Origin of the sequence: Bradyrhizobium sp. UFLA01-814 (assembly GCF_046718885.1) — a bacterium.
In the GTDB taxonomy this organism is placed as follows: domain Bacteria; phylum Pseudomonadota; class Alphaproteobacteria; order Rhizobiales; family Xanthobacteraceae; genus Bradyrhizobium; species Bradyrhizobium elkanii.
This window is the reverse complement of the sequence record NZ_JAQOSR010000027.1, coordinates 1-57671: the sequence shown is the minus strand read 5'-3', so window position 1 is coordinate 57671 and position 57671 is coordinate 1. Positions and strand designations below refer to the sequence as shown.

Below are 57671 nucleotides of genomic sequence, written 5' to 3'. Positions count from 1 at the left end.
GGAGCGCTGTCGGCGGCCGATCCTGGCGCACGAGATCGCCGGCCGCTTCTCGTGCCCGAGCCAGAATTCGCGTGCACTCGGCTCTTCGACGCGATCGGAATGCACGATATCAATTGCTGCGACCGAACAGCATCTCGACCGCCGACTGGACGCCATTCATTCGCCCTTCGAACGGAATTCTGCCGTCGGATGGACCTCCGACCGCGATGCGAGGAAGCCCAAACGGATTCGGCTTGCGATCAGGTATCTGTCCATGCCGAGTTGTGACTGCAGTCGAAAAACCGACTTCCACCGCGAGATCTTGTTCTCGAGGACCGCATGCCCTGGAGTTGCCGTAGGGAAAAGCGACGTGCCGGACCGGGCGCTGAAGCAATGCCTCCAGATAGGTGCGATTACCCGCCATTTCGGCGCGCGCTGAAGCTGCACTCAGGCACGCGAGTGCTGGATGCGATTCCGTGTGTCCGCCAATCGAAGCCAGGGGGTGTCGCGCCAGGGCCTGAAGCTCGCGCTCATTGATGAAATAGGTGTCGTTCAAGGCCTCCAGCGATAGATCGGCCTTGCTGAACGTAGGGGCGAGCATTTCGACTCGTTGGTAATCCTCATGGACCCAGTTGCTCACCTTCTCCAGGGCCGATGCTTTCTCGTCAAAATCGCGACAGCTGAATCGCATGTTCATTGCGTCGATCGCAAGACTGTCTCTCGAGCGGAACAGGTCGCGCAAGCCCAGCCACCACGGTTGCATCGTTCGCGTCACCGCACCCGTTGGAACATAGACGGTGAAGGGCGCGTTATTTCGCTCAAGGATTGGCAATGCAGTCGTGACGTTGTCCTTGTAGCCGTCGTCGAAGGTAAGCACCGCATACCGGCGGGGTTGCGGATCCACCGCCAGTTGCTCGAGACATGCATCGAGACTGACGATCTCCCATCCTTGCTGGCGCAGCCACTTCAGAGTGTATTCAAGGAAATCAGGCGATGCACCGGTCTTCAGCTCCGAGTGCCAGTCCTGCTGAATCTCATGGAACATCAGGATAGCGGCCCTGCCGGCAAATGCCTTGCGCAAAGCAGGCGCAAATCCCGCCCAACTAGCCGCATGGAATATGGTTCGGCTGAGAAGTCGCTTCACGCGAAGCCACCACCGGACAGGCTGATTGCGTGCAAGCCGACCAAGCGGCTTCGGTGCTCATTTGATTGCGTGTGCGATCTCCCCATGCTCATCCTCAAATAGCCGTCGTGAACACAGCAATGTTTCCGATGGGAAACAGCCCTCCATTTATCAACAAACCGCGTCGCTCTGGCAACCACGGCGCTGGTACTCACTACTGGGTACCCCAGATTTCATCGCCTCCACTCTGAATGCGCCGCCTGCATCGAACTGCTTTCACGGTAGCTTTTCGTCGGACACAGAGTGCACCGGCCACTGGTGATGCCGGCCTTTGTGATGTGCGTGTCGAGGGCCCTAATGAAAGTACTGCTCGCCAATAAGTTTCTGTTCAACAACGGTGGCGCAGAGGCAGTGCTGCTTCAGGAAAGAATGTTCCTGACGAGCAGCGGGGCAGACGTCATTGACTTCGCGATGCAGCACGAGCGGAACATCGAATCCCGCTATGCAAATCACTTCGTGTCTCGCCAGGAATACCGGACCGGCGGCCATCTCGCCAAGATCAAGAGCGCGCTCTCGTTGATTCACTCGCGCGAAGCCGTGAGCAAACTCGCATCCCTGATCGAGGAGACCCGGCCGGACCTGATGCATTGCCACAACATCTATCACCAGCTGACCCCGTCGATTGTCGGCGTCGCCAAGTCGCGCGGGATTCCGGTCGTGCTGACACTGCACGATTCGAAGCCGGTGTGCCCGGTGCACACCCGCATGCGAGAGGACCAATTATGTTCGTCGTGTCTCGCCGGAGATTTCCATCACGTGCTGATGCACCGCTGCGCTGACGGCTCGATCGCACAGAGCGCTACGCTTTACATGGAGGCGGTCATTCAGCGCTGGTTCGGCAGCTACGAGAAGGTGGATCGCTTCCTCGCGCCGAGTCAGTTCATGCGGGAGTCGGTGTTGCCGCGGTTCGCAGCGGACCGGGTCCAGGTGCTCTACAATGGCGTGGATGTCACCGGCATTTCGGCGAGCGATCGGGACAAGGGATACGTGCTCTATTGCGGCCGGCTCGCGCCGGGAAAAGGTGCGGAGACGCTGTTGCGCGCCCACGAAGCAGCGGACTGCCGGTGGCCTCTCGTCATCGCAGGCTCCGGCCCGCTGGCGGATAATTTGAAGGCGCAATTCACCCGGAATGTGCGTTTCGCGGGCCAGCTGTCTGGCGAGACTTTGAACGAGACGATCGCCGAGGCTTCGGTGGTGGTTGTGCCTTCGGAGTGGTGCGAGAACTGCCCGATGTCGGTGCTGGAGGCGATGGCCTATGGCAAGGCGGTCATAGCGACCCGCGTCGGCGGCATTCCGGAGCTCGTGGACGATCGCGTGACGGGGCTCTTGTTTGAGCCCGGCAATACGGACGAGCTTCGACGTCACCTCGATTGCCTGATGAGCGACGCCGCACGCCGTGCAGGCATGGGAGCAGCAGGAAGAAGCCGCGTCGAAGCGGACTTCTCTCTCGAGAAGCATAACACCGAACTGATGGCCGTCTACCGATCACTGGTGAGCGAGCGGCATTCATCGCATTGAGGATTGCAAATGGACCTCACCGTCATCTCCACGTTTCGTTGCAACTCGAGATGCCAGATGTGTTACATCTGGAAGAATCCGACCGATCCAAAGGAAGAGGTCACGCTCGAGACCCTGGCGAAGCTTCCTGGGGGGTTCGATAATCTCAATATCTCCGGCGGAGAACCGACTCTGCGGAAGGATCTGGCCGAGATGGTGGACCTGCTCCACCCCAAGGCCCGAATTATAGAGATCAGCTCGAACGGCCTGCATCCCGAGCGTCTCCTCCCCATCATCAAGAAGCATCCGAAGATCAAGGTTCGTTTTAGCCTCGAGGGTGACGCGACCACCAGCGACTGCATCCGCGGCGAGAAGGACGGCTATGCCACGAAGGTAGCCGGACTTCGCATGCTGCAGGAGGCAGGCGGGCAAGACCTGGGATTCGCCTTCGTCATCCAGGACGAGAATGTGGCTCAGCTCGTTCGAACCTATGAACTGGCGCGTTCGATGGGGTTCGAACTTGCGACCTCGACGCTGCACAACGCGTGGCAGTTCTACAAGAACGACAACTATTTCTACGAGCGCGTCGCCGTGGCCCGGCAAGTGGAAGGGCTTATCACTGCGATGCTCAAGAGCAACAAGCCGAAGAACTGGTTTCGCGCCTACCTGAATCTGGGCTTGATTGAAAAGATCCTCGGCCACCCGCGGCTGATACGCTGCAGCGCGGGCACCGATTTCGCATTCATCGACCCCTGGTCAGATGTGTGGGCCTGCAATGTGCGGTCGGACCTGCCGCTGGGCAATTTGGCGCGCCAGTCCTGGAGCGAGATCATAGAGAGCGACGCGGCCAAGAACTCCGTCGCCAAGGTTCACGCCTGCCAACAAAACTGCTGGATGGTGACGACCGCGCGCACGGCAATGCGCTCAACGCTGGTTCCGCAGGCACCGAAGATGGGACCGCTCATCTGGGTGCTGAAGAACAAGCTGAAGGTCGAGCTCGGCCGGGCGATCTGCTTCGATCAATACATTGATTATTCCAACGTCGCGCCTACTCCGCGTGTCCAGCGAACGTCATTCCTCAACGAAAAGCAAAAGGCGCGATTGGTGCGCGGGAGAGAAACGGTCGACGCGCGATATCCGCTCAAGGAATTCATGAACAACTAATTTGACGGGAGGGTGCAGTGAGTGCGGATCATCTGGTACTGCGGGTGATCATGCTTGGCCTGCGTGGATTTCCCAATGTGCAGGGAGGAGTGGAAGTTCACGCAGAGCACCTCTGCCCTCATCTCAAGGAACTGGGCTGCGATGTCGAGGTGATCGTTCGCTCCTCGTATATGCCGCCTGATCGCGGCAACGAGTGGCAGGGTGTACGTTACCAGCGGGTATGGTGTCCGAAGACCTCGGGTCTCGAGACAATCGTCCATTCGTTCCTCGGAGTGCTTGTCGCCGCATGGCAGCGGCCGGACGTGTTGCACATCCAGGCCATCGGGCCGGCCTTGATGGCGCCACTCGCGCGCTTGCTGGGATTGCATGTTGTCGTGACGCACCACGGCCCGGATTACGAACGGGAGAAGTGGGGCCGATTGGCCAGGATGGCCCTGCGCGCCGGCGAGGCCTGGGGAATGCGATTCTCCGACGGCCGCATCGTCATCTCCCAGACCATCCGAAAGCTGGTGCGGGACAAGTACGGCTTGAATTCGGACCTCATTCCAAACGGCGTCACCTTGCCTGACGTGCCGAAAAGCACCTCGGTGCTGGAGAAGCTTGGGCTTACGCCGGGACGATATGTGCTTATGGTGGGCCGGCTGGTACCAGAGAAGCGGCACACCGACCTGATTCAGGCCTTTGCCGATGCCAGACTCGCCGGATGGAAGCTCGTGTTCGTCGGCGCCTCCGAGCATCCAGACGCGTATACCGAAATGCTTGCGGCGCGCGCGGGGGCGACCGCTGGGGTGATCATGGCGGGCTTCCAGTGCGGCCTCGCACTGCGGGAGCTATACGCCCACGCAGGCATATTCGTTCTGCCATCCTCGCACGAAGGCTTGCCGATCGCGCTACTGGAAGCTCTGAGCTTCGGTTTGCCCGTGGTGGCCAGTGACATTCCTGCTCACCTGGAGATCGGATTGAATGACGCGCACTATTTTCATGTGGGAGATGTATCAGGGCTCGCGGATCGCCTGGCATCGTTTGCACGCAGTCCGTGGCCGTTGGAGCTGCGCGAGAAGACACGCAACTGGTTGGCTGAGCGGGAGGACTGGCGCTCTATCGCGGAGCGCACTCTCGGATGCTATCGCAGAGCAATCGAGCCTCGTCGAGGCGGTCCTCATGCGCGGTCCCGGACGGCGCCGCCCAGCACCGCCTAGCGAGCTGCGCACGCGGCGTGCCGGCCAACGCGCCATGCCCGTCCCGCGGCTGAGGTATTGCCTCAAACCGATCGAAGCAAAGCGACGTTCAAGATGAATACACTGCTGCTGTACTTTCTTATCTATACGTTCTTTCGATCGATCTCCAACGGCCTCGACCGTCTGTCCGGGACGAGCTTTTCCATGATCCTGTCGCTCACCGTCATCGGGATCGGTGTTGTGGCCGCCTGGCACGCGCGACATGTCAGGATACATAAAAGACTGTTCGTACTCCTGATAGCCATGTCCGTCTTTGTTGCCGCTTGCATCCTGTCTTTTGTCACCAATGGCTTCGGAGCCGGCAAGATCGTCAACCAGTATACCGCCTTGTACGAGATGTTCAGGTACGTGCACCTGATCATGTTCGTCACGCTACTTGCCGCCCTTTATCGTCATCCGGATTTTTGCCCGCGCCTCCATCGTGTTTACATGTGGCTGTTGTTCGTCATTTCCGCGGTGGGGCTCGGTCAATACCTGACCGGTCATGCAGAGCTCGTCACGCAATACGACAAGTTTGAACGGGTGGCGGGTCTTTCCTCGCACCCCGTACCCTACAGCCTGGAGATCGTGCTGACCTTTTTCGTTTGCGAGCTGTCGCGCCGGAAAATGCGGCTTCCCATTCAGCACTTTCACCTCGCGGTGTACTCGCTGTTTGTTGTTGCCCTGGTCCTTTCCGCTTCAAGGACCGGAGTCGCTCTGCTCGGGGTGGCCCTCAGCGTATACCTTTTTGTCCAGAGGCCTGCCCTGCTTCCCGCGTTCGCGGCGGCATTCGCGATCCTCATGTGGGCATCTCCATTTGGAGAGTTGTTCTCGGACCTGAAAACCGTTCCGGACTACATCATGAACGGCGAATATGTGGTGTGGGACTGGCAAACCGCAGTGACCTCGGTCCATTGGCGCATTCACCACTGGTACTATCTGTCCACACTTGGGTTGGAACGAGCTTGGATCGGATATGGCCCCGGCCAAACCCCGCTCTACAGTCCGTTCCTTCTGCAGGCACACAATCAATTCGTGGAGATATTCTTCGATACGGGCATGGTAGGCCTGATCTCCTTTGCCGCGTTCTGGTTCAGCCTTCCGGTGGCTGCAATGTCCGACCGGCGACGGCTCATCAACACATTCGGGAAAAAATCAGTGGAAGCCGGAATTCTGCACTTCTGGGTCGCCATCTTTGTCGGCGTGACGCTGGTTGCATTGCTCGATCAAAGCTTTAACCGGGAAACAGTGGCGTTCTCGCATTTGATCGTCACCGTTTTCATAGTCCTGTCCCAGCCGGAGGCGGTCGCCGCACGAAGCCCCGGATGGTCCTTCCGCCACCTTTTGATGACCGCCGGTTCGCCGGCCGATGTAGCATTTGGAGAACGTAACCTTGCAGTCGCGGAAGAACGGCGCTCCACCTAGATCTCAACCTGGATTGAGCCGGCGTCACGCACTTCGAGCCGTCGCCGGCGCGGCTGCGTACGGCGTGACGCGATCGCCGGTCTTCGGACAGCCAACCGCCGAGCCGTCCCTTGCTAGCCAGTCGGACGTCGCGTTCGCGTCGTCGCACGACCGCCTGCGCGGCATCAACATCCAGCAGCCCTTCGCGCATTGGCAGACGGGTGAGCCCTGGAACATCCGTAGGGGCTGGGACAGTTGGATGCCGAAACAGCGGCTCGAAAGAATTGCCGCCAGCGGAGTCGACTTCCTGCGCATCTGTGTCGATCCAGCGCCGCTGCTCGCGGTCGAGACCAAGGCTGATTTGACCTCAGGCATCGAAACTGTCCTTCGATCGGTCGACGCCGTCCTTCAGGCCGGCATGAAGGTGCTATTCGACGTTCACGTCAGTACGGAGCACACGGACTGGAACATTCAGACGTTGACCGATGGAATCGCAGGCCCGCATTTTCTGCGTCTTGTCGAAGTGGAGACGAGCATCGCAGCGGCGTTGCAGGCGAGATATAATCCCCAGTCGGTCGCGCTGGAGCTGTTCAATGAACCGCCGCCGCCGTCGGATTTCAGCTCCAAGACGGCTTGGGCGGAGCAGCTCAAACATCTTTACGACGCGGTACGATCAGCCGCTCCGAAACACACGCTGATCCTTTCAGGAATGAATTACGCGAGCATCGATGGTCTGCTCTCGATCGACGTAAACGCCTTCGACGCGAATACAATATTCGTGTTCCACTACTACGAGCCGTTCATCTTCACGCTTCAGGGCGTGAATGTGTCCTATAACAAGTATGTGCATCGCCTCCAATTTCCCCCACAACCCGACGACCGCGTTCGGGTGATCGAGCGCGCGACGGGTCTGGCGAAGTCGGACGAGCAAACCTCCGTGTTGCGAAAGACGTACCTTGTCGAGCAGTTGAGCAACAACGCAGGGCAGTATTTCGATGTCCCTCAGGGTATCGAGTTCATCCGTCGCAGGGTCGGCGAGGTCGCCGCCTGGTCCGACAAGAACAAGGTCGATCGCAAGCGCGTCATGTGCGGTGAGTTCGGATGTTTTGGCGACTTCGCCGGTCGCACCGGTGCCGCGTTATCGGATCGGGCGACGTGGTTGCAGTCGGTGCGTCAGGCCGTCGAGGAAAACGGATTTGGTTGGTGCGTTCATGACCTCGATGAGTCGTTTCGCATCACCAGCGACAACGGCGCATTTGTCCCGGAGCTCCTGACAGCGCTCGGTCTGCGCAATCCATGAGACCGTAGGCTGAGCCAGGCGAGCCGACGCGGCCTTGCAGAAATCAAATGTGGCGCGAAAACCGACCAACGCTGCAAATTTCAGCGGAAAATCGCCCGTGTGCAGTAAATGTCGGTCAGGTTATACGTGTGTATAAATCACACTTTGAAAGTTTTTTTGCCATCTTTGATTATTAACCCACCGACTCAGCAGTCGGGGGGGCAACTTCCAAAAATCCCACTGCTTGAAATCTCCTCGCGGTTCGAGGCTGCAATTCTTTGGAATCGGAATCTGTTCGCGGCTGAAGTCGCGAGCATGCAATCTGTCGCACATCTCTGATGCGCGGCAGCGGAATTCCTCGTCCTTAAATTTGGTCTGCAATGGAGAACTAAAGTGGCGCTGACCGATGTCATCTATCAAAACACGCCTGGCAACAGCGAAGGGTTTCCGCTTGGGGTCCCCTCAAGCTATTCCTGGTACGGCGGGAGCACCGGCCATACAGGCAGCACCCCGCCCTCCAATTTCACCTCCGTCACGGGATGGGGACAGGTCTATCCCAAATCCGGGGCAACCAACGACTCCAATCCGGCCAACGTTCAGATCGCCGACTTCCAGACGTGGGTGCATCTGAAAACTGGCGGCTGGGCTCTCGTGCAAGATCAGGCGACGGACCCGATCGCCGGATCTCAGTTTCTCGCCGACTTTTCCGGAAACACGAACTCTGCCTGGAGCGTGACAAGGCAGGCGGACGGCAGCGCGATGGGCGCTGCGCCTCTCAGTGGATACAACGACCATTTCTGGCCGGGCTCACGCGGCAGCTATTCGGCCGGAACGGTCGATGGGGTCTACGTCCAAGCCAATATGAGGACCACTGATCCGAACGAGCATCTCGTTGCCGATCTGGGAGCTGATTGGTGGTCGACCCCAACAGCCGCATACGTCGACGGGTTCTCCAACAATCCCGGTGCCGGGATGAGCGATTGGGTCGAACTGACGACGAGCTACAAGACCCTTTACTTCACCTCGATGACGTCTGCGCAGTTGCAGGCCGACCTGCCGCCTCCGCTGAAGGGTACCTCTTCGCCGACGACGCCCACGACGCCGACAACACCGACGCAGCCGACGACGCCGCCGACGACGGCAACGCCGACGACGCCGACAACGCCGACCGACCCGACGATACCGTCGCAGCCGACAACGCCGACCGACCCCACGACGCCGACAACCCCCACGACTCCGAGCGTGACTGCTCCGGTGCTCGACGTCGCGGACAAGTCGCTCTGGGTGGCCGGCAGAGGCGGTCAGGTCGACCTGGGGACGACTCTCACAACGACCGACCCCAACGATAATCTCACCCTGAATATCATGGGACTGCCGCGATACGAGACGATCACGACCGGCGATGGCACGACGCTCAGGGGCAACAACATCACCCTGACGTCCGCGCAGGTCGACAGCGGATTGACGCTGACATCGAACTACAAGGGCAATGCTCATCCGGTCGCGAACCTCACGCTGACCGCGAGCGCTATGGATCCGACCACCGGCGCTGTGATGTCGTCGGACCCGCAGACGATCCGCGTGACGGATCCCCGGCCGTCCAGCTCGACTGGCGGAAACACCGGCAACTGGGCAAACCACGGCTTTGCGCAGTGGCAGCAGCAGATGGGCGTGGACTCCAGCACACTGGCGAACACGGCATCGCAGATGACCGGTTGGGGCGATCAAGGCACGCGAGCGTCCCAGGCAAGCCAGGGCTTTGCGCTGCTGAACCAGTATCTGGCCGGTAGCTCCGGTCGGGTCGACGGTGGTCAGATCGCAGCGGCCATGTCGAATGGGACCGGCTGGACGCACAACTCGTTCCTGAGCAAACCTCAGGGTTGATCCGGCTACTGCACCCGGGGGCTCTGCGCCCGGGTGCAGTACCATCAACGTGTTGGGAATTGGAAACGGGCGGTCGATCGCCGACGGTAACGGCGAAGGGACTGTCACGCGCGGGTCTTGATCTCGGTTGGCTTCATCGCCCGCATTTGTTTCCGAGCGATCAAAACGCGTGCTGGCGCAACGGGTTCGGGTATGCGGCAAATTTGCGCGCAATTTACCGGTGCAAAAATCAAGATTTGAAACTTTTTTCGCCATTTTTGCGCATTAACGAACCGGTTCAGCAGTCGGGGGGCAGGTCTAAAATCCCACTGCTTTGAAATCCCCTCGCGGTTCGAGGCCCTAGTGCTTTGATGTTGCTTGCGCCTTTTGGCTGCGAGCAAGCGGTATGTCGCATGCTCTGTCGATGCGCGGCATTGGAATTCCCAGTCTTTGGAAATGCATGAGAAGGAACACAACCGCGGCCGGGTAGCCGCGAAGGGTTGAGTAAGAATGGCGATCCAGAACGGAAATGCCCCCGCTGCAGATCTAGGGCTTCGCGCGCTAGCTCTGTTCCTGCGCCTCCATGGCGTGAATACTGTGCCGGACCAGCTCCGCGATCGTTGCGGGAGCGACGAGATCGGCATTCGCGCGATGCTTCGCTGCGCGCGCGAATTCGGAGTCAAAGTCCGTTCGCGGACAATGGATTGGACCCGCCTTGCGGGCATCCAGCTGCCCGGAATCGCCTCGCTGCGTGACGGCGGATTTCTGCTGCTGGGCAAGATCGACGACCAGGTGGCGCTTGTGCTGCACCCGACCTCGCCGCATCCGAGCCGGATGACGCGCGCGGAATTCGAAGCGATCTGGGATGGCGGTTTGATCTGTGCTGGATCACAGAGCCTCGCGCAGCGCGCACGTCATGCATTTTCCGACATCCGCACGCGCTCGTTTGACCTGGGCGCCGGCCTGATGCACCGCGCCGGCGAGGGCCTGATGCGTGCCCGTGACGGACTCACGAAGGGCCTCTTGGCGATGAGACCCGGCATCCTGATGCGCGGGCCTCTCGACGATGCCGCAGACCATCCGGCAAACACCGAATCCCCGGCCGCCGGCGTCGAATCCGAGCATGACGATGAATCCGGGCTCATTGCACTGGCGATCTTGCTGCGTTGCCATGGAATCGCTGCCGACCCCGGTCAAATTCGCCACCGCATCGGCTCAGCGCGCCTCGGCGTTACTGAAATCCTGCGCTGCGCCAAGGATTTCGGGCTCAAGGCAAAGGTGCAGAGGACGAGCTGGAACAGGCTTGCGGTCACCCCGCTGCCGGGAATTGCGGTGCTGCGCGACGGCAGCTTCCTGATCCTCGGCAAGGTTATCGACGACAAGCTTCTCGTTCAGCGCCCGCTGTCTCCGCGCCCCGAAGCAATCACCCAGGCCCAACTCGAGGCCATCTGGGACGGCGGCATCATCCTGATGGCCCGGCGCGCCAGCCTGACCGATCTCGCGCGGCGCTTCGATATCTCCTGGTTCGTCGGCGCCATGCAAAAGTATCGTCGCCTGCTCGGCGAGGTGCTGGCGGCGTCGTTCTTCCTTCAGATCTTCGCGGTTGTCTCACCGCTGTTCTTCCAGGTGGTGATCGACAAGGTGCTCGTGCATCGAAGCATGAGCACGCTCGACGTGCTGGTCGTCGGGCTTGTCGTGCTGACCGTGTTCGAGGCCGTTCTCGAGACGCTGCGCGTCTACCAGTTTGCGCATACGACAAACCGTATCGACGTCGAGCTCGGCGCCAGGCTGTTCCGTCACCTGTTGGCGCTGCCGATCGCCTATTTCCAGACCCGCCGCGTCGGCGATTCGGTGGCGCGTGTCCGCGAGCTCGAGAACATTCGCCAGTTCCTGACCAGCTCGGCGCTCACGCTGGTGATCGATCTGCTGTTCACCGTCGTCTTCCTTGCGGTGATGTTCTATTACTCGACGACGTTGACGTGGATCGTGCTGGCGTCCTTTCCGCTCTACATCGGCATCTCCGCGGGAGCCGCGCCGCTGTTCCGTCGGCGCCTCGACGAGAAATTCAATCGCGGCTCCGAGAACCAGGCCTTCCTGGTCGAGAGCGTCACCGGTATCGAGACGCTAAAGGCCATGGCGGTCGAGCCGCAGATGCAGCGCCGCTGGGAGGAGCAGCTCGCCGGCTATGTGTCCGCAAGCTTCCGCGTGCTCAGCCTGAACAACACGGCGAGCCAGGCGGTCCAGATGATCAACAAGCTGGTCATCGCCGCGACCCTGTACTTCGGCGCCCGCCTGGTGGTCAGCGGGGACCTGACTGTCGGCGAGCTCGTCGCGTTCAACATGCTGGCCGCGCGCGTCAGCGCGCCGGTTCTGCGGCTCGCACAGATCTGGCAGGACTTCCATCAAGCCCGCCTGTCGATTGATCGTCTCGGCGACATCCTCAACACCATTCCCGAGCCGAGCTTCACGCCGGCCCGCGCGGCGCTGCCGCCGATCCGCGGCCAGGTCACATTCGAGCACGCGACTTTCCGCTACCGCATCGACGGCCCCGAGGTGCTGCACGACGTGTCCTTCAGCGTCGAGCCAGGCCAGGTCATCGGCATCGTGGGTTCATCCGGCTCGGGCAAGAGCACCATCACCAAGCTGATCCAGCGTCTCTATGTCCCGGAGAGCGGACGCGTGCTGGTCGACGGCGTCGATCTCGCGATGGTCGATCTGAGCTGGCTGCGGCGCCAGATCGGTGTCGTGTTGCAGGAGAACGTACTGTTCAACTGCACGGTCCGCGACAACATCGCGCTGGCCGATCCGGCGATGCCGATGGAGCGCGTCATCGAAGCGGCGGAGCTAGCCGGCGCCCACGACTTCATCCTCGAACTGCCGGAGGGTTACGACACCGTCGTGGGCGAGCGCGGCAGCAGCCTGTCCGGCGGGCAGCGCCAGCGAATCGCAATCGCGCGTGCACTCATCACCGATCCGCGCATCCTGATCCTGGACGAGGCGACCAGCGCGCTGGACTACGAAAGCGAGCGCGCGATCCAACAGAACATGAGGCGGATTTCCGCCGGCCGGACCGTGTTCGTCATCGCCCACCGGCTGTCGACGGTGCGCAATGCAAACCGGATCATCACCCTCGAGCATGGCCGCATCGTCGAGGACGGCAGCCATGACGAGCTGATCCGCACCAACGGCCGTTACGCCAATCTCCATTATCTGCAGGCCGGTATCCATGACGTCCGCTAGCCGCAATGTCGTCGCGTTCCCGAGACGCGAACCTCGCCGCCGCGAGCACGAAATCGCCTTTCTGCCGGCGGCGCTCGAGATCGCCGAATCGCCGCCATCGCCGATCGGGCGCGCGATCGGGGCCTGCATCATCGCCGCGTTCTGCATCGCGCTGTTGTGGGCGACGCTCGGCAGCGTCGATATCGTCGCGAGCGCGACCGGCAAGATCGTGCCGGGCGGGCGCACCAAGCTGATCCAGCCGTTCGAGACGGGTGTGGTCCGCGCCATCCGCGTCCGCGACGGCCAGAGCGTCAAGGCCGGCGACGTCCTGATCGAGCTGGACCCGACAATGACGGAAGCCGACCAGGAGCGCCAGAAGAGCGATCTGCTTGCAGCCGAACTGGACGTCGCGCGGCTGCGCGCCGCGCTGGCCGCAGACCCGCTCGCGGCCTTCCGGCCGCCGCAAAACGCAAGTGCGGCCGAAATCGAGATGCATCGCCAGTTCCTGATCAGCCAGCGCGCCGAACAGAGCGCAAAGCTTTCTGAAATCGAGCGCCAGCAGGGGCAAAAGGAGGCGGAACGGGCGACCACGTCGGCGAGCGTCGACAAGCTGGAGGCGACGATCCCGGTACTGAAGGAGCGCGTCGACATCCGCAAGGGTCTCGTCGAGAAGGCATTGGCGTCGAAGGTCGTCTATCTCTCCGAATATCAGGAGCTGGTCGCCATGCAGCAGGACCTCGTCCTGCAGCAGAGCCGGCTGCGCGAAGCCGATGCGGCGATCGCGCTGCTGAAGGAGACCAAGGACAAGACTGCCGCGGAGTATCGCCGCGCGACCTATGATGCCCTTGCGAAGGCCGAGCAGAAGGCTGCGAGCGCCGCCCAGGAGGTGGTCAAGGCGGATCGGCGAACGAAACTGCAGAGCCTGACTGCGCCGGTCGACGGCGTCGTGCAGCAGCTTGCCGTTCATACGGTGGGCGGCGTGGTGACGCCCGCTCAGGCGCTGGCCGTCGTGGTCCCGAGCGAGAGCCAGCTCGAGATTGAGGCCATGCTCTCGAACCGCGACATCGGCTTCGTTCATCCCGGCCAGAAGGCGGAGATCAAGGTCGATACGTTCAACTTCACCCGGTACGGGCTTCTTCATGGCGATGTGCTCAGCGTGTCGACGGATGCCATCACGCGCGATAAGCAACAGGGCAGCCCCAATGATCGGACACTGGGCACGGCACAGAGCAGCAGCGAGCCTAAAGGCCAGGAGCTGGAATATGCCGCGCGCGTTTCGCTCGACCGGACGCACATGCAGATCGAGGACAAGCTCGTCAAGCTCGGGCCGGGCATGGCGGTGACGGTCGAAATCAAGACCGGCACGCGCAGGATCATCAGCTACCTGCTTTCGCCGCTGGCACGCTACCGGCAGGAGGCCCTGCGCGAACGGTAAAGCGAAGCGCGTCGCCGGACATTGCGGCCGAGCGACGCGCCACTCGCTTCAGAGCGAAGCTGATCGCGGTGGCGCCGGTCGTTAAGACGATTGCGGTGAAATTGCCGGTGGGTTGGCGCATGCGCTATCGGCGCAGCGCCTCCAGGCGCGATTTCGCCTCCTGGACTCCCGCGGCGTTGGCCTTGGCATAGAGGTCTTGTGCCCTGCGCTCGTCACCGCGCGTGCCGTAAGTCCCCCATTTCGCAAGAATCAGGGGATCGTAGGTTTCTGCCAGCGCGAAGCTCGCCTGGGCGCTGCCCATTTCCACGGCGCGCTCGAGTACAAGCCGCGCCGCGCCTATGTCGCCCTGACGCAGCAAGGAGCTCGCCCGCGCGACCAACCCTCCCGCTTCAGCAGCCTGCTCGGGAACAGGCTGCGCAACCGCGCGAGCGGGCGCCGCTCGTGTCTGTTCGGCGGTTGGATTGGTGGCCACTTCGATGGACTTGTCGCGCGCGGTCGCACCGGTCGTCACCGCCGCGCCGTGCGCTTTGCGATCCTCGACCTCATAGGCATGGATTGCGCTCCGCGACAGAGGGAGGTGCTGCGCCTGCACGTCGGCCCTGGCGCGCAATTGCCTCAATTCGGCAGCGCTGGCTTCCGCTGCCTGCTTCTGCAGCACGATTTCCTCGCCTGCCTTTGCCGCCCGCGCCGTCTGGGTCTCGCTGTCGCGATGCGCTGCCGCCAGATCCTGCTCCAGCCGCGCGGACCGCTCACGCTCCTTTTGCAGGTCCGCCGCAGCGCTCTTTCCCGCCGCTTGCAGCCGGGACGTTTCTTTGCCCGCTTCGGTCACGAGCACGGCCTTGCTCTCGATATCGCGTCGCGCTGCCGCCAGATCCTGCTCCAGCCGGGCGGACCGCTCTCGCTCCTTTTGCAGGTCGGCCGCACCGCCCTTCTCCGCCGTCTTCAGCCGGGACGCTTCCTCGTCTGCTTTCGTCACCAGGGCCGTCTTGGTCGCGACATCGCGCCGCGCTGCCGCAACATCCTGCTCCAGCCGGGCGGACCGCTCACGCTCCTTTTGCAGGTCGGCCGCACCGCTCTTCTCCGCCGCCTTCAGCCGGGACACTTCCTCGTCTGCTTTCGTCACCAGGGCCGTCTTGGTCGCGACATCGCGCCGCGCTGCCGCAAGATCCTGCTCCAGCCGGTCGGCCCGCGCCGCTTGCAGTGAGTTCTGCAACTCCGCCGCACCGCTCTCCCTTTCCCGCTTCAGTCGGGCGGTTTCCTCGCCTGCTTTCGCCGCCAGCGCGGTCTGGATCTCGACATCGCTGCGGGCGGCCGCAAGATCCTGCTCCAGCCGCGCGAGTCGCTCACGTGCGTCCGGTGTGGATTTGCGAACCGAAGCTGCGCCGCTCTCAGCCGCCTGCCTGAGCTCCGCCGCTTCTTCACCGGCTTTGCGTGCCTGCGCCTCGAAGGCGTAGATCGTGCTTCGCGTCTGCGAAAGCTCCTGTGCCAGCGCGTCGGCCTTGGCACGCGATTCCCGCAGCTCGGCGGCCCCGGCCTCCACCGTCCGCTTCTGCCGCAGGGTTTCATCGGCCGCCTTTGCCGCCAGCGCGGTCTGGGCCTCGACGTCACGCCGCGCGACCGCGAGATCCTGCTCCAGCCTTGCGGACCGCTCTCGCACCTTTTGCAGGGAGCCCTGCGACTCGGCCGCTCCGCTTTCGCTCTCCTGTTTCAGTCGGGAAACCTCCTCGCCTGCTTTGGTCGCCAGCGCGGCCTGGGTCTCGACCTTGCTGCGGGCGGCCGCAAGATCCCGCTCCAGCCGCGCGAACCGCTCACCTTCATCGGGCGTGAATTTGCTGACCGAAGCCGTGCAGCTTGCAACCGCCTGCCTGAGCTCCGTCGCTTCGTCTCCGGATTTGCGGGCTTGGGCTTCGTATGCATAGATCGAGCTCCGCGACAGGGAGAGGTCCTGAGCCAGCGCCTCAGCTCGTTCACGCGATTGCCTGAGCTCGGCAGCTCCGACGTCCGCTGCCTGCTTCTGCCGCAGAGCTTCTTGCTTTGTCGTTGTCGCCAGCGCCATCTGGGTCTCGACATCGCGCCGCGCTGCCGCCAAATCCTGCTCCAGCTGCGCGCTCCGCTCGCGCTCCCTTTGCAGGGACGACTGCAGCTCCGTAGCGCCGCTTTCACGCATCCCTTTCAGCCGGGAAACCTCCTCGCCTGCCTTCGCCGCCAGCGCAGTCTGGGTCTCGACGTTGCGGCGCGATGCCTCGAGATCCTGCTCGAGCCGCGCGGACCGTTCGCGCTCCCGTTGCAGATCCGCCACGCCGCCTTCCGCCGCTGCTTTCAGCCGAGACGCTTCCTCACCCGCCCTTGTCGCCAGCACGGTCTGGGTTTCGACATCACGCCGCGCTGCCGCCAGATCCCGCTCCAGGTGCTCCGCCCGCTCACGCGTCTCTTGCAGGGAGTTCAGCAACTCCGCGCCGCCCTGCGCGGCCTGCTTCTCTTCGGCCGCTTTGTCCGTCAACGCGGCCCGGGCCTCGATATCGCGGCGCGCCGCGGCGAGACTCTGCTCCAGCGATTCGGCCCGGTAGCGCTCCTGCTCGAGACGTTGCAGCAACTCGATGTCACGTCTTGCATTCGTAAGTTCGCAGGAGAGCGACTCCGCCCAGTTGTATTCCCGCTTCGAAGCCTGCCCCGGGTCGCCGACTGTCGCTTGGGCAACCTGCACCGGTCTGTCGTTGCCGCCTCGACCCGGCGGCAAGGCTTCGGCAGCGCCGTTCCTTGCGGCTTCAATCAAACCGGGACTGCGGGTAGCCGCCGAATGCTCCGGTTGCGTCGAAGGGCGGGCCGGATCCGGGGACGCCCGTGTTTCCGGCGCGCAGGCCATTGCGAGCACGGCAGCAGTCGTCCACGACAGCGCGGACCGTCCCGCCTTGGGCAGCAGCCGGCGCGACGAATCTGCGATGTTGCAGCCGGCAACTGCCTTGTCCTTGAGGATAACCGGACCCATCCGCAATCACCTGTCGCACGGCGACACGATCTGTTGAGGTGCGGTATTATGCGCCGTACCGCAGCGCGAAGCCTACAGCCCGCATGGAGGACCCACCCACCCCTTTCGGGTTAGGCCACAGGTCACGGCTTCACATAAGACCAGCCCTTCTCCTGCAGTTCCATCACGCGCACGACGCCTGACTTCACCACCTCCGCCTGGCGAACGATCGGGATGTCCTTGTTCTCGGCTTTGTGCATTTTTTCCTGGGTATTGCCGCAGGCCTTGAACGAGACCTCCGGCGTGCTCAGCGCCATTTCCTCGAGACGGGCTTTCACCGGCGACGTGTCGTCGCGCAGCATGTGCAGGCCGGGTCCGAAGGTGACCACCTCGATCTTCACCTTCTCGCCGAGATCCTTGTAATATTGCGCAACGTTGACTGCGTTGTTGAGCGCGAGATTCATGGCTGCGGGATCGTTCGTGTTCACCTGCAGGATCAGGTTGTGCGACTTGGCGTTCGATGGAAGCCGGGCGTTGGCGTTGAGAGGAGATCGTTCCCCCTTGTGGGTGGTCGCCTTGCGCGAGACATGAACCCTTTCGACCTTTTCTGAAACGTGCCGATAGTCCGCAGTGGGATTCGTTGTTGTCGGTGTCCAATACCGTCCGCCGCCTTGCTCCGCCGCAGCGTATGAAGCAGACAGCAGCACCGTTGCGGCTCCGATCATGGTTACCTTCGCAATTTGCTGAAACACGCGCATGGATGCCTCTCCTGTTAAAGACACGTCATTCAAATCTCTAGCCGTTGGGTTTTGCGGTCGGTTGTGGCCACCTGCACGCAGCGGTGATCTTCGCGCGCACCACATCCATCCCGCCCAACGGGAACACCGCATCCAGCGCCGGTCCGGTACGGGGTGCGAGGTGAATATTGAGACCTCCGCCGTCCGGAAGGGACTGCAGCAAGCGAATCACGTCGCCGCCGAACGCAACGCCGGTCCCGGACGCAGGCACGGCTGCCGCGACCTGCTGCGGCGGACCGTCGTTGATACGGTAGGAAATCGCATATCCATCGCCGCGACCGGACACGCGGGATCCGGCGACGATCAGTTCGGTCCGCCCGCCATGGCAGCGAATCAAAAGCGTCATTCCGCTTTCGCCGGCACCGTCGCGCGACGACGTCGTAGCGGTGGCGACCGGTGAATAGTCGAGCGGTGAAGTGGTCAGGCTGACGACCCAGCTGCTAGCCTGGCTCGCCTGGGGCAGCGCTGACGCCCGCGGCGTCTTCTCGGAGCACTCCGGCCGTTCGGAGCGCTCCTTGGCGGAGCAATCGCGGAGCTGAGCGATCTGACGAAATCCTGCCGCCTGCGCCGAAGCAATACCGCTTGCGAGCAAAACTCCAGCCACCGCGCAGGTCGCCGCGCGTCTCATTGCGATGGATTTGCGGCGGTGCGCGGCCCGCGATCGAGCCACGCCTGCGCCGCGGGGAAGCGCGTCAGGCCGGGAACGGTCGCGGCGAGATTGATCGTCTTCCACTTTTGGTCGAAGCCCGGCTGCTGCAGCTTGTCGATCCGCGAGAACAGATACTCCACGAAGCGCGCAAGGCGCTCATAGCGGTTCGATTTGGCCGGAAAGTTGAAAGCCACCAGAGCGGTCGGCACTGCGATTGTCGTGACGCGCTCGCCCTGCTTGATGAGATTGGGATACTCCGTGGCCTCGAGCGAGGCGGGAAGATAAAAGTCTTCGAACCTCCTGTCATAGGGAACAGGCAGGAACTTGAATCCCGGCTCCCAGCGGCCGCGCACGAAAGCATCCACCGGCTTCGAGGTGATGAAGACGACCGCGGCCATCTCGCCCTTGCGCATCTGCTCGAGCGCGACCTGATGAGGAATGAAGGTTTTTTCCACATCGAGGCCAAGGCGGCTGAAGATCAGCGGCCCCGAATAGGCCGCCGCAGTACCCAGATTATTGAAGTTCACCTTCTTGCCGGCGAGATCGCTCAGGCTTTGGATCTCGGGACGAACGAAGATATGCAGTTCGGACGGAAACAGGTTCAGCACGAACGCCAGCCGTTGCTGGATATCCGGCACCTGGCTTCTGTATTCCTCGAGCACGTCGGAATTGATGATGGCGGCATCGATGCCGCGCAAATACAGCAGTGAGTTCACATTCTCCGTCGGCCCGCGCGTCACGACCGGCAACACATGCAGCTTGTCGCCATCGTCTACGACGCGGGCGATTTCGGCCGCGAGACGAATGGGCGCGCCCTCGAGCAGGCCCCCGGCGAGGCCGACCGTCCAGGCATTCATCGTCACCTGCGGCTTTTGCGGCGGCGGCGGCTCGCGTCGCAATTGACGCGCTGCAGCAGGCTGCGCCTGTGCATCCACGTTGGACAGCGGAACGGTCGTGAGCAGCGGAATCAGCAGCGCCAGCATGCGCAACGGGTGCAATTCACTTTTTGCGGTCTGTCCCATGGGATCTCCGCCCTCGCCGATCGGTCATTTTGTCGTAGTTTCATGCAGTTCATCGGCGCGCGCCATTTCTCCGCATGGGGGAGCCCCCTACCCCTTCCGGATTATCCACTGTGCCTGCCCCCACGCCGCAGCAGCGAGGGATCACAGGGTGGAACATCACCGGCACCATACTGACGGCAGGCGCCGGAAACCCTGCCTGACCGTCGGCGAGGTTGCGGGTTTCCTCATTCAGCGCGCAAGGCCAGCACCGCGACGTCGGCTTGCGACAAGCGTGACGGCAGATTCGCGGCGTCGACACGCGATCGGGACCGCTTCAATGGTGGCGCCTTGGTACGTTTGGCGATCTCACGGCCGATGCTTCCGAACCCGACGATCAGCCAACGCGTCTGCGCGATTTAGCGAAATCCCGCCGTTCCCACTGATGCGCCTGCTGATGGGCTGCTTGTTCGGCGATGGGATGCAAGTGACTGAGCGTATGGATGGTCCCGTATTCGGCCATCGCCGGCGCCGAGGCGCTGGAGCTCGTCACGGTGAGGCCCGGACGGACCAAAAACAGCAACGGCAGGAAGAACCCGGCTGCCGGTATCATCAGAAACGCGCAAAAGCCGCGCCATCGTGATCCGGCTGTTGCACGCTCCGTGATACGGCGAACGAGTGGCGTTGTTCCGAGACATTTCAGCAGCCGCGGCAGATATTCTTTATCTTGGCAGCTGTCCGAGCTTCTTCTACTGCAAACGGGTCCTTGTATGGAGGCCGCCCGGCGTCGCTTTCAACGATTGCGGGCTTTTCCAATTTCGGAGGATAGGCTGCGTCGTAGCAGGCCAGGCGTGCGGTCGCGCCTCCGATGGCGCGACAGTCCGGCCCCTTAGCGATGGCGCTTTGCACGCACGTAGACAAAACTATTACGGCAATAATGCTTCGCATCGAATTTCCTTTGCGCATATGGTCGCTTGACGCACGGATATGAAACCAAAATCTGCTTCCAGGAAGGCCACGTCGACCCGACACCTCGCAAGAAGAGCCAACGGGCATCATGTTACTTGTACTGTTGCAGGCTCCTGCATTGATCGCTGCGTCACCATCTCGCTAAAATCGAGTTAGCTGCCATGCTCCGATCTTTCGGCTCGGCGCCGCCGCAATTGTCCTGATCTTTGTCGACTCAGTAGAGAGCCCGCCAGTCTTCATTGCCGAAGAAGCAATGACGCAAAACAGATATCAAGGCATCGAATCGAATTCAGCAGGCACCCTACCTGCTCGAAAGAACACAGTCGGCTGGTCGTCGTAATCACCCGTCTCGGGATCCGAGCTTGTCGAGAAGGCAACGACGCCTGCCTTACTCATGGCAAGCCTTTCGGCAGTTCGACGCGCACTTTCCTCGCTCCGGCACGCAATTGGCGTACCGGCCTTTAACTGATCGCCTTTCGCAGGGTCAAAGGATTGAACGAGAAAATGCGTCTGGCGCGGCATCATGACCGCTTTTCAGCACTGTGGTCCGACCAGCTACGCATTTCTTGATGCGTCGTTTCGGTCCGACCAATTGAGCTCCGATTGAGGGCACCTACGCCGCCCCCGGCGCCTCCGCTTCGTTGGCGCGCAGAATCGAGCCGGCGTTATCCCGACCCCATGAAGCGCGAACGGCAATCTCGGAGCGCGTGATCCTTCCCGGCTTGCTTGTACGCTCGTCAACTCTTTGTTGCTGCGTTTGCGAGCTCCGTTTCGATCCCGGTGGCACAAGCCTTGGCAAACGAGTAATCCATGCTCGTGGATGCCACATTCTTCACGAATTCTCTGACGACGTTCTCTTTAGAGTAAATGCTTGCCGCCTTGAATTTGGCGAGAGCGCCGTCCGCGGCTGTGAACTGAGCGACGCAAATCGGTACCAGAACGGACATCCGGCCGCTGGTCTCCGCTGTGGTGCGCATGATTCTGGCGCCTTCCTCCGTGACCCAACCGCCCCAGATAAATCCAATCGCCATGGTTGCCACCGCGCCGAACGCGATCCCTTGAAGGAAGCGGGTCCGTGCCTCGCCTTGCAGGATTGCAGGAATTTTCATGAAGGTCGCCTTTCTTGAGCGCGCGCAGAGACGCGCCCGCGACGCTGACGCTCCGTGACAAACACAATGTTATGATTGCGCCTTCCGATGGCACGTGAGCTGCTGCTACGACGACTGGCGGCGACTTCGGAAGTCGCTGCTTCATGGGCAGCTTCGAGGTGAGCAATTTGCCAACCCGTATTCGGACGCTATATGGCTAGCTTGATGGTGTAAAGGGCGTTCTGTTCTGCGGCGGACTGCGCACGCAGATTGTCACTCGTGACAAAACCGCTACTGGTAGCGTTCTGCGTACGAACGGCGCGCCATGATTTCCTTGGGGTGGTCCTTCACGCTGCGACCGGCGTGACTTGAAACTGCGCAAGCGTTAATCGAACGTCGCATAATTCTGGGGCGAACTGCCGGAGAGGGATTGCGACGGTTGGCTACTTCCACTGCCTATCGGATAAGATCCTCGACGATTGGCCCCGCTTTGCGACGCACGATGTGGCATGGCCCGTCACCGTCGGTCAGCGACGGCCATCCCGACGAAATCCTCCTCGGCAGCGTGCAATTCGCGAGGAATGGTCATGGCCGCTTGTCGTTCTTTCGCGGGAGTGACGTCACGGTATTAACACCTGACATTTCGAGCACTGAAAGCTGCTGGTCTCCGGATCGATGCAGGCAAAGCCGACGGGCACATGGTCGGCGCGGGTAGCGGTGTCCCCCCTCACATAGGCGTAGCCGTCCGCCTGTGAGAGCCGTGCCACGTCCAGCCTCCCACAACGTGGACACTCAATATCTACGGTCCATTCGTCGCGCGTGGTCATTCGCGGCTTTTGGGGACAGAACCACGCGACCCCAACTCATCGGCCTGGCCAGAATCAATGAATTCCTGAGCCTGCGCCTTGGTGGCGAAGGTGATGAGTCCATTGCCGACTACACCACCCTCGAGGAGTTCGGCCACTGCGTAGTTGCCGCCAATGGAGGGGCAAGTCGTCCAACCGATGCGGTTCTTCATTCGTCGAGTATGCGCCGCGGCCGGTCAACATGCCAGACCGAACCTCACCACAATCGAACTGACATCGTCTAAGATTGAGGAATGCTTGGAAGTCGGCTAGCTTGGCAACCATCACCAGATCCGATCTGGGCATTTTCCGGTGACAGAGAGACGCTACAGCGCTCCCGCCTATTCGGGAGCAATCGCATGCGTAGGCACTTTTTCGATCAGCGCGAAGGTGATGAGATGATCCCCGACGAACAGGGGATAGATCTCGTTTCACTGGAGGCTATGCAACACGAAGCAACCTTCGCGCTGGCACACTTGGCCAAGGATGAAGCTCGACGCTGCATTATCGATGCTCCTGCACGCCGTCTTGCAATCAACGTTCGCGACGAAGATGGACCGGTCTTACGGGCGACGTTCACCTTCGAGATTAGACGTTTCCAGTGAGGCCCCATATCCCCCTCTCGCTCGGCGCGAGAGGTCGACCACCGCCCGATGTGGCTGCACAATAGAGCCCTCACAGTAGTCAAAAGCAGCAAAAAACAGTGGGGCGACGCTCCTCGTGTTTGGCGGGAGCGCACTTAACTCTCAGTGACCGATGGATGCCGACGAATGGGCGGTTATGGGGCATCATGACGCGTCCGCCGGGGGAATAGCGAGCGCTTGAGGCGTCCCGGCCGCGCGACATCGGACCGCGAGAAAGCGGTAGCTAATGCCGTCGAAAGAGCGCATGGTTGCTTATGGGCGAGCCGACACGGGCGCCCGAGCGTTGGCAAAAGGCGGGCGTACATGAAAACTCGCTCGCGACGGGAAGTCGTCACCTTCAAGCATTCGTTCCAGATCAGGGGCATCGATCACCCCCTGCCCGCCGGACGCTACGAAGTCATCACAGACGAGGAGATGAACGAAGGGCTTTCCTTCGCGTCTTATCGCCGCGTTGCGACCATGATGATCGTGCCGGCAGCCTCGCACGGCGCCAGGATGGAGATGTTTTCCATCGGTCCGGTCGACCTGGCGGATGCACAACGGACCGACGCGAGCATGCCAGATGAGTGACGAACCGCTCGATCTGGATAAACATCGTGGGATTGCAGCGCAGAAAGCGACGGAAATCCGCCGCGCAACGACGGATGTCGAGAGTCGTGCGCGGGAGCTGCGCGAACGGCAAAGCGTGCTGGAAAACGGACTAATGTCGGTCGCTGCGACCTCATGGCCGGAAGCGGCCGCCAAGGCACGGTACGTGCTGAACATCTACGCTGCGAGCCTGTCGCCTGACGACACAAGGCATCGCGATCTCGTCGCGGCGATTCTGGCGGATTTTGTCCGGCTCGATGGGCAGGGCTGAAGCTGTGCCGGCTTCAGCCAACGGCAACGGGTTTAGTCGCATGGCACTTGAACAAGCTTGTTTCACCAGTTTCGAATACGACCGCATGATCGTCCAGTTCTCGATGCGCGACGGCGCGAAGGTCGTCCCCTGTGCGATCTCGACCTCCGCGATGGATGAGCTAGAAGGGGCAGGACGCGCACCATCGAGCGAGCGCGAAGCGCAGTTCATGCGACTGCGAGAGCGCATTGAAGCCCGCGCCACCGTCAAATACATGGCGGGCGAGTTCGAAGGTGTGCCCGCCGGCATCATCCTAAGAAGCATCGACTTCAGGAAGCAGTAAGAGTCGCGGGCCACCGAGGTCGCGAAAACAAGGGAGACCACGCTTGAAGGGCGACATAGTCAACAGTGATGGCGTACACGTCGCCGTGGTGATCGATACCGCTATTTTCGACCTTAAGGGCCGGAAGCTTTACGATCTGAAGGGCAGCAGGATTTATCGGCTCTCGGGTGAACTGGTGGGTCACCTCAACGAAACCGGCGGCTCCTTAAGACGGCTCGACAAGTCGACAGACAGTTTGTTCTAGCAATTTCCGTATGGGAGGCGTCGTCGCAGGAACCGGAATGACACCAGGACGTTTGACGAAGGCGGCGAAAGATCGTGAATCGTAAGGCCGCCGCCAGCGACGGACGAACACACCGAGACCTAAGCCGAAGTCGTGTCTCCCGAGACTGTCTCATAATTTAGGGAGGATCGAGTGCCAGGGATGATTAGAGACCGAGGCTTCGGACGCCAGGGCTCTACCGCCGCGGCGCGAGAAGCCAACAAGATATTCCGAAAAGTGGAGGCCGCGCCGAGCGAGCGTGCCAAAGCCGACAAAGCGTTCCAGGCCAACCGCGAGCGTCTCAAAGCCGAGCGATTGGCGCGAGAATCCGAGCTTCCCGTCAAACCGCCAACAAGGCCCGCTAAATGACGTCGCATCATCGCGAAGCGAGGCAGGCGATCGTTCGCGAATGGAACCACTGGATCGGGACGCAGCCGCTTGATGGAAAAGCCTGCGCACGCGACGCGCGGCGGTTTTTCCTCGAGATCAAAGCCAGGCGCGAGCCAACATTACTGGATTTTCGGTCGGGCGCCGATGACAAATGGCAGATCGTCCATCAATGGCTCATGGCGGAGCGGCTGATATCAAACTAAGACACCGCTTTCTTTGCTGTACTCTTGCTAGGCGTAGCGACAGAGCTCCACGAATACAAGACTTTCACGGCGGCAGCACAACGGGATGAATCCGCACTGCTCGATCAGGACTATACGACGCCGCGTTTGCTCCAAGTTTTCGCTGCGCACTGACTTTAGCATCGCGACCGTCGCACGCGTTTTAGTGCTCGCTATTGGCCAGCCACAGGCGTAGGGTGGCTGGTATCACCGTATCATCAACGGCATCGACCGGTGACTGAGGGTCACGTGCGCTCCCGCCAATGGACTAGCAGGAGCGTTCGATGACGCGTTTTCGTGCCTCGGAATGGATCGTTCCGCCGGTAATCGTGCCGCTGTTTCTTCTGCTTCTCGTATGTGCTGCGGCCATCCTCAACGGCTAGCACGGCTCCCTTCGCCTGCTTGGTGACAGGGAGAACCTATCACGGCAAACGCCACTTTCGACGCAGTCGCGGCAAGACCGTTGTGATGCGCCTTGCGCGAACTGGGCACGAGGGCAACGTGTGCGTCCGCATCGTTACGTCGCCCGCGACGCTTATTGCAGCCGAATGGGCTGGAAGAACTCAGACCCCAATTGGAGATAGACATCATGGCCAAGGGACAGCAACGCGGCAATCGCGAAGCCAAGAAACCGAAGAAGGAAAAAGCAAAGGTGATTGCAGCGGCGCCCAGCCGCAAAGAGGCAGGCTGGCAGCCGGACTTCGGTCCTGCAAAGAAGAAGTAAGCAGAGGTTGAAGCTTTAGCTTGATTGCTTCCAAGATCCCGAGCGAGTGGCGCTGGCAGTAGCTCATCAATTCCCTCTATCGGTCCTGGAAAGTCATTTTCGTCATCACGAGCGGCACAACGCCGTCAGGCGTTGAAGCGATCGCTGACGGCACTGAGCTTCTCCTTGATGCACATCGACGGCGGTACTGAGGACGACAGGCGCTTCCGCCTCCTAGCTGGAGACTCTCCATGTGCGAGAAGTGCATCGAACTCGACAAGAGAATCGAGCATTATCAAAAGCTCTCAAGCTGCGTAACCGACCAGACTGCGCAAGAGGGAATCCGCTTTCTTATTGCAAAGTACTGCGCGGACAAGAAGGCGATACATCCGGATCAGGGATGAAGCCGGCTTCAGCTGCCGACGAGGCAATGGCCGCTAGGCTGCATAGTTTTGCGACCAAAGGCTGACGGCCGAGCGATCGAAGAGTATCCGGCCGCCTCCACGATACCGTCTTAGCCGCTGCCGAAACCCCGAAGTTCGTGCCGCTTCCGACCCGGCGGCGTGTTGGCACATTAGAGATCGCAGCCCTCACCATGACGATCCCACGAAAGGTCGTCGTACAGGGAGGATTTCGCATGTACGACAACGCAAGTTGCTTGCCGAGGCATGTAAAGGTTCGCGAAATGCGCTCGGAGAAGCGAAGGCCTACGGCGCTGGCGCAAAGCGCTTGCAAAGGTGGCGTTCCGCCGCCATTGAGGGCTCGAAATCGTAGTTTGGCGTGCCAAATCGCGCGATGGCGGAGAGAGTGGGATTCGAACCCACGGTACGGTTTCCCGCACACACGCTTTCCAAGCGTGCGCCTTAAGCCACTCGGCCATCTCTCCGGGAGGCCCTCTCTTGAAGGGCTGAGGCGGATTTTGCAAGGGAGCGCGGGCCGGGCGCGCGAAATTTCCACAACAGATTGAAAACATTGGGTAAATTGATAGCGATGGCGGCCGCGCGCCGTCGCCTTGCGCGCGGCCGCGCGCGATTTTGGCCGGCGGTCGGTCAGGGAGCGGCGCAAATCAATGGATGCATCCGATCAGCCCGCCTCTTCGTCATTCCGGAGGCTCGCCGCAGGCGCGAGCCCGGAATCTATTGGGCCGCATCGCTCCTGGAAGAACGGATGCCGGATTCTCGCTTTCGCGAGCCCCGTCGCGGGAACGCGAAGTTATGACCACTGGCCGCGGGTGCTGTCCGTATTTAAGCCCCCGTGTCCTAAGTTGATTTTCGGAGTGTCCTAATTCGGATTAAGCGAACGGAAACGGTAGCTTGGCCGATGTTCTCGGTAGGATTACTGAGTCGCGCGGCGGATGTTCTACCCATAGCAATCGTTATGGTCCGCCAACTGTTCTTCCTCCACAGAGGAGAAGTGTTACCGGGGTTCTCCGTGGGTGAACGGAGTTCCAGTCACCCCCTTGCTGCCCGGGCGAACTCTACAGGAACGCATCCAATGCCGCCCCTGTTATCTCCGTATCACCGGCAAATACACCGCGCGTCGGTGACAGAGAGACCAGTTTGCGCTCCCGCCTTTCACGGATTGGGAGCGTGTCATGTGCGAAAAGTGTGTCGAACTGGACGGCAAGATCGAGCATTTAAAGGCGCTGTCCATGCATGTCACCGACGAGTTTACCTTGGCGGGGATGGCCCTTCTGACCAAACATTATGAAGATCAGAAGCGCGAATTGCACCCCGAACAGAAATAAGGCCGCCTCAGTTGGCGGCCTTATCCAAATCAATCTTCAACTCGACCGGTTCGGCCATATCGCCGTCGCCATCATAGATTTGCGAGACGTTCAACGTCCGGAACCAGCGCACCCGTTGTACAGCAGGCCAACCTTTTTCAGCGGCGGGAATCTTCTTGAGAAGAGCGATCAGCAAAGGGTCCAAATCAAGTGACGTTTCCTCTCCATTGCCTCCGCCGGTGCCGCCAGTCCCACCACTAAATGGCTTCTCAAAGAAGCCGGATCACCACGCCGCAGCCGTGAGCCTGAGCGTCGAATCGCTGCGACGTACGACGTGAATCCCGGTCGCGTGAATGAGGTGCTGAAAGGCTCTCGACATCGCGGCAGTCGAGAAGCGGCACTATCTCGCAAGTCAGCTTGAAGTACGAAGCCCGGCGCGAGCGGGCTTTTTCCTGGCCCAAAGAAACGACCCCAGCGAGGAGCACGCTGAGGCCGCAACATAGGCAAATGCCGCCCCGGTCGAAGCGTTCTAGTACGACCCATGACGCCGGAAGAGATGCGAGCGATGGCAGAGCAGTGTGATGAGGTGGCCTTGAAGCTACTCACTCCCGAGCGTGCAATTGTCAGGAACGTCGCAGACCAATGGCGTATGCTGGCGGACCAATCCGAGATGCTACGTAAAGAGTGGCAATCAATCAGGTCTTCCAGCTAGACCGTTTTCCTAGCGATACCCCAAGGAAACGGCCCCAGCGCGTTGGAACAAACGCTGAGGCCGCCTTACCGCGCCGCCTGTAGAAGATTGCAGATTATGACAGCCGCGTCCCTCAAATATGTTTCGCTGTCTGTCCTAATTCCGCTCTGCGAGTGTCCTAACTAGGACAGCACCTGGCCGCGCAACACACTCAGTGTCCTCCCTGCTCCCGTGCGCAATTGCGCATTAGGCAGGGACGACAGCACGGCGGATGGGCGAACTAACGCACCCATCCTGCATCGTCATGCTCGCTCAGTGATATCGCGCGGCAAAATCCGCCGTGCGGCGCGGCCACAGGGTTGGTGGCTCGGGCAGCGCCGCGTTTCCCGCACTGTGCGTATCCTGCAGCGCCTCGATGAAATCGGCGAACCATTGCTGGATGGTGCCGCTGTTGAGCTTCTCCATCATCGCTTCCCAGCGCATCCGCCGCTCGGTCAGCGGCATCGCGAGCGCCGTCGCCAAAGTGCGCGCCATGCCGTCGATATCGTGCGGATTGACCAGCAGCGCGGCGTCGAGCTCGTTCGCCGCTCCGGCGAATTTCGACAGCACCAGCACCCCGGGGTCCGCCGGGCTTTGCGCGGCGACATATTCCTTGGCGACCAGGTTCATGCCGTCCTGCAGCGGCGTCACGACGCCGACCTGCGCGGTGCGGTAAAGGCCTGCGAGCACGCCCTGGCCAAAGCCCTTGTTGAGGTAGCGGATCGGCGTCCAGTCGACCTCGCCATGCACGCCGTTGACGTCGGTGACGAGCTTCGCCACCTCGCTCTGCAGATTGCCGTAGGCTTCAATCGCGCCGCGCGAGGGCGTTGCGATCTGCAGCAGCGACACCGAACGCTTCAGGTTCGGATGCAGCGTCCACATCTTGTCGAACGCCTTGATGCGGTTGACGAGGCCCTTGGAATAGTCGAGCCGGTCGACGCCGATCGCGAGCTTCTCGCCGTTGAGGCTGCGCCGCAGCCGCGTCACGTCGGGATGCGTCATCGCCTTGGTCGCCTGCTGCGCGAACTTGCCGGGATCGATGCCGATCGGAAATACCGCGGCGCGGGTGCGGCCGAACGGCGAATTGATCACGCCGTCGCGCAGCTCGAAGTCGAGATCGTGCTGCACATAGCTCAGGAAGTTCTCGCAGTCCTCATCGGTCTGGAAGCCGATCAGGTCATAGGACAGCATCGCTTCGATCAGCTCGCGATGATTGGGCACGCCCGCGATCACCGCGCGCGCCGGCCATGGCGTGTGCAGGAAGAAGCCGATCGGCTGCGTGACGCCGAGATCGCGCAGCTCGGCGCCGAGCGCGAGGAAATGATAATCCTGGACCCAGAACACGGAATCCGGCTTGCGGAAGCGCAGTAACGCGCGCGCCATGAACGCGTTCACTTCGCGATAACTCATGTAGTCCTCGCGGGACGCACGAATCAGATCGGCGCGCGAATGCATCGCGGGCCACAGCGCCGAATTGGCAAAGCCTTCGTAATAGCCGCCATAGTGCGCGGCCGGCAGATCGAGCATCGCCAATGCGCCCGCCCCGAGCGCTTCGACCTCTGCGAAAGGTTCCTTCAGGTTCCCGTCGCGGACGCGTCCACTGGAACCAACCCATATTGCCCCTGTCTTTTCCACCACCGGCAATAATGCCGCTGCCAGCCCCCCCGTCATGGGTTCATTGGGTTTTCCGCGCGAGACGCGGTTCGATACGACGACGAGGTTCACCAGGTCCCCTCCTGTTGGTCAACTCGCGTATTAACAACCATTCATCAAGATGGTTCCTGATCAAGGAATCTCCCAATTGAAACCAAATTCTGGCGAACACGCACGGAACTCGCGGGAACTCGCGAAAAGAAAATTGCGCGCGAGGTTGACGCCACGACGCAAAAGCACCGTATTCGATTCGGCTGCGATGAATGCGTTTCGGTTAGGACAGGCTGACGTCCCTATCAACGTCGAGCAGATGCGCGAGGAATTCGCGCACATCGCTCGGTCCGTCGAAATGTCCGGCGACGCCGGTTGCGCGACGGCCGACGGAGAACGCGAGACCGTCGAAATCAGGCATGATCGCGAATACGGTCTCGTCGGTGACGTCGTCGCCGATGAAGAACGGACGCCGTCCCTTGAACGGCTCATGCGTCATCAGCTCGAGCACGCCGGTCGCCTTGGTGAAGCCGGAATGCTTGATCTCACAGACGCTCTTGCCCGGCAGCACCTCGATCGGCGCATTCGGCAGCTCGGCGCGGATCAGCGACACCGCTTCATAGATCGCCTTCTCCGCCTGCGGCGCCAGCCGATAGTGCAGCGCCAGCGAATAGCCCTTGTCCTCGAGCAGAATGCCGGGGCTGAGCTTTGCGATCGCGGCAAGACGGCGCTTCAACTCCTTGTCGAGCGGCGGCGCGTGTGCGGCGACCGCCTCGCTGTCCGGCTGCAGCCGCATCTCGGCGCCATGGCCGCCGATCGCAGGAAACACTTCCGGCGCGAAGATCAGGTCGATGTCATTGAGGGAGCGGCCGCTGACCAGCGCCAGCGCGCCGTGGGTGCGCTCATGCAGCTGCTTCAGCGTGGTCGACAGTTCCGGCGGCACCCAGACCTCACGCGGCGTCGGCGCGAAATCGAGCAGGGTGCCGTCGATGTCAAGCAGCACCGCGGCCTGGCGGAGCGGCGGAATCAGCGACGCCTGCGTCGGCACGCTGTCCGTCTTGGCGTCAGGGGCGACGTCATCATCCATGGGCATCTCGGCCACGTCATGCTTCGTCATAGTCTACTCCACACATGCCAGTGGTCGCGCGACAGATTCGAGCGATTTCCGTTCGGCCGCGACGGCATAGCGCCATGCGACCACTGCGGCGACCATCATGAGCGCCGACCCCAAGAGGTAGCCGGCGAAGACGCTGTTGCGCGATCCGGTGTCGATCAGCACGCCGAACAGCGCCGGCCCGATCACGCCGCCGATGCCGGTGCCGATCGCATAGAAGGCGGCGATCGCGAGCGCGCGGACCTCCAGCGGAAAGGTCTCGCTGACGGTGAGATAGGCGGCGCTCGCGGCCGGCGAGGCGAAGAAGAAGATCACCATCCAGGCGATGGTCTGGGTCTGCGCGCTGAGCACGCCGATCGAGAACAGATAGCCGGACAGCGCCAGCAGCACCCCCGAGACGCCATAGGTCAGCGCGATCATGGTGCGGCGGCCGAGCGTATCGAACAGGCGTCCGAGCAGCAGCGGCCCGAGGAAGTTGCCGGCGGCGAAGGGGAGGATGTACCAGCCGACATTGCTGGCGGCGACGCCGAAGAAGTCGGTCAGGATCAGCGCGAAGGTGAAGAAGATCGCGTTGTAGAAGAACGCCTGCGCGGCCATCAGCGTGAGCCCGACCAGCGAGCGCTGCCGGTAGGTGTAGAACAGCGTCACCGCGACCTCGCGCAGCGGCGTATGATCGCGCATCCGGAGCCTGATCTTCTCAAAGTCTGCGCTCGGCTGCTCGTGACCCAGCACGGAGGTCTCGATGTCGGCCACGATCTTGTGGGCCTCCTCGGGACGCCCGTGAATCATCAGCCAGCGCGGGCTCTCCGGAATCCACATCCGCATCAACAGCACGACGAGGCCGAGCACCGCGCCGGTGAAATAGGCGATCCGCCAGCCGTGATCGGGAGCAAGGAACGCAGGGTCGAGCAGGATGATGGCGCTCAGCGCACCGATCGCGGCACCGATCCAGAAGCTGCCGTTGATGACGAGATCGGTCCAGCCGCGATAGCGCGCCGGCACCAGTTCCTGGATGGTAGAATTGATCGCCGTATATTCGCCGCCGATGCCGGCACCGGTGAGAAAACGAAACAGCGCGTAGCTCGCGACATTCCACGACAGCGCGGTCGCGGCGGTCGCCGACAGATAAACCGCGAGCGTGATGAAGAACAGCTTCTTGCGCCCGATCCGGTCCGTGAGCCAGCCGAAACCCAGCGCGCCGAGCACGGCGCCGGCAAGATACGCGCTGCTGGCAAGACCGACATCGGCGTTGGAGAAGCTCATCGTCGGGCTGTCCTTCAGCGCGCCCGACAATGCACCGGCGAGCGTCACTTCCAGCCCGTCGAGGATCCAGGTGATGCCGAGCGCCAGCACGACGCGGGTGTGAAAGCGGCTCCAGCTGAGATTGTCGAGCCGGACCGGAATCGAGGTCTCGATGATGCGGTCATCGTCCGGCGTGACCGGAGCCACGGCCTGTTGCGTCGTCGCGGAGTTCAACTGTGTCGGCTGCAGTGTCATCAGGATCGACCAATGAGAAAAGCCCCGGAACGATCTGTTCCAAGGTTCACTCACCCGGAATTGCGGCAAACGGAGTGCCCGCCACGCGACGTCAACGCCGCAGGCCGGCAAGGGTTCCCGCAATGCGGCATAGGAACCGCGATTGCGGCGAACTGTTCTCGGCTCAAAAGACACGGAGGCATCGATGGCCGCACACAAGAAAGCAACACGCAAGACGGCAAGGAAATCACCGGCACGGTCCACGAGCGCGACGCGTCGCAGGCGTGGCGCAAGCAAGACGACGGCGAAGCGCTGGTCGCAGCGGGTGACGAAAGAGAGCGACGCGCTCGATCTCAAGCGCGGCGTGTTCAAGCAGACCAGCGCGAAGAAGATCGCATCATCGCTGAAGCAATCCGCCGAGCACAGCGCGCGTCGCAAGAGCGGCGCCTATCGTTCCGCCCTGTCGATGCTGACCTTCTATATCAACCGCGCCGGCAAGACGCTTCCGAAGACCGATCGGTCGCGGCTGGAGCGCGCCAAGGTCGAGTTGAAGCACCAGTTCGGACGGGACTGACGCTGTCGTCCTGGCGAAAGCCAGGACCCATACGCCGCGGCGCACGAAAAGGGCACGCGGCGAGTAGCCCTTCCGCCGACAAACAGTTGTGGTTATGGGTCATGGCTTTCGCCAGGACGACGATGGATAGACAAGCGCGCCTTACGCCGCGCGGATATTCGCCATGAAGCGGTCGAGCTCTTCGCGCAACCGCGAGCTCTCGACCGACAGCGAGCGGGCCGAGTTCAGCACCTCTTCGGAGGCAGCCCCGGTCTCGGTGGCGCCGCGATTCACCTGGGTGACGCTGGAGGCCGCTTCCTGCGTACCCTGCGCGACGTTCTGCACGCTGCGCGCGATCTCCTGCGTTGCCGCGCTCTGCTGCTCGACCGAGCTTGCGATGTTGGTCGCGATCCCGGAGATCTGCCCGATGGTGCCGCCGATCTCCTTGATGGCGGCGACCGATTCCTGCGTGGCCGCCTGCATGCCCGAGATATGGGTGGAGATCTCGTCGGTCGCCCTGGCGGTCTGGCTCGCCAGCGACTTCACCTCGGCCGCAACCACCGCGAAGCCGCGCCCGGCGTCGCCGGCGCGCGCGGCCTCGATGGTGGCGTTCAGCGCCAGCAGATTGGTCTGCTCGGCGATCGCGGTGATCAGCTTGACGACGTCGCCGATCTCCTGCGCGGCGCGCGAGAGCTTGCCGATCCGGGCGTCGGTCTGCTCGGCCTGACGCACGGCGGAATCGGCGATCTGGCTCGACTCCTTAGCGCGACGGCCGATCTCGTCGACGGACGCCGACAGTTCCTCGGTCGCGGAGGCGACCGACTGCATGTTGCTGGAGGCCTCCTCGGAGGCGCCGGCGACCTGGCTCGACAGGTTCTGCGTGGTCTCCGCAGTCCGCGTCAGCGTACCGGCCGCGGATTCGAGCTGCACGGCGGAGGCCGACACGTTGGAGACGATCGAGCCGACGGCGGATTCGAATTCGTCGGCGAAACGAATCAGCTCGTTGCGCCGCATGGTCGCACTCGCCTTGTTCTGCGCTTCCTGGGTCGCGGCATCGCGCTCGGCCTTGGCGATCGCCTGAACCTTGAACTCCTCCACGGCGCCGGCCATCTCGCCGAGTTCGTCGCGGCGGCCGAGGCCCGGCAGCACGACGTCGAAATTGCCCGCCGCGAGCTCGCGCATTGCCGCACACATCGCCGCGATCGGTCGCGAAATACCCTTGCCCAGCAGGAACGCCCAGACCAGCCCGAGCACGAAGCTGCCGGCGGCCAGCATCAGGATCAGCTGCTCGGTCTCGCCGATCATGGCGTGCGATTCGTTTTCAAGCCGCTTCTGGTCGGCGAGCAGATCGGACTTCATCGCCGCCGCGCCCTGGCTGATGGCGGCCGCGGACTCCGTCATCTCGACGGTCAGTTCGTCGATCGACTTCGCATTCGCGATCAGTTTGGCGAGCGCCTCGCGGTACTCTTCGAGCAGCGCGGTGATGTCCTTCACGCCCTGGGTGATGCGCTCGTTATTCGAGGTGATCGCCTTCACCAGATTGTCGGCGAATTTCAGCCGGGCGAGCGCGCTGGAGGCGACCGTCTTGTCGCCGTTGACGACGAAGGTGTTGACGGCCCCGGTGATCGACTGGAGCTGGTCGGCCACCTTCTTGGCGCCGAACTGGATCGACTGCAGCTCGGAATCATCGGCATTGCTCGGGAGGTCGTCGAGCTTGTAGCGCATCGAGGTCGCGCTGCGGGTCAGCTTGTTCTGCGCGGTCTGTGCGCTGTCGTCCTTGATGCGGACGATCTCGGCAAAAATCTTGGTGAAGGCGCGGAATTCGCGCTCCAGCTTGGTGATCTGCTCGAGCCGGGCCGGATTGGTGGTGCCCTTCATCGACGCCATGATAGCGTCCTTCAGGCTGCCCTCGGCGGCGAGCGCGGCCTTGGCGTCGTCCTCCTTGCCGGTCGCGACGAAGTAGCGCGCCAGCGAACGGTAGGAGATCAATTCGCGATCGATGTTGCGGGCCAGATCGGCTTCCGCGACGCTCTGGCGATAGGAGCCGACGCCGGCGGAGACCCGCTCGAAGCCCATATAGGCAAAGCCCATGGTGGCTGCCGACAGCGCCAGCGTGACGGCAAAGCCGAGCATGATCTTGGCGCGAAATCTGAGGGTTGGGATCCTGATCGACAACGATCGCTTCAGCCCCGGCATTCCAACCCCCGTCTTCATTCTGAAAACCACGAGGGGTCCGGCAGCAACCCGCCCCAGACCCCGGAGCGCAAAACTAAGGCAGAATCGATAAGGCCCGGTAAATGGGCAGCGGCCGCCCGGTCCGGCGCGATACTACCTTGGTCGGGCTAGGAGGGTGGGTAAGGTGATTGACGCGCGGGTCCGGCCCGATAGTTTAGAACCGATCAAACCTGACCCTGCCCGGGCCAGGAGAACACATCGGGAGGTGTCCCATGTCATCGCGTCGACCGGCGCCATCGGCGCTTGCGGCGAGCGTAGCTGCCGGCGCGGTCGCCCGGCCAATGGCATTTCCCCTCACGACCTGAAAGACACGGGCGAGCCGGAACGCGAGCCATCGCGGCATGGCCCGGACGCCCTCACGACCCGCGCGGGCTCAACCGGCCGCGCCAAGAAAAGCAAAAAATTCTGGTCAGGGAGAGCGCCTTTGGCGAAGCAGAACGGTAGCGCCGCCGACAGTATAGTCGTGGTGCAGGCAAAGACCGACGGGCCGCGGGAAGCAGCCGACGAGATCGCGCGCCAGCTGGCGGCGGCCGATCTCGCGATGCTCGTGGTGTTCGTGTCGCCGGTCTATGAGCCGCAGACATTCATTGCCGAACTGTCCAGCCGGATGCCCGACGTTCCGATCTTCGGCTGCACCACGGCCGGCGAATTGTCGCCCAGCGGTTGGGACGAGGACAGCGTCGTCGCGATGGGCTTCAACGCGGCCGATTTCATCATCGCGGCCCGGCCGCTGTTCGACCTTTCGACATTTCGGGTCGACCACGGCCGCTCGATGTGCACCGAGTTGCAGAACGAATTCGCGCAACGCACCGAGCATTGCGATCACACCCACGACTCCTTCGGGCTGCTCTTCATCGACGGCATGTGCCAGCGTGAGGAGACCATCATGTCGGCGATCTATGCGTCGCTCGGCGATATCCCGGTGGTCGGTGGCTCCGCCGGCGACGGCCTGCGCTTCGAGAAGTCCTGGGTCTTCCATGGCGGCGAGGCCTTTACCGATGCCGCGGTCCTGATCCTGATCAGGACCCGGCTGCCGTTCCGCCTGTTCAAGTGCGACCACTTCGAACCGACCTCGACCAAGATGGTGGTGACCGAGGCCGACATCGAGCACCGCATCGTCAAGGAATTGAATGCCGAGCCGGCCGCGCTGGAATATTCCCGCGCCGTCGGCCTCAGCGACAGCAAGCTCGAATTGTTCTCGTTCGCCGCGCACCCCGTGCTGGTTCGCGTCGGCGGCGCCTATTACGCGCGGTCGATCCAGCGCACCAACCCGGACGGATCGCTGCAATTCTTCTGCGCCATCGACGAGGGCATGGTGCTGACGGTGGCGCGCGAGCGCGACCCGATCGACGTGACGAGCCGCCTGCTCAAGGAGCTGACCGAGGATCTCGGCGAGGTGTCGATGTTCATCGGCTTCGAATGCGTGCTGCGCCGGCTCGACGTCGAGCAGCGCCAGTTGTCGCGGGAGATGTCGGAGCTCTATCGCCGCAACAAAGTGATTGGCTTTCAGACTTATGGCGAGCAGTATCGCTCCATGCATGTCAACCAGACGCTGACCGGCATCGCCATCGGCAAGCGGGCACTCGCGCCGCAATGACCGATACCAAGACCACGCGAATTGCGGCGCTCGAACGCGAGGCCGAGAAGCTGCGCAAGATCAACGCGGCGCTGATGTCGCGCGTCGAACGCTCGACCGATCAGCAGCTCAACGCCTTCTCGCTGTTCGAGACCGCGATCGCGCTGGATCAGCAGGTGCGCGACCGCACCCAGCAGCTCAAGCACGCGTTGCAATCGCTGGAGAAGACCAATGGTCGCCTGCTGCAGGCCAAGCAGCAGGCCGAGGCGGCGAGTTCTCTGAAATCATCCGTGCTGGTCTCGGTCACGCACGATCTGCTGCAGCCGCTGAATGCGGCGCGGCTGACGCTGTCCGCGCTGACCGAGATGGCAACCGAGTCCAAGAGCGGCGCGCTGACCGACCAGATCGATCGTTCGCTGGCGACGCTCGAGGACATGCTGCGGACGCTGCTCGACATCTCCAAGCTCGATGCGGGCGTGCTCAGGCCCGAATTCGGGCCGGTCGCGATCGCCTCGCTGTTCGAGCCGCTGGAGCAGGAATTTGTCGCGACCGCCGCCAAACGCAATCTCGGCTTCCGGATCATGCCGTCGTCCGCGGTGGTTCGCTCCGATCCGCTGATGCTGCGACGGATCCTGCAAAACCTCGTCGCCAATGCGCTGCGCTACACCCAGCGCGGCAGCGTGCTGATGGGATGCCGGGCCAGGGGCGATGACATCTGCATCGAGGTGCACGACACCGGGCCGGGCATTCCGGAAGCGCAGCGCGAGGCCATCTTCGTCGAGTTTCAGCGCGGCGAGACCAGCGCCGGCGACAAGGCCGGCATCGGGCTTGGTCTTTCGATCGTGCGCCGGTTTGCCGACCTGCTCGGCCATGACATCAGGCTGAGCTCGCGCGCCGGCAAGGGCTCGGTGTTCTCGGTCACCGTGCCCCGCACCCAGGATCCGGTTGCGATCCCGGTGCGCGAGCAGGCCAGCGTCGACTATCGCTATGGCGGCATGGAGGGCGCCAAGATCCTGCTGATCGAGAACGACCTCTCGAGCGCCGAGGGGCTCGCCCATTTGCTGGAGAAATGGGGCTGCGACGTCGCGGTGACGATCTCCAAGACCGAGGCGCTCGAGCGCATCCACGCGCTCGACGGCATTCCCGACGCCATCATCGCCGATCTGCATCTCGACAATGGCGAGACCGGTATTCAGGCCGTCGACGTCATCCGCGGGGCGATCAACGCCAAGGTTCCGGCGATCATCGTGACGGCCGACTACTCGGCCAAGGCCGCCTCCGACGTATCGGCGTTCGGCCATGAGCTGTTGAAGAAGCCGATCAAGCCCGCCGAGATGCGCTCGCTGCTGTCGTTCCTCTTGGCGGCGGAGCAGTCGGGCGCGCGGTTATGATCAAAGCGTTTTCGAGCGAAGTGGATACCGGTTCGCGTGAAGAAAACGCGTCAGACAAGAACTTAGAGCCCCGTTCCGATTCCATCGGAACGGATAAAGGCTCTAGTCGCCATGCGACGACGGCGAGGCCGTCACCGGCGCGTGGTCATGCTTGCCGAAGTCCAGCTTCGACAGCGCGATGATGGCCTCGGTCCGGCTACGCACGCCGAGCTTGCGCAGGATCTCCGAGACATGCACCTTCACGGTGGTAACCGAGATGTCGAGCTCATAGGCGATGTGCTTGTTCTGCAGGCCGCGGCAGATCATGTCGAGCACGCGAAGCTGCTGGGCGGTGAACTGGCCGAGCTGCTGCACCAGCTCGCGCGTCTCGGCCTGGGCCTTCCGCGCGGTGGCGGTATCGCGGAAGCGCGTCGGCAGGCACACCGCGCCTTCGAGGATGCCGCGTAACAGCCGCGCCAGCTCGAGCTTCGGCGTCGACTTCGGGATGTAGCCGGAAATGCCGAGCGCGATCGCGCCGCCGACAATCCGGGGATCGTCATGCGCCGACACGATCACGAGCGCGCTGCGCGGCGCGGCGGCGCGCACCCGGTAGGCACCGAGCAGGCCCGTGGTCCCGGGCATCGACAGATCGAGCAGGATCAAATCGAGGCCGTCGCGCGCGGCGATCACATCCAGCGCACCGTCGATCGAGGTCGCCTGCAGTACCTCGGCATCGGGAAATTCGGCCCCGATCACGCCGATCAGGGCGGCACGGAACAGCGGGTGATCCTCGACGATCAGCAATCGAGGCGCACCCGCCTTGCCGGGCGGCGGCTCGTCCGCCAGGGGCGCGGTCGTGGTCAATGCTGCGCCGTCCTCCCTCGGATGCTCATGACAGCCATTGTGCGCGCGACGTTATCTCAAAGCCGGTTGGCAGCCTATAGGCAGGATATCCAATGCGCCCGCCTCGCAGTGCAGCACGGCTAGGGCGCCTTCTCCGCCTTTGCGCCCGAACAGGCCTCCGGGACCGGAAGCGGAATCTTGCCAAGCTCGATGATCGCCTTGTTGCGGCTGAACAGCTTCAGCTTGCGCAGGATCTCGGTCACATGCGCCTTCACGGTGGATTCCGCGAGCTTGAGCTCGGCGGCGATCTCGCGGTTCTGCAGGCCGCGGATGATCAGATGGAGCACGCGAATCTGCTGCGGCGTCAGCTTCTGAATGCGTTCGCGCAGCGTCCGCGCCGTCTCGGACTGTTCCAGCGCGCCGACCGCGACGAAATCCCGCGGCGCCGAGACCGACCCGCTCAGCACGCGCGCGATCGCCTGCGAGAGCTCGCCGAGCGAGGTCGACTTCGGCAGATAGCCGACCGCGCCCATCTCGAGCGCCTCGCGGATGGTGTGCTTGTCCTCTTCGCTCGAGACGATCGCGATCGGCAGCCGCGGATACCGATCCCTGATCTTCTGGAAGCCGGAGAAGCCGACCACGTCGGGCAGCAGCAAGTCGAGCAGCGCCAGGTCGATATTCGGCTCGCTGGCAAGGATGCCAAGCGCCCCCTTGATCGAGGTGGCCTCATAGATCCGGGCATCGGGATGCGAGATGCGGATGGCGTTGCCAAGCGCCTCCCCGAACAGGGGATGATCGTCGATGATCAGGAACCCCATCATGAGGACCCTCGCACGGCTCAAGCCTCCGTTCCGATTGGATCGGAACGGAGCTCTCGATTCATGTTCTGACGCGTTTTCTTCACGCGAACCGGTATCCACTTCGCTTGAAAACGCTCCTCTTGCGAATCGCAGCTTCTAGTTTGATCCGCCGGTATCCTGCACGCTCTGCAGATAGACATATACGTTTCTGAGCTCGTCGTCGTTGAAGACGTCCTTCCAGGCCGGCATGCCCTTGGCCGGCCGCCCGTCATGGACCGTCTTCCAGAATGTCGATTCCATGTCGTCAGCATAGCGCTTCTTGAGCAGCCTGAGATCGATCTTTCGCTCGGCCTGCACCGCGTCCGGGCCGTGGCAATGCGCGCAGGTTCCGTTGAAGACCTCCCGCCCGGCGGTGGCATCCCCCTTGGCGTCGCCTTTGGCATCGCCTGCGGTCGCGGCGGTCTGAACCGGTTTCTCGGCCGCGGCTACCTGCCCGACCGTGACGGGCTCGCTGGCGCCGACGGACGACGTCGTCGCCCGGTCGGCCTCGCCGAACTTCACCGGCGCGCCGTTCGGCACGCCATATTTGGCAAACAGCGCGGAAATCTCCGGCTGCAGTGACGGCAGCACGCCGTCGACTTCATCGCGCAGCGCACCGGACGCCTTGGCGAAGCCGATCGCGGTCGCCCAGAGCAGGCCGTCGCCCTCGGTCGACACGATCTGGTACTTGTCGCCGTAGCTGGTCTTGTTGAGCCAACCCGCCACCGGCGCCCAGATGAAGGCGATGTCGACCTTGCCCTGATCGAGCGCCGCCATGCCCTCCTCCGGGCTGAGCACGGTGACCTTCCGGATGTCGTCGCGCAGCGCGAGCAGGTTCTGCGGCGTCGATTGATACTGCACCGCAACCCGCAATCCCCTGAGGTCGTCGATGCCGGCAAGCTTGCGATCCCTGCCACCGACCAGTGCATAGCCTTCATGGGCGATCGGCTTCGAGAAGATCACCGCCGGCCCCATGAAATCGTCGATCAAAGGCAGGCCGACCATGGCGTCGCACTGCTTGCTCAGCAGCGTCTCCCGCACGGTGCGCTTGCCGAAATAGGACTTGTACCAATTGGTGCTCACCGTGCGGCCGAGCTTCTGCGCCACCGCCTGGCCGATCTCGAGATAGAGGCCGGGCTTGCCCGGGTCGTCGCTCGAGAACGGAAGATTGGTGGGGTCGGCGCAGAGCCGCAGCGGCGGCTTTGCCTCGCCGGCGCCGGCCGCCAGGGCCGGCGCCATCAGCAGGGCGGAGAGCAGCACGGTCCGGATTGCATGTTCCAACCGCGTGTTGCGCGAGGGGGTGCGCAGTTCGTTTCGGGCGATGCAAGACACGGACAATGCTGCCTCCTTGACGATCGTTACTGCAGGGCGAACACGAACAGCGAGCCGCCTTCGGGCGCCGCGGCGACCATCTTCTTGCCGATGTCGCCGAGGAAGGCCGGCAGCGCCGCGGTGCGTCCGACCACGATCGCGACATACTGCTTGCCGTCGACCGAATAGGTCACCGGACCTGCGCCGATGCCGCTGCCGAGGTTCTTGCTCCACAGCACCTTGCCGTTCTTGGCATCGATGGCGCGGAAGTCGCCGTGCAGATTGCCGGAGAACACCAAATTGCCGCCGGTCGTCAGCGTGCCGCCGTTGAAGGGCAGGTCTTCCTTGATGCTCCACACCTTCTTGTTGGCGATCGGATCCCAGGCCACGAGTTCGCCGAGGAAGCCGCCGGGGCCCGGCTTGGTCGGGAATTCGGCGCCGAGATAGAACACGCCGCGCTTGTAGTTCACGTCAGAGACCGACCAGTCCATGCAGACATTGTTGCTCGGGATGTAGACGAGGCCGGTCTGCGGGTTGAACGACATCGGCTGCCAGTTCTTGCCGCCGATCAGGTTCGGGCAGATGTCCTTGGCGGGATGGCCCGGGCCCGGACGCTTGTCCGGATCCTCTTCCGCCCGCATCGTGTTGATGTCCCACTTCTTGGCCCAGTTGGCGAAGACGTATTTCTCCGCGGAGATCACCTTGCCGGTCTCGCGGTTGGCCACGAAGAAGAAGCCGTTGCGGTCCGCCTTCATCAGCACGGGCGTCTCGGCGCCCTTGATCTTGAGGTCGGCGAGCAGCAGCTCGTTGACGCCGTCATAGTCCCATGCGTCGGCCGGCGTGCCCTGGATGTGCCACTTGATCTTGCCGGTATTGGGATCGATCGCCAGCGTCGAGGCCGTGTAGAGGTTGGTCAGCTTGCCGAAATTGCCGTCGCCGGTGGAGCGCACCGCGGTATTCCACGGCCCCGGATTGCTGGTACCCCAGTAGACCGTATCGGACTTGGCATCGTAGGAGCCGACCAGCCAGGCAGCGCCGCCGCCATGCAGCCCGGTGTCGCCCTTCCAGGTGTCGCTGCCGGGCTCGCCCGGTGCCGGCACCGTGTGGGTCTGCCAGAGCAGCTTGCCGTCCTTGAGCGAAAAGGCCTGCAATGCGCCGCGGACGCCATATTCGCCGCCGCCGAAGCCGGTGATGACCTTGTCGCGGACGATGAGCGGCGGCGAGGTGATGACCGAGCCCTGCTTGTAGTCGACGACCGTCGAGGTCCAGAGCTCCTTGCCGGTCTCGGCGTCGAGCGCGGTCAGCTTGCCGTCGAGCCGGCCGACGAAGATCTTGCCGTCGGCATAGGACACGCCACGATTGTTGACGTCGCAGCAGGCGTATTGGAGCACGTCATCCGGAATGTCGGGCTGCCAGGTCCATTTGCGCGCGCCGGTCGCGGCATCGATCGCATAGACGTATTTCGGACCCCACGACGTCGACACATACAGCGTCTTGCCGATCACCACCGGCGACGATTCGTTGGATCGGAGCGAAGCCAGCGACAGCGAGTAGACCAGCTGCAGCTTGCCGGCGTTCTCGGAGTTGATCTGCTTCAACGGGCTGAAGCGCGTATTGCCGTAGTCGTGGCCGGCGATTGCCCATCCGTTCGGATCGGACGCCGCCTTCACGACGGAATCATTCGCTTTCGAGGCACCAATGCCTGCCAGCACCATGGCGACCAGCGACACGCCGGCAAAGAAAATCCCGCTCCTCAGCTTCATTGGCTTCCTCCAATATGGTTTTGTTGCCGCGATGGATGCATCGCGCGCGCGGATCGCTACCGAATTTCATGAACCAGCGATCTTCTGCCGCTGCGTCGGCGATGAAAATGACAGCAACGCCTTTGCGTCGTTATAGGCGGAAGGTAGTAGCGATCGCGGCGACGATTTTTGCGCGCCGCGGGCTCCAGCGGATTGCCGAAAACCGCTTGCGCCGCCGGGCAATTTCGTCGCGCCGGAGTGCGCCGCCGGCAGCTTGCAAATTGCCCATTGAACGGCTGCCTGCTAGGATCAGAGCCACTGCCCGGCGCCTTCATGACAGGGCCGCGACTACGACTTTGATCGCGGTTACGACCCACATGAAGCGTGGTCTACTGGGCCCATAACGAAGCTATTGGGAGAGACGCGTGTCTACAGTCAAACTGACGGTAAACGGCAAGGCGGTCTCGGTCGACGTTGAGGACCGAACCCTCCTCGTGCACCTCTTGCGCGAAAACCTGAACCTCACTGGCACCCATGTCGGCTGCGATACCAGCCAATGCGGCGCCTGCGTCGTCCATGTCGATGGACGGGCGGTCAAATCCTGCACCATGCTGGCCGGCCAGGCCGCGGGCTGCAACGTCACCACCATCGAAGGCCTCGCCAAGGGCGACGAGCTGCACCCGATGCAGGCGGCGTTCCGCGATAATCACGGCCTGCAGTGCGGCTATTGCACCCCCGGCATGATCATGTCCGCGGTCGACATCGTGCACCGCCATGGCGGCAAGCTCGACGAGGAAACGGTACGCCACGAGCTCGAAGGCAACATCTGCCGCTGCACCGGGTACCACAACATCGTCAAGGCGGTGCTCGACGCTGCCGGCCGCATGAAGGTTGCGCAGGCCGCCGAATAGCGCGCCACGCAGCGCGCATGATCAAGCTCACCACCGCCGGTCTCGATGGAAACGGCGGCAAATCGAATCTCCGGTCGGGAGGACTAGACAATGGGTGTTGAAGGAATTGGCGCACGTGTCGTGCGCAAGGAAGATCGCCGGTTTATCACCGGACAAGGACGTTACGTCGACGACGTCAAAATGGTCGGCATGAGCTACGCTCACTTCATTCGCAGCCCGCATGCACATGCCAAGGTCAAGGGCATCGATTCCGCCGAGGCCATGAAGATGCCCGGCGTGATCGCAGTGCTGACGGGACAGCAGATCGTCGACGACAAGGTCGGCAATTTGATCTGCGGCTGGGCCATCACCTCGAAGGACGGCTCACCGATGAAAATGGGCGCGTGGCCGGCGATGGCGCCGGAGACCGTGCGCTTTGTCGGGCAGGCGGTTGCGGTCGTGATCGCCGAGACCAAGAACCAGGCCAGGGACGCCGCCGAAGCGGTCGTCGTCGATTACGAAGAGCTTCCCGCAGCGGCCGACATCAAGGCCGCAATCAAGCCGGGCGCGCCGCAGCTTCATCCCGAAGCCCCCGGCAACATCGTGTATGACTGGCATCTCGGCGACGAAGCCGCGGTCAAGGATGCGTTCAGCAAGGCCGCCAATGTGGTGACGCTCGACCTCACCAATAACCGCCTGGTGCCGAACGCGATGGAGCCGCGTGCGGCGATCGCGCATTACGACCAGGCCGAAGAGCACTACACGCTCTACACGACGTCGCAGAACCCGCACGTCGCCCGCCTCGTGCTGTCGGCGTTCTACAACATCGCGCCCGAGCACAAGCTGCGCGTGATCGCGCCCGACGTCGGCGGCGGCTTCGGCTCCAAGATCTACATCTATCCCGAAGAGATGGTGGCGCTGTGGGCCTCGAAGAAGGTGGGTCGCCCGGTGAAGTGGACCGGCGACCGTTCAGAAGCCTTCCTCACCGACGCGCATGGCCGCGACCATGTCTCGAAGGCGGAGTTGGCGTTCGACAAGGACAACAAGATCCTCGGCCTGCGGGTGAAGACCCACGCCAATTTCGGCGCCTATATGTCGCTGTTCTCCTCGGCGGTGCCGACCTATCTCTACGCGACGCTGCTGTCGGGCCAGTACGTGATTCCGGCGATCTATGCCGAGGTGATCGGCGTCTACACCAACACCACGCCGGTCGACGCCTACCGCGGCGCCGGCCGTCCCGAGGCGAGCTATCTGATCGAGCGCATGATGGAGACGGCGGCACGGCAGTTGAAGGTCGATCCGACCGAGCTGCGCAAGAAGAACTTCATCACCCAGTTCCCGTATCAGACGCCTGTGATCATGGCCTATGACATCGGCGACTTCCACGCCTCGATCGATGCCGCGATGAAGGCGATCGACTATGCCGGCTTCCCGGCCCGCAAGGCCAAGGCGAAAGCCGACGGCAAGCTGCGCGGCATCGGCATCTCCTGCTACATCGAGGCCTGCGGCATCGCGCCGTCGAAGGCGGTCGGCAGTCTCGGCGCCGGCGTCGGCCTGTGGGAGTCGGCTGAGATCCGCGTCAACCCGGTCGGCACCATCGAGGTGCTCACCGGTTCGCACAGCCACGGCCAGGGCCACGAAACGACGTTCTGCCAGATCATCGCAGAGCGGCTCGGCGTGCCGATCAGCCAGGTCTCGATCGTCCATGGCGACACCGACAAGGTGCAGTTCGGCATGGGCACCTACGGCTCGCGCTCGCTCGCGGTCGGCGGTACGGCGATCGTGAAGGCGATGGAGAAGGTCGAGGCCAAGGCCAAGAAGATCGCGGCGCATGCGCTCGAGGCGTCCGAGAGCGACATCGTGATCGAGAACGGCGAGTTCAAGGTCACCGGCACCGACAAGTCGATCGCGCTGCCGATGGTCGCGCTCGCCGCCTACACCGCGCACAATTTGCCCGACGGCATGGAGCCCGGCCTGAAGGAGACGGCGTTCTACGACCCGACCAACTTCACCTTCCCGGCCGGCGCCTATATTTGCGAGCTCGAGGTCGATCCGAGCACCGGCAAGACCTCCTTTGTCGACTTCGTGGCGGCCGACGATTTCGGCCGGTTGATCAACCCGATGATCGTCGAAGGCCAGGTCCATGGCGGTCTTGCGCAGGGCATCGGCCAGGCACTGCTCGAAGGCGTGGTCTATGACGGCACCGGTCAGCTCATGACCGCGTCGTTCATGGACTACACCATGCCGCGCGCGGACGACCTGCCCTCGTTCCAGCTCTCCCACACCACGACGCTGTGTCCGGGCAACCCGCTCGGCGTCAAGGGCTGCGGCGAAGCCGGCGCGATCGGCGCCTCTGCTGCCGTGATCAACGCGATCACGGACGCCATCGGCAACAACAAGCTGGAAATGCCGGCGACGCCCGATCGCGTCTGGCACGCCATTCACGGTTGAGGGAGGAAGAGCCATGTACGAGACAAATTATCATCGCGCTTCCTCGGTCGCTGACGCCGCCGCAACCTTCGCCAAAGGCGCGGAATCAAGATTCCTCGCCGGCGGACAAACTCTGCTTCCGGTGATGAAGCAGCGTCTTGCCGCGCCTTCCGACTTGATCGACCTCTCCAAGGTGCAGGAGATGATCGGCATCGAGGTCTCCGCCGACACGGTCACCATCAAGGCCGCGACGCCGCATTACGATGTGGCGCAAAGCGACGCCGTGCAGAAGGCGATCCCCGCGCTCGCCAATCTGGCGTCGATGATCGGCGATCCCGCCGTGCGCTATCGCGGCACCATCGGCGGCTCGCTCGCCAACAACGATCCGGCGGCGGATTATCCGGCGGCGGTGCTGGCGCTGGGCGCGACGATCAAGACCAACAAGCGGTCGATCGCGGCGGAGGACTACTTCAAGGGCCTGTTCACGACGGCGCTCGAGGATGGCGAGATCATCACCGCGGTATCGTTCCCGGTCCCGGCCAAGGCGGGCTACGCCAAGTTTCCCAATCCCGCCTCGCGTTTTGCCCTGACCGGCGTGTTCGTCGCCAGGACCAAAGCTGGTGACGTCCGCGCGGCGGCAACCGGTGCGTCGCAGAGCGGCGTCATGCGGGTCGCGCCGATCGAGCAGGCGCTGAAGGCGAACTGGGCCGCCTCGGCGCTCGACAGCGTCACGATCCCGGCGAGCGGCCTGCTCGCCGACATCCACGGCTCGGCGGATTACCGCGCCAATTTGGTGAAGGTGATGGCACAGCGGGCGGTCGCCGCCGCGGGCTGATAGCGCCTAAACACAACTCTGCAACGGCGCGCAGCGATGCGCGCCGTTCTCGTTTTTACCGGCGGCACAGGACAAAAGGTGCTTGCCACATCCCGCATTAGGCGAGACAATTTAGCTAATCAGCTAATTAAAAATACCGTCTCACGGACGGCTGGGAGAACGCATGAAGTTCGGCAACCAAGCCAGCCGCGACATCTCAGCCGCCTAGCGCCCCGCAACCAACGGAAGAACAACGTGCTCGATAAACCTGCCTCCCAGACCGCTGCCCGCACCTCGGGCCCGCTCGCCGGCTTCCGGATCGTCGAATTCGCCGGCATCGGCCCCGGCCCGTTCGCCTGCATGCTGCTTGCCGACATGGGCGCCGAGGTCATCACGCTCGATCGGGTCGGTGCCGGCAAGAATCTGAAGGCGGTTGCAACCCGCGGCCGCAAGGTCATCGAGCTCGACCTCAAGAACAAGGCGGCCGTCGCCGAAGCGCTCGACCTGCTCGGCCATGCCGACGCGCTGATCGAAGGCTTTCGGCCCGGTGTGATGGAGCGCCTCGGCCTCGGCCCTGATGTCGTGCTCGCGCGCAATCCAAAACTGGTCTATGGCCGCATGACCGGCTGGGGCCAGGAGGGCCCGCTGGCGAATGTCGCCGGCCATGACATCAACTACATCTCGATCACGGGCGCGCTGGCTGCGATCGGCACCAAGGAGAAGCCGGTGCCGCCGCTCAACCTGGTCGGCGATTTCGGCGGCGGCGCGCTCTACCTCGTGGTCGGCGTGCTCGCGGCGCTCTTGGAAGCGCAGAAGTCCGGCAAGGGCCAGGTGGTCGATACCGCGATGTGCGACGGCGCGGCCTCGCTGATGTCGATGTTCTACGACATGGCCGCGCAGGGCCGCTGGAGCGGTGGTCGCGACCAGAATTTCCTGGACGGCGGCGCGCATTTCTACGGCGTCTACGAATGCTCCTGCGGCAACTTCATCTCGATCGGCTCGATCGAGCCGCAGTTCTACGCGCTGCTGCGCAAGCATGCCGACCTGACCGACGCCGATTTCGACGCGCAGATGGACCGCAAGGCCTGGCCGGCGCTGAAGGAGAAGCTGGAGAAGGTATTCAAGAGCAAATCGCGCGCGGACTGGTGCACGATCATGGAAGGCACCGACATCTGCTTCGCGCCGATCCTGACCATGGAGGAAGCCCCGAAGCATCCGCACATGGCGGCGCGCCAGGTGTTCGTCGAACGCCACGGCGTCACCCAGCCCGCCCCCGCGCCACGCTTCTCGCGTACGCCATCGGCAATCCGCGAGCCGGAGCTGGCGAGCATTGGCGATGTGATGGCGGCTTGGAAATCAGCGAAGTAAATCTCGTTGTCGTCCCGGCCAAGCGAAGCGCGAGCCGGGACCCATAACCACGAGACGCGGTTGTGGCGCGCGGCTATTTCCGCGGGACTACGACCCGGCACACTCGATAGATTCCGCGGTATGGGTCCCTGCTTTCGCAGGGACGACACCTTTTGCTGTGCGCTGGCGTGGCGCGCTATGCGCTGCTCACGCCGCGTGATCGACCTTCAGCACACCGCGGCGGATCTGGTCTTCCTCGATCGATTCGAACAGCGCCTTGAAGTTGCCTTCGCCGAAGCCGTCGTCGCCCTTGCGCTGGATGAACTCGAAGAAGATCGGCCCGATCGCGTTGGCCGAGAAGATCTGCAGCAGCACCTTGGTCTGATCGCCGTCGACCACGCCCTCGCCGTCGATCAGGATGCCGTTGGTCTTGAGCCGCGCGACGTCCTCGCCATGCTTGGGCAGGCGAGCGTCGATCCGCTCGAAATAAGTGTCGGGCGGCGACGGCATGAACGGCAGGCCGTCGGCGCGCAACCTCTCGACGGTCGCGTGGATGTCGCGCGCGCCGCAGGCGATGTGCTGGATGCCCTCGCCGCGATAGACGTTGAGATATTCCTCGATCTGACCGGAATCGCCGGCGTCCTCATTGATCGGGATCCGGATCTTGCCGTCCGGGCTGGTCAGCGCGCGGGAGAACAGGCCGGACGCCCGGCCCTCGATGTCGAAGAAGCGGATCTGGCGAAAGTTGAACAGCTTTGCATAGAAGCCGGTCCAGACATCCATGCGGCCGCGATGGACGTTGTGGGTAAGGTGATCGACGTAATACAGGCCCGAGCCCGCGGGGCGCGGGTTGGCCGCGCCGAGCCACTCGAACTCGGCATCATAGGCCGAACCCTTGGCGCCGTAGCGGTCGACGAAATAGAGCAGGCTGCCGCCGATGCCCTTGATCGCGGGCACATCGAGCGCCTTGGCTTTGGACGCGACATCCGCCGGCTCGGCGCCGAGCGCGATCGCGCGCTCATAGGCATGCTTCGCGTCGACGACGCGGAACGCCATCGACGGCGCGCAGGGGCCGTGCGCGGCGACGAAGTTGAAGCCGTGGCTACCCGGCTGCTCATTGACGAGATAGTTGATGTCGCCCTGGCGATAGACCGTGATTGCCTTGGTCCGGTGGCGGGCAACCGCGACAAAGCCCATCAGCTTGAAAAGCGCGTGCAGCTCCGCCGGATTCGGGTGGGCGTATTCGACGAACTCGAAGCCGTCGGTGCCCATCGGGTTCTCGGTGCTGATCTCGGCCGGCGGTGCATCGTGCGGAAACGGACCCATGGCGGTAACTCCCCAGTTTGTCTGGAGATCAATTTCCGTCACTTGCTCCGCAATGTGCGTGCAAAATAGGCCCCATTTTGTTATTCTCGCGCACGATCCGTGCATAAAATGGACATTATGCGCATGCCAGAAGTCGATGCCTTCGACCTGAAAATGCTCGCCGCGCTGCAGGACGACGGCCGGCTGACCAACCAGCAGCTGGCCGATCTCGTCGGGCTGTCGGCATCGCAATGCTCGCGGCGACGGATGCGGCTGGAGGAGGAGAAGGTCATCGCCGGCTACCACGCCGAGCTCGCCGGCGAGGCGCTCGGCTTCGGCCTGACCGCCTTCATCCACATCACGCTGGCGACCCACTCGCCCGACAACGCCAAGCGGTTTCGCGAGCTGGTCAACCGCGTCGACGACATCCAGGAAGCCTACGCACTGACCGGGGATGCCGACTACGTGCTCAAGGTGATGCTGCGCGACCTCAAGAGCCTGTCCGACATCGTCAACAACGTGCTGATGCCGCACCAGAGCGTGGCCCACGTGCGCTCGTCGATCGTGCTCGACCGCCTGAAGGAGAGCACCAGGCTGCCGCTGAAGTCGCTACAGGCGTGATGGCTCAAATCGAGGGAAATCCGCCATTCGCTTTTGCGGCTTGGCTTGCGATCATTCCGGCAACGGCAAGAGAGACGAACCATGGCGCTGCAGCTGCGACCGAACTGCGAATATTGCGACAAGGACCTGCCACCCAGCGCAACCGACGCGCGGATCTGCTCCTATGAATGCACGTTCTGTGCGGATTGCGCCGAGACCAAGCTCGGCAATGTCTGCCCGAACTGCGGCGGCGGTTTTGCGCCGCGGCCGATCCGCCCGGCCAAGCCGTGGCGGCCGGGCGTCTGCACCGTGAACCAGCCGCCGTCGGACAAGCGGGTGCATCTGAAGTACAGCCTCGAGGACGTCGCGGCGAATACCGCGCGGCTGAAGGATGTCAGGCCCGAGGAGCGGTGAGACTCACTCGTCATTGCGAGCGAAGCGAAGCAATCCATTCTCTCCATGACGCGGATGGATGGATTGCTTCGTCGCTTCGCTCCTCGCAATGACGGCCCCGCTGTCGGGCTCCTTCCCCCTGAAAGGGGGAAGGTGGGATGGGGGTCAGCCGCGGGCGCCGGCGTTCGCGGAGAGAGCGGATCCCCACCCGGTTTGCTGCGCAACCGACCTCCCCTTTTTCAAGGGGAGGTGAAGCCGCGGAATACGCGGAGAGCTACTCCGCCGCGACGATCGTGCCTTCGACCTCGCCGAAGCCGACACGATAGCCGTCGCCCTGGCACCAGCCGCGCATCACCAGTGAATCGCCGTTTTCAAGGAACGAGCGCGTGACGCCGCTGGCGAGCTCGACCGGCTCGGTGCCGTTCCAGCTGATTTCCAGGAGACTGCCACGCTGATGCTTTTCGGGGCCGGAGATCGTGCCGCTGCCCAGGAGATCGCCGACATTCATCGCGCAGCCGCTGGAAGCGTGGTGCACGAGCTGCTGCACCGACGACCAGTACATGTATTTGAAGTTGGTGCTGCAGATCGTCTTCGCCTCGTTCATCGCGCCGGTGCGCAGCGCGACGTCGAGCTGCAGGTCGTAGTTGTTCGGCTGGGTCTGCTTGAGGTACGCCAGCGGCTCGGGCTGCTGCGCCGGGCCTTGCACGCGGAACGGCTCCAGTGCCTCGCGCGTCACCACCCACGGGCTGATCGAGGTCGCGAACGCCTTGGCCTGGAACGGGCCGAGCGGCACATACTCCCACTGCTGGATGTCGCGCGCGCTCCAGTCGTTGAGGATGACGAAGCCGAAGATCATCTCCTCGGCCTGCTTCTCCGTGAGCATTTCGCCCATTGGCGAGGCCTGGCCGACGACCACGCCCATCTCGAGCTCGAAGTCGAGCCGCTTGCAGGCCCCGAAGCTCGGCACCTCAGCAGTCGGCGGCTTCAGCTGGCCGCGCGGACGCCGCACCTTGGTGCCGCCAACCACAACGGTCGAGGCGCGGCCGTTATAGCCGATCGGCATATGCAGCCAGTTCGGCTGCAGCGCATTGTCCTTGCCGCGGAACATGACGCCGACATTGGTGGCGTGCTCCTTCGACGAATAGAAATCGGTGTAGCCCGAGACCGCAAACGGCATGTACAGCCTGACGTCAGCCATCGGCACCAGCGCCCGCGCCCACAATTCCCTGTTGTCGCGCAGCTCCGGATGATCCGAGCGCAGCAGCTCGCTGATCCGTGCCCGCGTCGCCGACCACACTTTCGGCCCGAGCGCCATGAAGGCGTTGAGCGACGGCTGCGAGAACACGCCGAGCGGCCCGACATCGAGCCGCGAGTCCTGCTCGAGCTCCCAGAGGTCGAGCACATAATCGCCGATCGCAACGCCGACGCGCGGCGCAAGACCATCCTTCGACGAGAACACGCCATAGGGCAGGTTCTGGATCGGGAAGTCGCAGGTGGGTGCGACGTCGATGAAGGAGCGGAGTTTTGGGTCGTTGGGGTGGGGCATGGTCTCTCCAATCAAGAAGCCGTCATGCCCGGGCTTGACCCTGGCATCCATCTTCGGAAAGCGCGATGGATCGCCGGGTCAAGCCCGGCGATGACGTGCAATACAACTCACGGCTTGTTCGGGTCGAACTTCTTCTCCAGGCCCTTCCAGCAATCCGAGTAATCGTCCTGCAGCGTCGACGACGTCGCCGCATGTTCGGTCACGCGCTGCGGAAAGCGGGTCTCGAACATGAAGGCCATCGTGCCGGTCAGCTTCACCGGCTTAAGCTCGCTGTTGCTGGCGTGCTCGAAGGCTTCACGGTCGGGGCCGTGCGGCAGCATGCAATTGTGCAAGCTGATGCCGCCGGGCACAAAGCCCTGCGGCTTGGCGTCGTAGACGCCGTAGATCAGCCCCATGAACTCGGACATGATGTTCATGTGGTACCACGGCGGACGGAAGGTGTTGTCGGCCACCATCCAGCGCTCCGGGAAGATCACGAAGTCGATATTCGCGGTGCCCGCGGTCTCCGACGGCGAGGTCAGCACCGTGAAGATCGAAGGATCGGGATGATCGAAGGCGATCGCGCCGACCGGCGAGAAGGTGCGCAGATCGTATTTGTAGGGCGCGTAATTGCCGTGCCAGGCGACCACGTCGATCGGCGAATGCGGCAGCGTGGTCTTGAACAGCGAGCCGCCCCACTTGACGTAGAGCTCGGTCGGCGTGTCCTTGTCCTCGTAGCTAGCCACCGGCGTCAGGAAGTCGCGCGAATTGGCGAGGCAATTGGCGCCGATCGGGCCGCGCTCCGGCAGCGTGAACGCGCCGCCGTAATTTTCGCAAAGATAGCCGCGCGCAGGTCCCGACGGAATCTCGACGCGGAATTTGACGCCGCGCGGGATCACCACGATCTCGCCCGGCTCGGCGTCGATGCGGCCGAACTCGGTGACGAGGCGCAGATTGCCCTGCTGCAGCACGAACATCATCTCGCCATCGGCATTGTAGAAATGCTGATCGACCATCGATTTGGTGATGAGATAGATGTGTGCTGCCATGCCGGCCTGGGTGTTGGCATCGCCCGCCGTGGTCATGGTCTGCACGCCCTGCAGGAAGGTCATGTCCTCCTTCGGGATCGGCGCGGGGTCCCAGCGCAGCTGTGCGATCGGCATGTCGTATTCGTGGCACGGCGCGGTGCGCCACAGCCCGGCATCGGCCTTGGCGAAACGGCCGGAATGCCGCACCGACGGGCGGATGCGATACAGCCAGGAGCGCTCATTGGTGCCGCGCGGCGCCGTGAACGGCGAGCCGGACAATTGCTCGGCATAGAGCCCGTAGGCGCAGCGCTGCGGCGAGTTGCGCCCCATCGGCAGTGCGCCGGGCAAGGCCTCGGTCTCGAAGCTGTTGCCGAAGCCGGACATGTAGCCCGGGGTGACTTGCCCTGAGCTGCGAACGATCTGATCAGGCGAGGTATTGATGTTCATCACTATCCTCCTTGCAGGGCGGCCCACATTTCCTGGTCGCGCTTGTCGGTCCAGATCACGGGATCGTCGATCCCGGACGCCTCGTCATAGGCACGCGAAACGTTGAACGGCAGGCAGTGCTCGTAGATCGCAAACTTCGAGAACTTCGGATCCATCACCTCGCGCGTCGCCGCCATCGATTCCTTCAGGCTGCGGCCCTTGGCGACGGACGATTCGGCGGCGCCGTAGAGCGTGGTGACGAAATCGCGGGTCATCGCGATCGCATCGCGGCCGGTGGCGAGGCCCTTCAGCGCATCGCCGCGGCCCGGCGCGATCGCCTTCGGATTGAAGGCGCGGATCTCGTTCAAGGTCGTCGGCCATTCGCGCAGATGCGCATCGCCGCAATAGCAGGCCGAGTGATATTCGATCAGATCGCCCGAGAACATCACCTCGGCATCCGGCACCCAGGCGACGATGTCGCCCGAGGTATGGCCGGCGCCGAGCTGCATCAGCCGCACCTCGCGCTTGCCGAGATAGATCGACATCTCGCCTTCGAAGGTCAGCGTCGGCCAGGTCAGGCCGGGAATGCTCGCGGCATCCTGGAACAGCCGCGGGAAGCGGCCATATTCGGAATCCCAATCTTGCTGGCCGCGCTCCTCGATCAGGCGATAGGTTTCCTGCGAGGCCACGATGCCCTGCGCGTGATAGGCGGAGGCGCCGAGCACCCGCACCGCGTGATAATGCGACAGCACGACATATTTGATCGGCTTGTCGGTGACGGTCTTGACCCGCTCGATCACCTTGTTCGCCATCGCCGGCGTCGCCTGCGCGTCGAACACCAGGCAGCCGTCGTCGCCGACGATCACGGCGGTGTTGGGATCGCCCTCGGCGGTGAAGGCGTAGAGATCGGTGCCGATCTCCGAGAAGGTGACCTTCTTCTCCGCGAGATCCGTGGTCGATGCGAAACCTTTGGCCATCGGTTCAATCCTGTCCGTTTGCTCAGTGCTATTGTTGTTGCTGTTGCTGCTGTTGCTGCTGGCTGGCGTCCGGCATCCGCCGCTTCGCCAGCGCGATCGCCTCGCGCAGCACGTCGAGATCGCCGATATGGTTGGCGAGCACCAGGACCAGCGCGGCATCGAGATCGGCGCTCTGCGCCTCGGTGAGGCCGCGATGCGCCTCGACGATGGCGCGGAAGGCGTCATCGGGCTTTGCGAAGTTCGAACCGGTCGACAGCGCCATGACTGCTCCTCAGTTCAGGCCGGCGGCGCGCGCCAGCGCCGCATCAAGCGCCGGCCGCGCCGCGTTGCGGAAGCGGGCCGCGACATAGCCGTCCGGCCGCAGCAGATAGGCGGTGCCGGGCTCGGCGTCGTAGCGCTTGCCGGCAAGGCCCTGCGCGTCGACCAGCCCATCCTCGCCGCCGATCCGGATGCTGCCGACGCCGTCGGGGACATCGACCGCAGCGCCATTGCCAAACTCCAGCAGCGTGAAGCGCGTTCCCTGTCTGATGAAAACATCGGTCAGGTAGGTGGAACCGCCGCCCTGCTCCGTCACCGGCGCATCCGGCATCGAGGCGCCCGGCCGCGGGCCGCCGCGCCAATCGTCGCGATCGCCGCTCGACAGCGGCGTGTCGTAGACCGACGGCACCGAGAGCCGCCCGCCATTGACCATGCGCTTGCCGAACTCGGTATCCTTGGCGAGCGACAGCACGGCTTGGCGCAGCCGCGCTTCCTGTTTCGTCACCGGCGCCATGAAGTCGGTCGAGCGAGTGGACTCGCGGATGTTCTCGTCCGCCGCCGCGCTGCGCTCGATGTGATAGCTCTCCAGCAAGCCCTCCGGCGACAGCCGGCGCAGCACGCGGTCGAGCTTCCACGCCAGATTCTCGGCGTCCTCGAGCCCGGAATTGGCACCGCGCGCGCCGAACGGCGAGACCTGGTGGGCGGAATCCCCGGCAAAGATCACCCGGCCGTGGATGAACTTGGCCATCCGGCGGCACTGGAACTTGTAGAGCGAGATCCATTCGAACTCGAACTTGTCGTGGCCGAGCATGCGCTCGATCCGCGGCCGGACATTCTCGGGTTGCTTCTCGGCCACCGGATCGGCGTCCGGGTTGAGCTGCAGATCGATCCGCCAGATGTCGTCCGGCTGCTTGTGCAGCAGCGCCGAGCGTCCGGCATGGAACGGCGGATCGAACCAGAACCAGCGCTCGGTCGGGAACGCCGCCGTCATCTTGACGTCGGCGATCAGGAACTGGTCCTCGAACACCTGGCCTGCGAACTCCGCGCCGACCATCTGTCGCAGCGACGAGCGGGCGCCATCGCAGGCGACGACGAAGGCCGCGTGCACCTGGTAGGAGCCATCGGGAGTTGCGATGGTCAGCGCAACGCGGTCGTTGCGGCTCTCCAGCGCGATCACCTTGTTGCGCCAGCGCAGGTCGATTTCAGGCAGTTGCCCGACCCGGTCGACCAGATAGGCCTCGGCGTAGAACTGCTGCAGGTTGATGAAGGCGGGCCGCTTGTGGCCTTCCTCGGGAAGCAAATTGAACTGGTAGAGCTGCGAGGCGCCGTGGAAGATTTTGCCGACGCTCCACACCACGCCTTTCTCGACCATGCGGTCGCCGACGCCGAGGCGATCCCAGAACTCCAGCGAGCGCTTCGAGAAGCAGATCGCGCGCGAGCCTTCGCCGATCCGGTCGGCATCGTCGAGCAGCACCACGCGCTGGCCGCGCTGCGCGAGATCGATCGCGAGCGACAATCCCACCGGCCCGGCGCCGACCACGACGACGGGATGCTCCGCGACGTTGGCGCCCGAGCGCTCCTGGTCGGGATGACGGCGATAGCCGAACTGGGTTTTGGCCTGTGCCGTGTTGGCGTGTGCCATTGCGTGACCCTGGATGTTTCCCTTGCGCCGCCGGCCTTTAATCTGTGGCTTGGGCTGCGGTCTTGTGTGACTGCTTGCGACCAGGACCTTGCGAGCCGGCCGCGACCTTGCTAAATTAGTCTCACTTGCAACTATCTTAAACCCCCAGTCGGGGCTGCCGTCAACTCAAATTGGAGGGATTTTTGGCACGGACCTCTGCAAGCCAGCCTCCAGCCCGCCCGCGCAGTGCCGTGGAAGCGGAGGTGCGCGACACGATCGCGCCGACGAAGAAGCGCCTCGATCTCTTCCATTTCATGCCGTTCCGCCTGAACCGGCTGGCGGCCGAGGTGTCCTCGGCCCTGTCGAGCGAGTATCAGGCGCGCTACGGCCTCGACATTCCGGAGTGGCGCGTGCTCGCAACGCTCGGCTTCCGCAGCGATCCCTGCAGCGCGCAGTATATCGCGCACTGCACACGCACCCATAAATCCACCATCAGCCGCGCGGTGTCGGCGCTGATGGAGCGCGAGATCGTCGAGCGCGTCGAGAACGCCGACGACCGCCGCGAATTCCGTCTGCGACTGACCAAAGCGGGCCAGGCGCTCTATGAGGAGCTGATCCCGCGCCTGCTGCGCAAGGAACAGGACATCCTGTCCTGCCTCTCCGCACAGGAACGCCGCGACCTCGGCCGCCTGCTCGGCAAGGTCGAGAGCAGCCTCGAGCTGGTGCAAACCAGTGAAGAGGCCGACGCCAAGGATTCGTATTAAACCCCACACTCCGCTGTCGTCCTGGCGAAAGCCAGGACGACGCTGGAGGTGACATCGCGCGCCGGTTCAACATGAGCCTACGCCCTGTCGAAACCCGTCATCCTGAGAGCCTGACTGAAAAATGGGTGAGTGATCTCAGTGGGGTGTGATTCCATCGGATTTGCAAAGATTCGAGGGAGAGC

General features: G+C 63.0%; 50 protein-coding genes and 1 tRNA gene. 27 read left to right on the top strand and 24 right to left on the bottom strand.

Annotated elements, in window-relative coordinates; translation table 11 throughout:
* Positions 1-109: 109 nt before the first annotated feature.
* Positions 110-1123 carry a polysaccharide deacetylase family protein gene (locus PMN64_RS11230; RefSeq protein WP_245288758.1) on the bottom strand — a complete coding sequence of 338 codons (1014 nt, stop codon included), beginning with the start codon at positions 1121-1123 and terminating at the stop codon, positions 110-112.
* Between the two features lie 336 nt (positions 1124-1459).
* Between PMN64_RS11230 and PMN64_RS11225 the strand changes: the two genes are divergently transcribed.
* The 8 genes from PMN64_RS11225 to PMN64_RS11190 all read left to right on the top strand — a co-directional run bounded on the left by PMN64_RS11225 (position 1460) and on the right by PMN64_RS11190 (position 14240).
* Positions 1460-2680 (top strand): glycosyltransferase family 4 protein, encoded by a 1221-nt coding sequence (locus tag PMN64_RS11225; protein WP_304498226.1) that lies wholly within the window; start codon positions 1460-1462, stop codon positions 2678-2680.
* 9 nt (positions 2681-2689) lie between these two features.
* Entirely contained in the window at positions 2690-3823 is a 1134-nt protein-coding gene (locus PMN64_RS11220; protein WP_411780725.1) for a radical SAM protein, read from the top strand.
* A 17-nt stretch (positions 3824-3840) separates the two neighbouring features.
* Positions 3841-5022 carry a glycosyltransferase family 4 protein gene (locus tag PMN64_RS11215; protein WP_411780724.1) on the top strand — a complete coding sequence of 394 codons (1182 nt, stop codon included), beginning with the start codon at positions 3841-3843 and terminating at the stop codon, positions 5020-5022.
* 93 nt (positions 5023-5115) lie between these two features.
* The gene (locus PMN64_RS11210; protein ID WP_411780723.1) at positions 5116-6465 is read left to right on the top strand and encodes an O-antigen ligase family protein; all 1350 of its coding nucleotides are present in this window, start codon (positions 5116-5118) and stop codon (positions 6463-6465) included.
* Between the two features lie 64 nt (positions 6466-6529).
* Positions 6530-7744: a glycoside hydrolase family 5 protein gene (locus tag PMN64_RS11205; protein WP_411780722.1), complete on the top strand. Its 1215-nt coding sequence runs from the start codon at positions 6530-6532 to the stop codon at positions 7742-7744.
* 372 nt (positions 7745-8116) lie between these two features.
* Positions 8117-9607 (top strand): hypothetical protein, encoded by a 1491-nt coding sequence (locus PMN64_RS11200; protein ID WP_411780721.1) that lies wholly within the window; start codon positions 8117-8119, stop codon positions 9605-9607.
* Between the two features lie 576 nt (positions 9608-10183).
* A complete protein-coding gene (locus tag PMN64_RS11195) occupies positions 10184-12826 on the top strand; it encodes a type I secretion system permease/ATPase (protein WP_411780720.1) in 2643 nt (880 codons plus the stop codon).
* Positions 12813-14240: an HlyD family type I secretion periplasmic adaptor subunit gene (locus PMN64_RS11190; protein ID WP_411780719.1), complete on the top strand. Its 1428-nt coding sequence runs from the start codon at positions 12813-12815 to the stop codon at positions 14238-14240. The genes PMN64_RS11195 and PMN64_RS11190 overlap by 14 nt, the downstream gene beginning before the upstream one ends.
* Before the next feature lie 124 nt (positions 14241-14364).
* Here the strand turns inward: PMN64_RS11190 and PMN64_RS11185 are convergent, their stop codons facing one another.
* The 7 genes from PMN64_RS11185 to PMN64_RS11155 all read right to left on the bottom strand — a co-directional run bounded on the left by PMN64_RS11185 (position 14365) and on the right by PMN64_RS11155 (position 22724).
* Entirely contained in the window at positions 14365-17226 is a 2862-nt protein-coding gene (locus PMN64_RS11185; protein WP_411780718.1) for a hypothetical protein, read from the bottom strand.
* A 122-nt stretch (positions 17227-17348) separates the two neighbouring features.
* Complete coding sequence (locus tag PMN64_RS11180; protein WP_411780717.1) at positions 17349-17963, bottom strand: hypothetical protein; 615 nt, start codon at positions 17961-17963, stop codon at positions 17349-17351.
* A 37-nt stretch (positions 17964-18000) separates the two neighbouring features.
* Positions 18001-18594, bottom strand: coding sequence for a hypothetical protein (locus PMN64_RS11175; RefSeq protein WP_411780716.1), 594 nt, complete (start codon positions 18592-18594; stop codon positions 18001-18003).
* Positions 18595-18626: 32 nt separating this feature from the next.
* On the bottom strand, positions 18627-19634 hold the full coding sequence (locus PMN64_RS11170) for a TAXI family TRAP transporter solute-binding subunit (protein WP_411780731.1): 1008 nt from the start codon (positions 19632-19634) through the stop codon (positions 18627-18629).
* Between the two features lie 1721 nt (positions 19635-21355).
* Positions 21356-21727, bottom strand: a complete 372-nt coding sequence (locus tag PMN64_RS11165; RefSeq protein WP_028341572.1) for a hypothetical protein — start codon at positions 21725-21727, stop codon at positions 21356-21358.
* 599 nt (positions 21728-22326) lie between these two features.
* The gene (locus PMN64_RS11160) at positions 22327-22473 is read right to left on the bottom strand and encodes a hypothetical protein (RefSeq protein WP_259245076.1); all 147 of its coding nucleotides are present in this window, start codon (positions 22471-22473) and stop codon (positions 22327-22329) included.
* Positions 22474-22529: 56 nt separating this feature from the next.
* The gene (locus PMN64_RS11155) at positions 22530-22724 is read right to left on the bottom strand and encodes a hypothetical protein (protein WP_028341573.1); all 195 of its coding nucleotides are present in this window, start codon (positions 22722-22724) and stop codon (positions 22530-22532) included.
* Positions 22725-22910: 186 nt separating this feature from the next.
* Here PMN64_RS11155 and PMN64_RS11150 point away from each other — a divergent pair, with 186 nt between their 5' ends.
* The 7 genes from PMN64_RS11150 to PMN64_RS11120 all read left to right on the top strand — a co-directional run bounded on the left by PMN64_RS11150 (position 22911) and on the right by PMN64_RS11120 (position 25973).
* Positions 22911-23156, top strand: coding sequence for a DUF6894 family protein (locus PMN64_RS11150; protein WP_028341574.1), 246 nt, complete (start codon positions 22911-22913; stop codon positions 23154-23156).
* A gap of 342 nt (positions 23157-23498) precedes the next feature.
* Complete coding sequence (locus tag PMN64_RS11145; RefSeq protein WP_411780715.1) at positions 23499-23765, top strand: hypothetical protein; 267 nt, start codon at positions 23499-23501, stop codon at positions 23763-23765.
* Positions 23758-24054, top strand: coding sequence for a hypothetical protein (locus tag PMN64_RS11140; protein WP_028341575.1), 297 nt, complete (start codon positions 23758-23760; stop codon positions 24052-24054). Before PMN64_RS11145 ends, PMN64_RS11140 begins: the two co-directional genes overlap by 8 nt.
* Before the next feature lie 40 nt (positions 24055-24094).
* Positions 24095-24376 carry a DUF1488 family protein gene (locus PMN64_RS11135; RefSeq protein WP_028341576.1) on the top strand — a complete coding sequence of 94 codons (282 nt, stop codon included), beginning with the start codon at positions 24095-24097 and terminating at the stop codon, positions 24374-24376.
* A 43-nt stretch (positions 24377-24419) separates the two neighbouring features.
* Entirely contained in the window at positions 24420-24620 is a 201-nt protein-coding gene (locus PMN64_RS11130) for a hypothetical protein (protein WP_028341577.1), read from the top strand.
* A gap of 383 nt (positions 24621-25003) precedes the next feature.
* Entirely contained in the window at positions 25004-25231 is a 228-nt protein-coding gene (locus PMN64_RS11125) for a hypothetical protein (protein ID WP_028341578.1), read from the top strand.
* 607 nt (positions 25232-25838) lie between these two features.
* Positions 25839-25973: a hypothetical protein gene (locus PMN64_RS11120; RefSeq protein WP_259245075.1), complete on the top strand. Its 135-nt coding sequence runs from the start codon at positions 25839-25841 to the stop codon at positions 25971-25973.
* Between the two features lie 775 nt (positions 25974-26748).
* On the opposite strand, the gene PMN64_RS11115 is transcribed toward PMN64_RS11120, so the two are convergent.
* Positions 26749-26838 (bottom strand) — tRNA-Ser (locus PMN64_RS11115).
* 708 nt (positions 26839-27546) lie between these two features.
* Between PMN64_RS11115 and PMN64_RS11110 the strand changes: the two genes are divergently transcribed.
* A complete protein-coding gene (locus tag PMN64_RS11110; protein ID WP_155258562.1) occupies positions 27547-27699 on the top strand; it encodes a hypothetical protein in 153 nt (50 codons plus the stop codon).
* A 7-nt stretch (positions 27700-27706) separates the two neighbouring features.
* Here the strand turns inward: PMN64_RS11110 and PMN64_RS11105 are convergent, their stop codons facing one another.
* The 4 genes from PMN64_RS11105 to PMN64_RS11090 all read right to left on the bottom strand — a co-directional run bounded on the left by PMN64_RS11105 (position 27707) and on the right by PMN64_RS11090 (position 32663).
* On the bottom strand, positions 27707-27883 hold the full coding sequence (locus tag PMN64_RS11105; protein WP_411780714.1) for a hypothetical protein: 177 nt from the start codon (positions 27881-27883) through the stop codon (positions 27707-27709).
* Positions 27884-28681: 798 nt separating this feature from the next.
* Positions 28682-30133 (bottom strand): trehalose-6-phosphate synthase, encoded by a 1452-nt coding sequence (locus tag PMN64_RS11100; RefSeq protein ID WP_259245074.1) that lies wholly within the window; start codon positions 30131-30133, stop codon positions 28682-28684.
* Positions 30134-30335: 202 nt separating this feature from the next.
* On the bottom strand, positions 30336-31169 hold the full coding sequence (gene otsB, locus PMN64_RS11095; RefSeq protein WP_411780713.1) for a trehalose-phosphatase: 834 nt from the start codon (positions 31167-31169) through the stop codon (positions 30336-30338).
* A 3-nt stretch (positions 31170-31172) separates the two neighbouring features.
* On the bottom strand, positions 31173-32663 hold the full coding sequence (locus tag PMN64_RS11090) for an MFS transporter (protein WP_411780712.1): 1491 nt from the start codon (positions 32661-32663) through the stop codon (positions 31173-31175).
* Between the two features lie 184 nt (positions 32664-32847).
* Here PMN64_RS11090 and PMN64_RS11085 point away from each other — a divergent pair, with 184 nt between their 5' ends.
* Positions 32848-33216 carry a DUF3175 domain-containing protein gene (locus PMN64_RS11085; RefSeq protein ID WP_411780711.1) on the top strand — a complete coding sequence of 123 codons (369 nt, stop codon included), beginning with the start codon at positions 32848-32850 and terminating at the stop codon, positions 33214-33216.
* Between the two features lie 141 nt (positions 33217-33357).
* On the opposite strand, the gene PMN64_RS11080 is transcribed toward PMN64_RS11085, so the two are convergent.
* Complete coding sequence (locus tag PMN64_RS11080; RefSeq protein WP_028344109.1) at positions 33358-35391, bottom strand: methyl-accepting chemotaxis protein; 2034 nt, start codon at positions 35389-35391, stop codon at positions 33358-33360.
* Positions 35392-35854: 463 nt separating this feature from the next.
* Between PMN64_RS11080 and PMN64_RS11075 the strand changes: the two genes are divergently transcribed.
* Positions 35855-37027 carry an FIST N-terminal domain-containing protein gene (locus PMN64_RS11075; protein ID WP_304498212.1) on the top strand — a complete coding sequence of 391 codons (1173 nt, stop codon included), beginning with the start codon at positions 35855-35857 and terminating at the stop codon, positions 37025-37027.
* Complete coding sequence (locus PMN64_RS11070; protein ID WP_411780710.1) at positions 37024-38397, top strand: hybrid sensor histidine kinase/response regulator; 1374 nt, start codon at positions 37024-37026, stop codon at positions 38395-38397. Before PMN64_RS11075 ends, PMN64_RS11070 begins: the two co-directional genes overlap by 4 nt.
* 102 nt (positions 38398-38499) lie before the next feature.
* On the opposite strand, the gene PMN64_RS11065 is transcribed toward PMN64_RS11070, so the two are convergent.
* The 4 genes from PMN64_RS11065 to PMN64_RS11050 all read right to left on the bottom strand — a co-directional run bounded on the left by PMN64_RS11065 (position 38500) and on the right by PMN64_RS11050 (position 43084).
* On the bottom strand, positions 38500-39240 hold the full coding sequence (locus PMN64_RS11065; RefSeq protein ID WP_411780709.1) for a LuxR C-terminal-related transcriptional regulator: 741 nt from the start codon (positions 39238-39240) through the stop codon (positions 38500-38502).
* A 119-nt stretch (positions 39241-39359) separates the two neighbouring features.
* Complete coding sequence (locus PMN64_RS11060; RefSeq protein ID WP_016843264.1) at positions 39360-40040, bottom strand: response regulator; 681 nt, start codon at positions 40038-40040, stop codon at positions 39360-39362.
* A gap of 135 nt (positions 40041-40175) precedes the next feature.
* Entirely contained in the window at positions 40176-41390 is a 1215-nt protein-coding gene (locus PMN64_RS11055; RefSeq protein WP_411780730.1) for a c-type cytochrome, read from the bottom strand.
* 26 nt (positions 41391-41416) lie between these two features.
* The gene (locus tag PMN64_RS11050; protein WP_411780729.1) at positions 41417-43084 is read right to left on the bottom strand and encodes a PQQ-dependent dehydrogenase, methanol/ethanol family; all 1668 of its coding nucleotides are present in this window, start codon (positions 43082-43084) and stop codon (positions 41417-41419) included.
* On the opposite strand from PMN64_RS11050, the gene PMN64_RS11045 reads away from it, so the two are divergent.
* The 5 genes from PMN64_RS11045 (at position 43068) to PMN64_RS11025 (ending at position 48613) form a co-directional block, all read left to right on the top strand.
* Positions 43068-43268: a hypothetical protein gene (locus PMN64_RS11045; protein WP_245288893.1), complete on the top strand. Its 201-nt coding sequence runs from the start codon at positions 43068-43070 to the stop codon at positions 43266-43268. The two genes, PMN64_RS11050 and PMN64_RS11045, sit on opposite strands and share 17 nt — an antisense overlap.
* Before the next feature lie 268 nt (positions 43269-43536).
* Complete coding sequence (locus tag PMN64_RS11040) at positions 43537-44022, top strand: (2Fe-2S)-binding protein (RefSeq protein ID WP_028335209.1); 486 nt, start codon at positions 43537-43539, stop codon at positions 44020-44022.
* A gap of 90 nt (positions 44023-44112) precedes the next feature.
* Positions 44113-46452 carry a xanthine dehydrogenase family protein molybdopterin-binding subunit gene (locus PMN64_RS11035; RefSeq protein WP_411780708.1) on the top strand — a complete coding sequence of 780 codons (2340 nt, stop codon included), beginning with the start codon at positions 44113-44115 and terminating at the stop codon, positions 46450-46452.
* Positions 46453-46465: 13 nt separating this feature from the next.
* Complete coding sequence (locus tag PMN64_RS11030) at positions 46466-47266, top strand: FAD binding domain-containing protein (RefSeq protein WP_411780707.1); 801 nt, start codon at positions 46466-46468, stop codon at positions 47264-47266.
* Positions 47267-47500: 234 nt separating this feature from the next.
* Positions 47501-48613, top strand: a complete 1113-nt coding sequence (locus tag PMN64_RS11025; RefSeq protein ID WP_411780706.1) for a CaiB/BaiF CoA transferase family protein — start codon at positions 47501-47503, stop codon at positions 48611-48613.
* Between the two features lie 186 nt (positions 48614-48799).
* Here PMN64_RS11025 and hppD read toward each other — a convergent pair whose 3' ends face one another.
* Entirely contained in the window at positions 48800-49918 is a 1119-nt protein-coding gene (gene hppD, locus PMN64_RS11020) for a 4-hydroxyphenylpyruvate dioxygenase (RefSeq protein ID WP_411780705.1), read from the bottom strand.
* A 123-nt stretch (positions 49919-50041) separates the two neighbouring features.
* Between hppD and PMN64_RS11015 the strand changes: the two genes are divergently transcribed.
* The gene (locus PMN64_RS11015; protein ID WP_411780704.1) at positions 50042-50518 is read left to right on the top strand and encodes an Lrp/AsnC family transcriptional regulator; all 477 of its coding nucleotides are present in this window, start codon (positions 50042-50044) and stop codon (positions 50516-50518) included.
* Positions 50519-50599: 81 nt separating this feature from the next.
* Positions 50600-50911 (top strand): DUF1272 domain-containing protein, encoded by a 312-nt coding sequence (locus tag PMN64_RS11010; RefSeq protein WP_304498202.1) that lies wholly within the window; start codon positions 50600-50602, stop codon positions 50909-50911.
* Between the two features lie 253 nt (positions 50912-51164).
* On the opposite strand, the gene fahA is transcribed toward PMN64_RS11010, so the two are convergent.
* The 5 genes from fahA to PMN64_RS10985 form a co-directional block, all read right to left on the bottom strand.
* Complete coding sequence (gene fahA, locus PMN64_RS11005) at positions 51165-52436, bottom strand: fumarylacetoacetase (protein WP_411780703.1); 1272 nt, start codon at positions 52434-52436, stop codon at positions 51165-51167.
* 107 nt (positions 52437-52543) lie between these two features.
* Entirely contained in the window at positions 52544-53890 is a 1347-nt protein-coding gene (hmgA, locus tag PMN64_RS11000; protein ID WP_411780702.1) for a homogentisate 1,2-dioxygenase, read from the bottom strand.
* 2 nt (positions 53891-53892) lie between these two features.
* Positions 53893-54846, bottom strand: a complete 954-nt coding sequence (locus PMN64_RS10995; protein ID WP_028344095.1) for an MBL fold metallo-hydrolase — start codon at positions 54844-54846, stop codon at positions 53893-53895.
* A 28-nt stretch (positions 54847-54874) separates the two neighbouring features.
* Entirely contained in the window at positions 54875-55108 is a 234-nt protein-coding gene (locus PMN64_RS10990) for a DUF2783 domain-containing protein (RefSeq protein WP_028344094.1), read from the bottom strand.
* A gap of 9 nt (positions 55109-55117) precedes the next feature.
* Entirely contained in the window at positions 55118-56746 is a 1629-nt protein-coding gene (locus PMN64_RS10985; protein WP_411780701.1) for an FAD-dependent oxidoreductase, read from the bottom strand.
* Between the two features lie 182 nt (positions 56747-56928).
* Here PMN64_RS10985 and PMN64_RS10980 point away from each other — a divergent pair, with 182 nt between their 5' ends.
* Positions 56929-57489, top strand: a complete 561-nt coding sequence (locus PMN64_RS10980) for a MarR family winged helix-turn-helix transcriptional regulator (protein ID WP_411780700.1) — start codon at positions 56929-56931, stop codon at positions 57487-57489.
* The last annotated feature ends 182 nt before the right edge of the window (positions 57490-57671 follow it).

What these genes read in the sequence shown, in the direction of transcription:
- PMN64_RS11225 (WP_304498226.1), top strand. Translation starts at nt 1,460, where the DNA reads ATGAAAGTACTGCTCGCCAATAAGTTTCTGTTCAACAACGGTGGCGCA.
- PMN64_RS11220 (WP_411780725.1), top strand. Translation starts at nt 2,690, where the DNA reads ATGGACCTCACCGTCATCTCCACGTTTCGTTGCAACTCGAGATGCCAG.
- PMN64_RS11210 (WP_411780723.1), top strand. Translation starts at nt 5,116, where the DNA reads ATGAATACACTGCTGCTGTACTTTCTTATCTATACGTTCTTTCGATCG.
- PMN64_RS11190 (WP_411780719.1), top strand. Translation starts at nt 12,813, where the DNA reads ATGACGTCCGCTAGCCGCAATGTCGTCGCGTTCCCGAGACGCGAACCT.
- PMN64_RS11185 (WP_411780718.1), bottom strand. Translation starts at nt 17,226, where the DNA reads ATGGGTCCGGTTATCCTCAAGGACAAGGCAGTTGCCGGCTGCAACATC.
- PMN64_RS11180 (WP_411780717.1), bottom strand. Translation starts at nt 17,963, where the DNA reads ATGCGCGTGTTTCAGCAAATTGCGAAGGTAACCATGATCGGAGCCGCA.
- PMN64_RS11170 (WP_411780731.1), bottom strand. Translation starts at nt 19,634, where the DNA reads ATGCTGGCGCTGCTGATTCCGCTGCTCACGACCGTTCCGCTGTCCAAC.
- PMN64_RS11165 (WP_028341572.1), bottom strand. Translation starts at nt 21,727, where the DNA reads ATGAAAATTCCTGCAATCCTGCAAGGCGAGGCACGGACCCGCTTCCTT.
- PMN64_RS11155 (WP_028341573.1), bottom strand. Translation starts at nt 22,724, where the DNA reads ATGAAGAACCGCATCGGTTGGACGACTTGCCCCTCCATTGGCGGCAAC.
- PMN64_RS11150 (WP_028341574.1), top strand. Translation starts at nt 22,911, where the DNA reads ATGCGTAGGCACTTTTTCGATCAGCGCGAAGGTGATGAGATGATCCCC.
- PMN64_RS11145 (WP_411780715.1), top strand. Translation starts at nt 23,499, where the DNA reads ATGAAAACTCGCTCGCGACGGGAAGTCGTCACCTTCAAGCATTCGTTC.
- PMN64_RS11140 (WP_028341575.1), top strand. Translation starts at nt 23,758, where the DNA reads ATGAGTGACGAACCGCTCGATCTGGATAAACATCGTGGGATTGCAGCG.
- PMN64_RS11135 (WP_028341576.1), top strand. Translation starts at nt 24,095, where the DNA reads ATGGCACTTGAACAAGCTTGTTTCACCAGTTTCGAATACGACCGCATG.
- PMN64_RS11125 (WP_028341578.1), top strand. Translation starts at nt 25,004, where the DNA reads ATGACGTCGCATCATCGCGAAGCGAGGCAGGCGATCGTTCGCGAATGG.
- PMN64_RS11120 (WP_259245075.1), top strand. Translation starts at nt 25,839, where the DNA reads ATGGCCAAGGGACAGCAACGCGGCAATCGCGAAGCCAAGAAACCGAAG.
- PMN64_RS11110 (WP_155258562.1), top strand. Translation starts at nt 27,547, where the DNA reads ATGTGCGAAAAGTGTGTCGAACTGGACGGCAAGATCGAGCATTTAAAG.
- otsB (WP_411780713.1), bottom strand. Translation starts at nt 31,169, where the DNA reads ATGACGAAGCATGACGTGGCCGAGATGCCCATGGATGATGACGTCGCC.
- PMN64_RS11090 (WP_411780712.1), bottom strand. Translation starts at nt 32,663, where the DNA reads ATGACACTGCAGCCGACACAGTTGAACTCCGCGACGACGCAACAGGCC.
- PMN64_RS11085 (WP_411780711.1), top strand. Translation starts at nt 32,848, where the DNA reads ATGGCCGCACACAAGAAAGCAACACGCAAGACGGCAAGGAAATCACCG.
- PMN64_RS11080 (WP_028344109.1), bottom strand. Translation starts at nt 35,391, where the DNA reads ATGCCGGGGCTGAAGCGATCGTTGTCGATCAGGATCCCAACCCTCAGA.
- PMN64_RS11070 (WP_411780710.1), top strand. Translation starts at nt 37,024, where the DNA reads ATGACCGATACCAAGACCACGCGAATTGCGGCGCTCGAACGCGAGGCC.
- PMN64_RS11060 (WP_016843264.1), bottom strand. Translation starts at nt 40,040, where the DNA reads ATGATGGGGTTCCTGATCATCGACGATCATCCCCTGTTCGGGGAGGCG.
- PMN64_RS11045 (WP_245288893.1), top strand. Translation starts at nt 43,068, where the DNA reads ATGCCTGCCAGCACCATGGCGACCAGCGACACGCCGGCAAAGAAAATC.
- PMN64_RS11050 (WP_411780729.1), bottom strand. Translation starts at nt 43,084, where the DNA reads ATGGTGCTGGCAGGCATTGGTGCCTCGAAAGCGAATGATTCCGTCGTG.
- PMN64_RS11035 (WP_411780708.1), top strand. Translation starts at nt 44,113, where the DNA reads ATGGGTGTTGAAGGAATTGGCGCACGTGTCGTGCGCAAGGAAGATCGC.
- PMN64_RS11030 (WP_411780707.1), top strand. Translation starts at nt 46,466, where the DNA reads ATGTACGAGACAAATTATCATCGCGCTTCCTCGGTCGCTGACGCCGCC.
- hppD (WP_411780705.1), bottom strand. Translation starts at nt 49,918, where the DNA reads ATGGGTCCGTTTCCGCACGATGCACCGCCGGCCGAGATCAGCACCGAG.
- PMN64_RS11015 (WP_411780704.1), top strand. Translation starts at nt 50,042, where the DNA reads ATGCCAGAAGTCGATGCCTTCGACCTGAAAATGCTCGCCGCGCTGCAG.
- PMN64_RS11010 (WP_304498202.1), top strand. Translation starts at nt 50,600, where the DNA reads ATGGCGCTGCAGCTGCGACCGAACTGCGAATATTGCGACAAGGACCTG.
- fahA (WP_411780703.1), bottom strand. Translation starts at nt 52,436, where the DNA reads ATGCCCCACCCCAACGACCCAAAACTCCGCTCCTTCATCGACGTCGCA.
- hmgA (WP_411780702.1), bottom strand. Translation starts at nt 53,890, where the DNA reads ATGAACATCAATACCTCGCCTGATCAGATCGTTCGCAGCTCAGGGCAA.
- PMN64_RS10995 (WP_028344095.1), bottom strand. Translation starts at nt 54,846, where the DNA reads ATGGCCAAAGGTTTCGCATCGACCACGGATCTCGCGGAGAAGAAGGTC.
- PMN64_RS10990 (WP_028344094.1), bottom strand. Translation starts at nt 55,108, where the DNA reads ATGGCGCTGTCGACCGGTTCGAACTTCGCAAAGCCCGATGACGCCTTC.
- PMN64_RS10985 (WP_411780701.1), bottom strand. Translation starts at nt 56,746, where the DNA reads ATGGCACACGCCAACACGGCACAGGCCAAAACCCAGTTCGGCTATCGC.